The sequence below is a fragment of the Cohnella sp. SGD-V74 genome, from assembly GCF_003001675.1.
Classification (GTDB): Bacteria; Bacillota; Bacilli; order Paenibacillales; family Paenibacillaceae; genus Cohnella.
Genome location: NZ_PVYW01000029.1, coordinates 1 through 56,750 on the forward strand (window position 1 = coordinate 1; position 56,750 = coordinate 56,750).

The 56,750-nt window shown below is 53.4% G+C and carries 58 protein-coding genes and 1 riboswitch (1 of these 59 running past the window's edge); of the genes, 22 read left to right on the forward strand and 36 right to left on the reverse strand.

Annotated elements, in window-relative coordinates; all coding sequences use genetic code 11:
- Window positions 1-202 precede the first annotated feature (202 nt).
- The 4 genes from B0G52_RS31670 to B0G52_RS31685 form a co-directional block, all read right to left on the reverse strand.
- Window positions 203-676 (reverse strand): VOC family protein, encoded by a 474-nt coding sequence (locus B0G52_RS31670; protein ID WP_094050440.1) that lies wholly within the window; start codon window positions 674-676, stop codon window positions 203-205.
- Window positions 677-758: 82 nt separating this feature from the next.
- Complete coding sequence (locus tag B0G52_RS31675) at window positions 759-1,421, reverse strand: RNA polymerase sigma factor (RefSeq protein WP_198960767.1); 663 nt, start codon at window positions 1,419-1,421, stop codon at window positions 759-761.
- Window positions 1,422-1,518: 97 nt separating this feature from the next.
- A complete protein-coding gene (locus B0G52_RS31680) occupies window positions 1,519-2,328 on the reverse strand; it encodes an NAD(P)H-binding protein (RefSeq protein ID WP_094050442.1) in 810 nt (269 codons plus the stop codon).
- A gap of 61 nt (window positions 2,329-2,389) precedes the next feature.
- A complete protein-coding gene (locus B0G52_RS31685; protein ID WP_094050443.1) occupies window positions 2,390-2,842 on the reverse strand; it encodes a MarR family winged helix-turn-helix transcriptional regulator in 453 nt (150 codons plus the stop codon).
- A gap of 175 nt (window positions 2,843-3,017) precedes the next feature.
- Between B0G52_RS31685 and B0G52_RS31690 the strand changes: the two genes are divergently transcribed.
- Window positions 3,018-3,476 carry an AraC family transcriptional regulator gene (locus B0G52_RS31690; protein ID WP_094050444.1) on the forward strand — a complete coding sequence of 153 codons (459 nt, stop codon included), beginning with the start codon at window positions 3,018-3,020 and terminating at the stop codon, window positions 3,474-3,476.
- A gap of 110 nt (window positions 3,477-3,586) precedes the next feature.
- On the opposite strand, the gene B0G52_RS31695 is transcribed toward B0G52_RS31690, so the two are convergent.
- Window positions 3,587-4,141, reverse strand: coding sequence for a hypothetical protein (locus B0G52_RS31695; protein ID WP_106359420.1), 555 nt, complete (start codon window positions 4,139-4,141; stop codon window positions 3,587-3,589).
- 221 nt (window positions 4,142-4,362) lie between these two features.
- On the opposite strand from B0G52_RS31695, the gene B0G52_RS31700 reads away from it, so the two are divergent.
- The gene (locus tag B0G52_RS31700; RefSeq protein WP_094050445.1) at window positions 4,363-5,139 is read left to right on the forward strand and encodes a DUF817 domain-containing protein; all 777 of its coding nucleotides are present in this window, start codon (window positions 4,363-4,365) and stop codon (window positions 5,137-5,139) included.
- Between the two features lie 70 nt (window positions 5,140-5,209).
- Here B0G52_RS31700 and B0G52_RS31705 read toward each other — a convergent pair whose 3' ends face one another.
- The 3 genes from B0G52_RS31705 to B0G52_RS31715 are packed head-to-tail and all read right to left on the reverse strand — an operon-like array spanning window position 5,210 to window position 6,599.
- Window positions 5,210-5,650, reverse strand: coding sequence for an SRPBCC family protein (locus B0G52_RS31705; RefSeq protein ID WP_094050446.1), 441 nt, complete (start codon window positions 5,648-5,650; stop codon window positions 5,210-5,212).
- The gene (locus B0G52_RS31710) at window positions 5,647-6,096 is read right to left on the reverse strand and encodes an SRPBCC family protein (protein WP_094050447.1); all 450 of its coding nucleotides are present in this window, start codon (window positions 6,094-6,096) and stop codon (window positions 5,647-5,649) included. Before B0G52_RS31710 ends, B0G52_RS31705 begins: the two co-directional genes overlap by 4 nt.
- Window positions 6,096-6,599, reverse strand: a complete 504-nt coding sequence (locus B0G52_RS31715) for a MerR family transcriptional regulator (RefSeq protein WP_094050448.1) — start codon at window positions 6,597-6,599, stop codon at window positions 6,096-6,098. Before B0G52_RS31715 ends, B0G52_RS31710 begins: the two co-directional genes overlap by 1 nt.
- 245 nt (window positions 6,600-6,844) lie before the next feature.
- Between B0G52_RS31715 and B0G52_RS31720 the strand changes: the two genes are divergently transcribed.
- The 3 genes from B0G52_RS31720 to B0G52_RS31730 all read left to right on the forward strand — a co-directional run bounded on the left by B0G52_RS31720 (window position 6,845) and on the right by B0G52_RS31730 (window position 11,029).
- Entirely contained in the window at window positions 6,845-9,196 is a 2,352-nt protein-coding gene (locus tag B0G52_RS31720) for a transglutaminase domain-containing protein (protein ID WP_158223968.1), read from the forward strand.
- 154 nt (window positions 9,197-9,350) lie between these two features.
- Entirely contained in the window at window positions 9,351-9,875 is a 525-nt protein-coding gene (locus B0G52_RS31725) for an RNA polymerase sigma factor (RefSeq protein ID WP_094050450.1), read from the forward strand.
- 107 nt (window positions 9,876-9,982) lie between these two features.
- Window positions 9,983-11,029: a hypothetical protein gene (locus tag B0G52_RS31730; protein ID WP_198960768.1), complete on the forward strand. Its 1,047-nt coding sequence runs from the start codon at window positions 9,983-9,985 to the stop codon at window positions 11,027-11,029.
- Window positions 11,030-11,149: 120 nt separating this feature from the next.
- Here B0G52_RS31730 and B0G52_RS31735 read toward each other — a convergent pair whose 3' ends face one another.
- From B0G52_RS31735 to B0G52_RS31745, 3 genes are all read right to left on the reverse strand, one after another.
- Window positions 11,150-12,040: an alpha/beta fold hydrolase gene (locus B0G52_RS31735; RefSeq protein ID WP_094050452.1), complete on the reverse strand. Its 891-nt coding sequence runs from the start codon at window positions 12,038-12,040 to the stop codon at window positions 11,150-11,152.
- A gap of 4 nt (window positions 12,041-12,044) precedes the next feature.
- Entirely contained in the window at window positions 12,045-12,650 is a 606-nt protein-coding gene (locus B0G52_RS31740; RefSeq protein WP_094050453.1) for a TetR/AcrR family transcriptional regulator, read from the reverse strand.
- Between the two features lie 104 nt (window positions 12,651-12,754).
- A complete protein-coding gene (locus B0G52_RS31745) occupies window positions 12,755-13,588 on the reverse strand; it encodes a phosphogluconate dehydrogenase C-terminal domain-containing protein (protein ID WP_094050454.1) in 834 nt (277 codons plus the stop codon).
- Window positions 13,589-13,717: 129 nt separating this feature from the next.
- On the opposite strand from B0G52_RS31745, the gene B0G52_RS31750 reads away from it, so the two are divergent.
- Window positions 13,718-14,524 (forward strand): sugar phosphate isomerase/epimerase family protein, encoded by an 807-nt coding sequence (locus B0G52_RS31750; protein ID WP_094050455.1) that lies wholly within the window; start codon window positions 13,718-13,720, stop codon window positions 14,522-14,524.
- 8 nt (window positions 14,525-14,532) lie between these two features.
- Window positions 14,533-15,174, forward strand: a complete 642-nt coding sequence (locus tag B0G52_RS31755; RefSeq protein WP_094050456.1) for a GntR family transcriptional regulator — start codon at window positions 14,533-14,535, stop codon at window positions 15,172-15,174.
- Between the two features lie 79 nt (window positions 15,175-15,253).
- Here B0G52_RS31755 and ptsP read toward each other — a convergent pair whose 3' ends face one another.
- From ptsP to B0G52_RS31805, 10 genes are all read right to left on the reverse strand, one after another.
- Window positions 15,254-17,017, reverse strand: coding sequence for a phosphoenolpyruvate--protein phosphotransferase (gene ptsP / locus B0G52_RS31760; RefSeq protein WP_094050457.1), 1,764 nt, complete (start codon window positions 17,015-17,017; stop codon window positions 15,254-15,256).
- Window position 17,018: 1 nt separating this feature from the next.
- Complete coding sequence (locus B0G52_RS31765) at window positions 17,019-17,279, reverse strand: HPr family phosphocarrier protein (protein WP_094050458.1); 261 nt, start codon at window positions 17,277-17,279, stop codon at window positions 17,019-17,021.
- Window positions 17,280-17,305: 26 nt separating this feature from the next.
- Window positions 17,306-18,763, reverse strand: coding sequence for a PTS transporter subunit EIIC (locus B0G52_RS31770; RefSeq protein ID WP_094050459.1), 1,458 nt, complete (start codon window positions 18,761-18,763; stop codon window positions 17,306-17,308).
- An 18-nt stretch (window positions 18,764-18,781) separates the two neighbouring features.
- Window positions 18,782-19,288 carry a PTS sugar transporter subunit IIA gene (locus B0G52_RS31775; RefSeq protein ID WP_094050460.1) on the reverse strand — a complete coding sequence of 169 codons (507 nt, stop codon included), beginning with the start codon at window positions 19,286-19,288 and terminating at the stop codon, window positions 18,782-18,784.
- A gap of 43 nt (window positions 19,289-19,331) precedes the next feature.
- Window positions 19,332-20,192, reverse strand: a complete 861-nt coding sequence (locus B0G52_RS31780) for a PRD domain-containing protein (RefSeq protein WP_233163263.1) — start codon at window positions 20,190-20,192, stop codon at window positions 19,332-19,334.
- A gap of 365 nt (window positions 20,193-20,557) precedes the next feature.
- Window positions 20,558-21,679: a response regulator gene (locus B0G52_RS31785; protein WP_094050461.1), complete on the reverse strand. Its 1,122-nt coding sequence runs from the start codon at window positions 21,677-21,679 to the stop codon at window positions 20,558-20,560.
- Window positions 21,676-23,373 (reverse strand): sensor histidine kinase, encoded by a 1,698-nt coding sequence (locus B0G52_RS31790; protein WP_158223969.1) that lies wholly within the window; start codon window positions 23,371-23,373, stop codon window positions 21,676-21,678. Before B0G52_RS31790 ends, B0G52_RS31785 begins: the two co-directional genes overlap by 4 nt.
- Before the next feature lie 131 nt (window positions 23,374-23,504).
- Complete coding sequence (locus B0G52_RS31795; protein ID WP_158223970.1) at window positions 23,505-26,351, reverse strand: immunoglobulin-like domain-containing protein; 2,847 nt, start codon at window positions 26,349-26,351, stop codon at window positions 23,505-23,507.
- An 85-nt stretch (window positions 26,352-26,436) separates the two neighbouring features.
- Window positions 26,437-27,636 carry a beta propeller repeat protein gene (locus B0G52_RS31800; protein WP_094050464.1) on the reverse strand — a complete coding sequence of 400 codons (1,200 nt, stop codon included), beginning with the start codon at window positions 27,634-27,636 and terminating at the stop codon, window positions 26,437-26,439.
- A gap of 111 nt (window positions 27,637-27,747) precedes the next feature.
- Window positions 27,748-28,374, reverse strand: a complete 627-nt coding sequence (locus B0G52_RS31805; protein WP_094050465.1) for a TetR/AcrR family transcriptional regulator — start codon at window positions 28,372-28,374, stop codon at window positions 27,748-27,750.
- Window positions 28,375-28,683: 309 nt separating this feature from the next.
- Between B0G52_RS31805 and B0G52_RS31810 the strand changes: the two genes are divergently transcribed.
- On the forward strand, window positions 28,684-29,643 hold the full coding sequence (locus tag B0G52_RS31810) for an NAD(P)-dependent alcohol dehydrogenase (RefSeq protein ID WP_094050466.1): 960 nt from the start codon (window positions 28,684-28,686) through the stop codon (window positions 29,641-29,643).
- Here the strand turns inward: B0G52_RS31810 and B0G52_RS31815 are convergent.
- Window positions 29,636-30,514, reverse strand: a complete 879-nt coding sequence (locus B0G52_RS31815) for a LysR family transcriptional regulator (RefSeq protein ID WP_094050467.1) — start codon at window positions 30,512-30,514, stop codon at window positions 29,636-29,638. The genes B0G52_RS31810 and B0G52_RS31815 overlap by 8 nt on opposite strands.
- A gap of 139 nt (window positions 30,515-30,653) precedes the next feature.
- Between B0G52_RS31815 and B0G52_RS31820 the strand changes: the two genes are divergently transcribed.
- Complete coding sequence (locus B0G52_RS31820; protein ID WP_094050468.1) at window positions 30,654-31,193, forward strand: YbhB/YbcL family Raf kinase inhibitor-like protein; 540 nt, start codon at window positions 30,654-30,656, stop codon at window positions 31,191-31,193.
- Between the two features lie 179 nt (window positions 31,194-31,372).
- Here B0G52_RS31820 and B0G52_RS31825 read toward each other — a convergent pair whose 3' ends face one another.
- On the reverse strand, window positions 31,373-31,480 hold the full coding sequence (locus tag B0G52_RS31825) for a putative holin-like toxin (protein ID WP_233163265.1): 108 nt from the start codon (window positions 31,478-31,480) through the stop codon (window positions 31,373-31,375).
- A 184-nt stretch (window positions 31,481-31,664) separates the two neighbouring features.
- Between B0G52_RS31825 and B0G52_RS31830 the strand changes: the two genes are divergently transcribed.
- From B0G52_RS31830 to B0G52_RS31840, 3 genes are all read left to right on the forward strand, one after another.
- On the forward strand, window positions 31,665-32,342 hold the full coding sequence (locus B0G52_RS31830; RefSeq protein ID WP_094050469.1) for a response regulator transcription factor: 678 nt from the start codon (window positions 31,665-31,667) through the stop codon (window positions 32,340-32,342).
- A 68-nt stretch (window positions 32,343-32,410) separates the two neighbouring features.
- Window positions 32,411-34,159 (forward strand): DUF885 domain-containing protein, encoded by a 1,749-nt coding sequence (locus B0G52_RS31835; RefSeq protein ID WP_094050470.1) that lies wholly within the window; start codon window positions 32,411-32,413, stop codon window positions 34,157-34,159.
- A 21-nt stretch (window positions 34,160-34,180) separates the two neighbouring features.
- A complete protein-coding gene (locus B0G52_RS31840; RefSeq protein ID WP_094050471.1) occupies window positions 34,181-35,449 on the forward strand; it encodes a sensor histidine kinase in 1,269 nt (422 codons plus the stop codon).
- 252 nt (window positions 35,450-35,701) lie between these two features.
- On the opposite strand, the gene B0G52_RS31845 is transcribed toward B0G52_RS31840, so the two are convergent.
- From B0G52_RS31845 to B0G52_RS31855, 3 genes are read right to left on the reverse strand one after another with little or no spacing between them, the layout of a single operon-like run.
- Complete coding sequence (locus B0G52_RS31845; RefSeq protein ID WP_094050472.1) at window positions 35,702-37,048, reverse strand: ABC transporter substrate-binding protein; 1,347 nt, start codon at window positions 37,046-37,048, stop codon at window positions 35,702-35,704.
- Entirely contained in the window at window positions 37,045-38,553 is a 1,509-nt protein-coding gene (locus tag B0G52_RS31850; RefSeq protein ID WP_094050473.1) for an extracellular solute-binding protein, read from the reverse strand. Before B0G52_RS31850 ends, B0G52_RS31845 begins: the two co-directional genes overlap by 4 nt.
- Window positions 38,550-39,113, reverse strand: coding sequence for an RNA polymerase sigma factor (locus B0G52_RS31855; protein ID WP_094050474.1), 564 nt, complete (start codon window positions 39,111-39,113; stop codon window positions 38,550-38,552). Before B0G52_RS31855 ends, B0G52_RS31850 begins: the two co-directional genes overlap by 4 nt.
- Window positions 39,114-39,224: 111 nt before the next feature.
- Between B0G52_RS31855 and B0G52_RS31860 the strand changes: the two genes are divergently transcribed.
- Window positions 39,225-39,890, forward strand: a complete 666-nt coding sequence (locus tag B0G52_RS31860) for an SDR family oxidoreductase (RefSeq protein WP_233163267.1) — start codon at window positions 39,225-39,227, stop codon at window positions 39,888-39,890.
- Window positions 39,891-39,965: 75 nt separating this feature from the next.
- Here B0G52_RS31860 and B0G52_RS31865 read toward each other — a convergent pair whose 3' ends face one another.
- Window positions 39,966-40,787: a protein kinase family protein gene (locus B0G52_RS31865; protein WP_094050476.1), complete on the reverse strand. Its 822-nt coding sequence runs from the start codon at window positions 40,785-40,787 to the stop codon at window positions 39,966-39,968.
- Window positions 40,788-41,220: 433 nt separating this feature from the next.
- Between B0G52_RS31865 and B0G52_RS31870 the strand changes: the two genes are divergently transcribed.
- Window positions 41,221-42,129: an NAD(P)-dependent oxidoreductase gene (locus tag B0G52_RS31870; RefSeq protein WP_255407523.1), complete on the forward strand. Its 909-nt coding sequence runs from the start codon at window positions 41,221-41,223 to the stop codon at window positions 42,127-42,129.
- Between the two features lie 40 nt (window positions 42,130-42,169).
- On the opposite strand, the gene B0G52_RS31875 is transcribed toward B0G52_RS31870, so the two are convergent.
- From B0G52_RS31875 to B0G52_RS31895, 5 genes are all read right to left on the reverse strand, one after another.
- Window positions 42,170-42,547 carry a MerR family transcriptional regulator gene (locus B0G52_RS31875; RefSeq protein ID WP_094050478.1) on the reverse strand — a complete coding sequence of 126 codons (378 nt, stop codon included), beginning with the start codon at window positions 42,545-42,547 and terminating at the stop codon, window positions 42,170-42,172.
- Between the two features lie 142 nt (window positions 42,548-42,689).
- Window positions 42,690-43,409 (reverse strand): SDR family NAD(P)-dependent oxidoreductase, encoded by a 720-nt coding sequence (locus tag B0G52_RS31880; RefSeq protein WP_094050479.1) that lies wholly within the window; start codon window positions 43,407-43,409, stop codon window positions 42,690-42,692.
- A 349-nt stretch (window positions 43,410-43,758) separates the two neighbouring features.
- Window positions 43,759-44,628: a phosphotransferase family protein gene (locus tag B0G52_RS31885; RefSeq protein ID WP_158223971.1), complete on the reverse strand. Its 870-nt coding sequence runs from the start codon at window positions 44,626-44,628 to the stop codon at window positions 43,759-43,761.
- 654 nt (window positions 44,629-45,282) lie between these two features.
- Window positions 45,283-46,119, reverse strand: coding sequence for a GNAT family N-acetyltransferase (locus B0G52_RS31890; RefSeq protein ID WP_255407525.1), 837 nt, complete (start codon window positions 46,117-46,119; stop codon window positions 45,283-45,285).
- Between the two features lie 159 nt (window positions 46,120-46,278).
- Window positions 46,279-46,872: a DJ-1/PfpI family protein gene (locus B0G52_RS31895; RefSeq protein ID WP_369827180.1), complete on the reverse strand. Its 594-nt coding sequence runs from the start codon at window positions 46,870-46,872 to the stop codon at window positions 46,279-46,281.
- A gap of 65 nt (window positions 46,873-46,937) precedes the next feature.
- Window positions 46,938-47,017: riboswitch (ZMP/ZTP riboswitch) on the reverse strand.
- Window positions 47,018-47,164: 147 nt separating this feature from the next.
- Here B0G52_RS31895 and B0G52_RS35440 point away from each other — a divergent pair.
- Window positions 47,165-47,608, forward strand: a complete 444-nt coding sequence (locus tag B0G52_RS35440) for a hypothetical protein (RefSeq protein ID WP_143762680.1) — start codon at window positions 47,165-47,167, stop codon at window positions 47,606-47,608.
- Window positions 47,609-48,291: 683 nt separating this feature from the next.
- On the opposite strand, the gene B0G52_RS31905 is transcribed toward B0G52_RS35440, so the two are convergent.
- Complete coding sequence (locus tag B0G52_RS31905) at window positions 48,292-49,140, reverse strand: sulfurtransferase (RefSeq protein ID WP_094050483.1); 849 nt, start codon at window positions 49,138-49,140, stop codon at window positions 48,292-48,294.
- Window positions 49,141-49,479: 339 nt separating this feature from the next.
- Between B0G52_RS31905 and phnX the strand changes: the two genes are divergently transcribed.
- Genes phnX through B0G52_RS31920 form a run of 3 tightly spaced genes read left to right on the forward strand, consistent with a single transcriptional unit; the run spans window position 49,480 to window position 52,235 of the window.
- On the forward strand, window positions 49,480-50,304 hold the full coding sequence (phnX, locus tag B0G52_RS31910) for a phosphonoacetaldehyde hydrolase (RefSeq protein ID WP_198960769.1): 825 nt from the start codon (window positions 49,480-49,482) through the stop codon (window positions 50,302-50,304).
- Window position 50,305: 1 nt separating this feature from the next.
- Window positions 50,306-51,427: a 2-aminoethylphosphonate--pyruvate transaminase gene (gene phnW, locus B0G52_RS31915; protein WP_094050484.1), complete on the forward strand. Its 1,122-nt coding sequence runs from the start codon at window positions 50,306-50,308 to the stop codon at window positions 51,425-51,427.
- Window positions 51,428-51,449: 22 nt separating this feature from the next.
- Window positions 51,450-52,235, forward strand: a complete 786-nt coding sequence (locus tag B0G52_RS31920; RefSeq protein ID WP_094050485.1) for a DeoR/GlpR family DNA-binding transcription regulator — start codon at window positions 51,450-51,452, stop codon at window positions 52,233-52,235.
- 55 nt (window positions 52,236-52,290) lie between these two features.
- Here B0G52_RS31920 and B0G52_RS31925 read toward each other — a convergent pair whose 3' ends face one another.
- Window positions 52,291-53,454 (reverse strand): MFS transporter, encoded by a 1,164-nt coding sequence (locus B0G52_RS31925; RefSeq protein WP_233163269.1) that lies wholly within the window; start codon window positions 53,452-53,454, stop codon window positions 52,291-52,293.
- 153 nt (window positions 53,455-53,607) lie between these two features.
- On the opposite strand from B0G52_RS31925, the gene B0G52_RS31930 reads away from it, so the two are divergent.
- Window positions 53,608-54,105 (forward strand): GNAT family N-acetyltransferase, encoded by a 498-nt coding sequence (locus B0G52_RS31930; protein ID WP_094050487.1) that lies wholly within the window; start codon window positions 53,608-53,610, stop codon window positions 54,103-54,105.
- A gap of 112 nt (window positions 54,106-54,217) precedes the next feature.
- Entirely contained in the window at window positions 54,218-54,421 is a 204-nt protein-coding gene (locus B0G52_RS31935; protein WP_094050488.1) for a DUF378 domain-containing protein, read from the forward strand.
- 72 nt (window positions 54,422-54,493) lie between these two features.
- Here B0G52_RS31935 and B0G52_RS31940 read toward each other — a convergent pair whose 3' ends face one another.
- The gene (locus tag B0G52_RS31940; protein ID WP_094050489.1) at window positions 54,494-54,784 is read right to left on the reverse strand and encodes a 4a-hydroxytetrahydrobiopterin dehydratase; all 291 of its coding nucleotides are present in this window, start codon (window positions 54,782-54,784) and stop codon (window positions 54,494-54,496) included.
- A 196-nt stretch (window positions 54,785-54,980) separates the two neighbouring features.
- Between B0G52_RS31940 and motA the strand changes: the two genes are divergently transcribed.
- Both motA and B0G52_RS31950 read left to right on the forward strand, forming a co-directional pair.
- The gene (gene motA / locus B0G52_RS31945; protein WP_094050490.1) at window positions 54,981-55,787 is read left to right on the forward strand and encodes a flagellar motor stator protein MotA; all 807 of its coding nucleotides are present in this window, start codon (window positions 54,981-54,983) and stop codon (window positions 55,785-55,787) included.
- Window positions 55,768-56,598, forward strand: a complete 831-nt coding sequence (locus B0G52_RS31950) for a flagellar motor protein MotB (RefSeq protein ID WP_094050491.1) — start codon at window positions 55,768-55,770, stop codon at window positions 56,596-56,598. Before motA ends, B0G52_RS31950 begins: the two co-directional genes overlap by 20 nt.
- A gap of 45 nt (window positions 56,599-56,643) precedes the next feature.
- Here B0G52_RS31950 and B0G52_RS31955 read toward each other — a convergent pair whose 3' ends face one another.
- Window positions 56,644-56,750, reverse strand: the final stretch of a protein-coding gene (locus tag B0G52_RS31955; protein WP_094050492.1) for an NAD(P)H-binding protein. Its footprint extends 577 nt past the window's final position; 107 of the gene's 684 nt are visible here — the last part of the coding sequence; the start codon falls outside the window, past its right edge; its stop codon occupies window positions 56,644-56,646.

Genomic DNA, 56,750 nt, shown 5'->3' on the forward strand with positions numbered 1-56,750 from the left:
GGATTTTTTATATAATCGCCATGAAAAACACTTATATTATTACATATATAGCTAATTGTAGTTATTTTCGCGTGAAGTTTTATGCAACGCTAGTGCGCTGAGCGGGCTTATTCGCATGGGCTAAGGCCGGATGCGGGAGTTACGCTCGCTCGGCGGGCTTGTTGGCCAGGTATGCCCTTACTGTATGGGATAGCCCCTTCGTTTAATTCGCGTAATGGAACAGATGAGCCTTTACCTTTTCGACTTCCGCGGGTGTCCGGTGTATGCTGACGACCTCGTTCACATCGAACTTGTTCCCGTCCGGATCATAGAAGACGAAATTGATCCCGCAGCTGTCCCGGTCCGCAAGGTCCTCTACCTTCACTCCGTTCGATTGCAGACGGTCGTACAGCCGCTCGATTTCCCGCACCTCGAACGTAAACCGGAACATCTCATAGCCCGCTTTGTTCGGGAACTGGTTATCGATATCCCCTTCCGTTTCCACCAGGTGCAGCCACTGTCCGTCCGCAAGCTTCAAAATCGCCTGGGATTCCGCCGGGTTGAACGGCACCGCGTACTCCAGTCCGAAATTACGCTGCCACCACTCCGCAGACTTTACGGGTTGTCTTACCGGCACGTACACCGAACAAATTCCTTTTAACCCATTGGCCGACCATTCTCTCGATCCGTCCGACATTCCTATCATCCCTTCTCGTTTGAATTGCCTTCACGCTCGAATAAACGTGCGAAACGAAAAAAATCAAACAGGAGCTTGAAATTTATTTTTGCGTGACCTGAAACCGATTGCCGTCCGGGTCCGTGAACGTAAAATGCAGCCTTCCGTCGATGTGCGCCAATCGGGAGAGACGTATTCCGACTCTGGACAACCCGAGGTACGCCTTGATCATGCTCTCCGGGTCGCGCCTGTGAAAAGCATCGACCAACGCGTCGAACCGAATGGGATCTGGAAGAGAGACTCCGGGAACGAGCCAGTCCGAAGATACGTCTTGAGCCATGTTCCTCAGCCTCCGGCGAGCGCGTCCGAGAGCGACTTGAACCGCTCCGTCTCTCATTCCGATAAGGTCCGCCGTTTCCTTGGCCGTAAAATCGAAAACGTCCATAAGCAGCAAAATAACGGCCAGTCTGGGCGGCAGTCGCTCAGCCAGCATCTCCAGCAGCTCCCTGGCGGACAGGGAGGCATCCGAAGCGCCCGCTTCCTCGTCCGGAACCAGTGGGACCGTCCGGATCCGCCGCTTCCTTCGGCTATCGATCCAGGTATTTCGGACAATACGATAAAGAAAGGCCTTCGTAATCGGCCTATCCGGTTGCTTGCTCAGCGCCTGGCCGAGCTTGAGCCAAGCCTCCTGCGCCAAATCCTCAGCATCCTGCGGGTTGCCCGCGATCCGAGTGCTATAACGAAATATAATCGGCTGCCAGTTCATCCTTTTTCTTTCTGCGCGCGTGGACGAATTTCCTTTTTTAACGTAAAGGTATCTCGGCAAGCCGCGCCCTGCCATCAGACGAACCTCCGAACCTCGCCTAGCCGAAGATCTCCCGCACCTCGTCGGCAACCGAGCGAAGAGGCTGCCCGATCAGTTGGAACAAATCGTCGGATACAAAATTCATGTCGGAATACGGCAGCATCCGGTAGATGTCGTTACGATAGTCCGGATCTGTGCGGTGGACGACCGTTCGACCCGTCGCATCCGTAATCGCCCTCGCCAGCTCGTCCAGATTCCAAGTCCGTCTCGGAGTCAGCTCGTAGGTTTGGCACTCGTGCCCTTCCTCCGTCAGGACGATTGCGGCCGCGCGGGCCAAATCGTGACGAGAAACCGTATTAAAGCTCCAATTTCCGGGAGGGCTGACCAAAATCCCGCTCGCGGCCGCTTCCCGAATCCCGAGAAAACGAACGATATCCATGTAATAGGCGTTCCTCAGAAAGGTATAGGGGATACCCGATTCCCTTATGGCCTCCTCCGTATCCCGGTGAAGCTTGTGAGCGGGCAGCCTCCCCCTCTCCAACGCACAGATACTGGTGTAGACGATGTGCCGGATGCCGGCTTGGCGGGCGGCTTCGATCACGGAGAGATGCTGGCGGAGGCGGACGGTTTCGTCCGTGGACGGGGAAGATACCATCAGCAGCTTGTCGGCGCCGCGAAAAGACGGCTCCAGGGATTCCGGAACGTCGTAGTCCCCATAACGGACGTCCAGTTCGCCGGGCCCCCGCCCCTCTGCGGCGGCAGGCCTCCTGACGCTGACGATCACATCCTGCGCTTGGCAGCGCAGCAGCAACTGCTTCAGAATCAAACCTCCCAATTTACCGGTCGAACCCGTCAAAGCGATTTTCATGAATAAATCCTCCCATCGATAAAATAGTTAAATATTTAACTAAATAGGCAAAAAGGAGCCGTTACTCCTTCTTCCGCCGCACTTTACGCAAGAGCGACATCAGCAGCTCTATCTCTTCCTCGTCCAGGCCGTTCATCCGCTCGGAGACGACGGCCCGGTTGCCAGGCAGCACGTCCAGCAGCAGCTTCTCCCCGCTCTCGGTCAGCAAGACTCTGCGCTTGCGCCCGTCTTGCGGGTCCGCGGCGCTCCGAGTAAACCCTTGCTGTTCCAGCGGGATGAGCAGAACGCTAATGTTGGCCTTCGTCACCCCGATTCTCGCGGCCAGAACGGAGGGAAGAATGGAGCCTCCCGCCTTGGCGATCTCAACCAGAATGCGGATTCGCGCTCCGTTCAACCCAAGCGAGGACCAATATTTCTCCGAAACGCCAACCAACTCCGCCGTCGTATCCACGATAGCGAAGAAAGCTTCCACCTCCAGCGGCTGCCGGGACACGTAACGCTGTAGAACATCCATTTTCCGATCCCTCGTAAATTGTTTAATGTTTAACTACTTTCAGTTTATGACGACTTAGCGCAGTCTGTCAACTTGCTAAATTTCCATATTTTTAAAAATTATGTTGGAATTTCATTTTATATCATGATAGCATTCGAACTGCATTCAATCCTAACAAAGAATGGAGATTAAATACATGCAGCTTACAGTCGAAACCCTTCCGCCCTATCGCATTGCCTATGTACGTCAGGTCGGCCCTTACGGTCCCGCCAATGCTCAAGCTATGGAGAGGCTGAAGAAGTGGGCAGAACAAAGAAATCTGCTCACCGATTCGGCCGTTCTATTCGGCATACCGCAAGATCACCCAGCTGCGACTCCGCCTGAAAACTGCAGGTACGATGCGTGCATCGTCCTGTCCGAAGCGGACCCGATCGATGACGCGGTTAGCGAAGGCTTCTTCCCCGGAGGAAGCTATGCGATATGCCGAATCGAACATACAGTGGAGGAGATTAAGGAAGCATGGGCCGCTATTTTCCCGGCTTTGCAGAGCGGCGGTTACCGGATGGACGACAAACCGATTGTCGAAAGGTACACCGGCGAGCTGCTTAGAGCCGAGCTTTGCGAACTGTGCGTACCGATTAAGCCTCTGTCATAGAAACGGATGCCCGCCGTCAACGGCTCCTCGCACCGAGATAAACAGCGAAAGCCGCCCTCCCCTGGTTACGGGGGCAGGCGGCTTTCGGTTAACGCTTAGTTTGGTCGATCTCAGTTCAGCTCAGCAACACTAGCGGCTACCTGCTCTATCTCGCCCTTGCTTAATGATTCGTCGCTCGAGCTGATCGTGACGGTGCGATCGCCCGCCTTGAAGCTGAGCAGCGGCGTATCGGACGGGGTGTACCACTTGCCCTGTACGCCGTTGGCCAGGGTGACCGTCGTCCCCTCATACTCATAGGAATAGTCTCTCGGCGATACGTTGACGAGCATGTGATCGAACACCAGGTTAACCCCATCTCCTGTGACGACCGCTTTCTGATAAGCGTCGCCGCTAGCCATTCGAGTCGGCGCATAGGCTGTCTCGAACCCTTCGAACGCGGAGAACGCTTCGAGGATCTCCTTGATTTGAGCATCGCTGTACGACACTTCCGCTCCTTCTCCGGCAACCGGCGCAGTATCAGGAACGTTCGTCTCGATGGCGATGCTCTCTCCGGGGTAAGCTCCGTTGCGGAGCAAATTCGTGCCCGCATACGCGCCTGCCGCCCCGACTACGGTCAACCCAACTACCATCAGCGTTACGACGGATTTTCTCATCTTCGTTTTCATCTTATCTTCTTCTCCTTTGTAATAGCAGGTTTGATAATCCCACTATAAAGCGGAGTTATTTCAAAGAAATATCCGGGTTGTATCGAATTTGTATCCTGTTCGATTTTTTTTCAAAATAAGCAATTTCGCTTCGGTTAATTTCTATTTTTTCGAATCCGTTACCCCTTTATGATAAGTAAAAACAAAAAGCGCCCATGAAGAGCGCGGGGAGATAGGCTGAATTGAAACCTCTCGTTCAACTGCTGCATTTCGGATACCATCAGGCGATGAGCTGCATTTTCCCGGTAGCGATCTTCGGAACTCTAGCTCTGTCTAACGCAGTGCAAGTGCCGTTCATTCCTCGTTACGACGCCATTCTGCTTGTCTTGCTCGGCGTGCAATACCTCATGTACCGAAGCGGATTGGAGACGCGCGACGAAATCAAAGTGATCTGCCTGTTCCACCTGATCGGCTTGGCGCTCGAGTTGTATAAGGTCAATATGGGGTCGTGGTCGTACCCCGAACCGGCGTATACGAAGCTGCTCGGCGTCCCGCTCTACAGCGGCTTTATGTATGCCAGCGTGGCAAGCTTCATGTGCCAGGTGTGGCGGAGACTGCGGATGGACATGACGGGCTGGCCCGGATTTCTGCCTTCGATGCTGCTGGGCGGTGCGATCTACCTGAACTTTTTCACCCATCATTTTATTCCCGATTTTCGTTGGTGGCTGAAGGGCCTCGTGCTTATCGTATTCTGGAAAACGTGGATCATCTACCGGGTGCGGAGCACCACCTATAGAATGCCCTTGACGCTTGCTTTTATCATTGTGGGCTTCTTCATCTGGTTGGCCGAAAATATCTCGACTTTCTTCAACGCCTGGAAGTACCCTGACCAGCACCAAGCTTGGCGGCTGGTCAGCTTCAGCAAGATCAGTTCGTGGTTCCTTCTGGTCATCATCAGCGTCATCATCGTGGCCCAGCTTAAGTACGTAAAGGCGAATCGAACAGCGAACCGATCGTAACGGGCGAATTAGGACAGCAGCTCACGATCGTTATTGCAGCCGCTCCGATAATCGTTCGGTCGTCTCCTGCTTACCCCGGCATTTCCTCCAGCAGCGCGCCCAGCCGGTCGAGATTCTGCTCATTGCCTTCCACGCAGTACGCCTTGGCTTGCTCGTACTCCTCCGCAAGCTTGAATTGCTGGCGGAAAACGACGCGGGTGCGTCCTCCCACATCCTCGAAGGTCGCCGTGACCCGGAATTCGTGGCCGGTCAGATGATCGAGCACGATCCTCTCTTGAGGCACGATCTCGACAAAGACGTTGCGGTTCGGATAATCCGTGCCGTCCGGTCCGTGCATGGTGTACTGCCACTCGCCTCCTGGCCGGATATCGCACTGATGAAACGTATTCGTGAAGCCGTGCGGCCCCCACCAACGAGCCAGCAGCTCGGGGGTTGTCCAGGCTCGAAACGTCTGCTCCAGCGGAACGTTGAATACGCGCGAGGCTGCAATCTCATTTTCGCCTGCCGTCATTGTCCTTCCTCCCCTGACAGCACCTTGCCCAACGTATCCAGCATAAGACCTGTGCCGTGTTCGCGCACTTCCGGCGTGTCGTGTCCGTCGAAGAAAGCTCCTTGCTCGGTGAAAATCAACTTCGTGCCTTCCTGCACCGAAATCAGTTCGACCGTCGTGATCGAGACGGAGATGCGCACAGCGTCCGCATCCAGCGTGTACGTGAATACGATGCGCTGGTCCGGCACAAGCTCCTGATAGACGGCGTCGAACGTGAAGACCGGACCTTCCGGCGGTCCGCCGCTGCTGTACTCGCGCCCGCCGACCCGAAAGTCCAAAGTCTCCGGCGGCGAGAACCACTTGGCCTTGATACCAACGTCGGCCCACGCTTGATACACCCGCTCCGGCGATACCGGATACGTCCGCTCGATCACGAAAGTCGCATGTTTAACAAATCGTTCGCTCATCATTTTTCCTCCTCATGTGTCGACCTTCCGCTCTCTTCGGCCAGAAGGCCTCCCAAAGAATCCAAATATCGTCCCCAACTCGTCTGCCTCTCGATGACCGGCTTCTCCAATTCTATCCTCATTGCCTGGAGAAGGCTTGTGAAATCTTCGACGGTCAACGGCGCCTTGCCTTGCATCCGCTTCGAGACATGTCCCAGCTGTTCCAACCTTTTTTGCTGCAATCTGATCTGTTCTTTGATCCGGTCGATCTGCAGTTCGACGATCTCCAGCGGAGTGATTCGTCCCTCAGTCAAGACCGACGCGATCTCCTCGAGCGACAACCCCAGCTCCTTAAGCGATACGATCTCGTGCAGGCGGGCCAAGTCCGATTCGTTGTACAGCCTATGCCCGGACTCCGTCTGTCCCGATGGAGAGAACAACCCGATCTGATCGTAGAACCTCAAGGTTCGTACGGTTAAGCCCGTCAGCCGGGCGAGGTCCCCGACCTTCCAATGCTTCTTCATTGATCATCTCCGTTCTTTGGCGCATGCGATTTACCGGTAGCTTTATTATAAAACCTTACGTTACGTAAGGTTCAAGCATTAAATTTTACGCATGCCGAATACCCGCCTAAAGCCGCAAAAGGACGGATAGCCGATATGGGTACCACATCCTTCCATTTTCATGTATAATGTTGTTATTTTCTGTCGATTCACAGGGGATTGACGAAGCTTCGAAAATTCATATCAGTTACGGAGAGGTGCACGGATTGAAAAAGGCGTTGTCGGTACTCTTATTAGTCAGTATGCTTCTTACGGCTTGTTTTGGCGGAAATGCAACAGAAGTTCAACCTTCCAAGGCCCCTGCGGAGAGCATCAAGGCCTCGGCGGAAACCGCCGTTCCGACAAGCGGCACGACCGTTCTCGATCTCAAGAAGAAGTACGGCTCCGATCGGGACAAGGCGCTAATGCCTTTGTACAACGTGCCTCGGGACAAAGTATTCGAGTTTAAGTTCAACAGCGACGTATGGGGCGAGCCGGACGTCATCACCGTCCATACGGATATTAAAGCGGAAGAGAAAAGCCGGATTCTGACCTCCGTCTTTCCCAAGGACTTTCAAGAAAACGCGAACACGCTTGAGGTTAAGCCGAACGGCGGCGTGTTGACCGCTTCCCAGCACTTGAACGGATACGAGGGCTGGGGCAATGCCCCGATCTACTACATCCGAATCAATTATGATATGGATGCGACGACTCCGACCAAGCTGGAGAAGCCGATTATCGTGCCGTTCACCGTCAAGTCCGAGGTCGAGGTTCCGAACCTTAAAGCCGACGTCGACACCGACGGCCGCTTCAAATTGACTTGGAACGAAGTAGAGGGCGCAACCGAATATAAAATTTACCAGCGCAGCAAAATCGTCCTGCTGGAGACGACGAATTTGCCGGTCACGGGAGCGGAGGAAGCTTATATCGGACCCGGGCCGCTGCTGGAAGCCACCGTCACGGGAACCGAGTTCGACGACTTCCTGGACGACGGCGACGGCGGCCTGATTAAAGGCAGCGACGGCAGAGTGACCGCGCAAAATCAGGGCGTTAACGGCGAGTACTACGTGACGGCGGTCAAAGACGGCAAAGAGTCCGTATTCAGCAACGCTGCAAGCACGGTGCCGCTGTCCTCGCAGCTGCCGAAAGAGCTTGATGGAGACAACGATATTTTCCATACGACGTTCGATAGCGTCTCCTCTTTGCCTGCCAAAGTCGACGTCACCTTCATTGACGGGTCCACGGCTGCGCGAGACGTCGTGTACGACACCAACGTAACGATCCAGTCCTTCGGCAGCACGGAAATTCCCGCCTCGATCAAAGGCACAGCCCTGAAAGGCAGCGTCTATGTCGAGAAGCTGACGGAAGCCGATCTTCAAGCACTGGCCGAAGCTCAGCCTGCGGACGGCTCGGCCGGGTTGGTCGCGCCTGAGAATGCAACCGACTACGTCCCCAGCCCCGACGTGCCTACCGTGATCGAGGGCCCTTCCTCCGATGCGGAGAACAGCGTGGAGGAAGCGCAGAGGGCCAACACGGAGCAAAAAGTCGAGGAAGGCAACCAGGCCGCAGTGCCTGTCCCCGAGGTGATCGAAGACGTCAAGCTCAACGCGGATACGGCGCTCGAAGAGTATTTGGCGATCAGCATGATCGCCGTTCAAGACAGCATTTCGTTGAAGGCTTTCCCCGAAGCCCAGAACTTCGAGACGATCACCGACGTCTTGCAGGAGGTCATGTATCAGAATCCGCTCGTCATCGGTCTGAAGGGCTGGAGATACGACTACCGCTCCCTGACGCTGAAGCTGAATTACGAGGAGTCCGCGGACTCGATCAAGCAGAAGCAGAAGGAGGTTCTTGCCGAAGCCAACAAGATCGTCGCCGAGATTCTGAAGCCGGAGATGTCGGAAGAACAGAAGTACCAAGCGATTTACGATTACCTGAACGACAACACCCAGTACGACGATGCCGCGCTCGAGAACGCGGAGGCCAACGATTTCCGCAAGGTCGATCCCGAGTTCAACGACTCGTTCACGACTTACGGCATTATGGTCAAGAAGGTCGGCGTATGCGCATCGTATGCTTCTGTATACAAGATGCTCAGCGATCTGGCCGGACTGGAAACGATCGTCGTCACCGGCAATATGGACGGCGTTCCCCATGCCTGGAACAAGGTCAAGCTCGCCAACGGCTGGGTTCACGTCGACTCGACGAACAACGCCGCCAACAGCGGCATTCCTTATCTGCTGTTCTACTCCAGCGACGAGATCGCGGAGTCTTTGAACTTCACGCTGTCCAAGGAATTCTGGACGGATGCGGAGCTTTCGAACTTCGTGTCGGCGGACGGTTCCAAGGATTATTACGTCGCGAACGGTCTGGAAGCCAAGTCGTCCTCCGACTTCGGCTCCGCGCTGTCCAAGCAAGTGAAGGCCGGCAGCACGCAGATCGTGATCCGGCTGGCCGCCAAGATCGACCGGAGCGATCTGGTGGAAGAGGCGTTGAAAGTGATCGATGAGCTTCCGGAGGAACAGCAAGAACGAGCCACGATGGGCAGCTTGAGCAATTACGTGATCGTTGGCCTGTAATTTCCGAACAATAGATTGCGAGAGAGGTGCTCCCCGCACGGGGCAGGCGGACAAGCTTGCTTCCGTATGGGGAGCCTTTTCATATCCGAAAATGAACCTCCTCTCCGATTGCGACAATATGTAGGTGAATGGCCATTCAGGAGGGAGAAGGGACTTGGACATCGATGAGTTGATCGAGCTCGTGAAACTGCATGGGAAGTCGATTTACGGTTTTTGCTGCAAGCTGACAGGAAACAGGGCGGATGCGGACGATTTGTATCAGGAAACTTTTCTGAAGGCCGTGGAGCTGCGGTTCAAGATGGACTCGTCCCGCAATCCGAAAGCTTATCTCATATCGATTGCCGTGCTGCTGCACAAAAATCATCGACGCAAGCTTGCCTGGAGGCAAAAAATCGCGCCCACAGCCGATCTTGGCGAAGCGGCGGATCGGTTCGCCTCCCTCGCAAGCGAAGCAACGCCAGAGGATGCCGTGCTGTCGCTTGAGCTGCGCGCCATGATTCGGGAAGCCGCTCACCGGCTGAACGATAAGCTGAAGCTTCCCCTCTATATGTACTATACAGCCGACATGACGATCGAGGAGATTGCTTCAGTGCTGAGAATTCCTCCTGGAACCGTGAAGAGCAGGCTGCATAAGGCTCGCGAGAATATGAGAAAGGTATTGGAGGCTGATTCCCTATGAAAGACGAGGATTGGGATCGACTGCTCAGACAATCTTTGGCTGATGCGGCAGAACCCGGCGAAGAGTTGAATGAAAGCCTCATCCGTCAATTAAAGGAGCGTAATGAAATGAAGCCTAAATATAAGAAGAGATTATCCGTAGGGCTGTTAGCTGCCGTATTGTTGCTGGTCCTGTCCGTATCGGCCTATGCGGCAAACCAACTGTTCAGCGCCAAGCAGGTCGCGGAGCGATTGGGAGACCGGATGCTGGCCGAAGCATTCGAAAGCAAGGATGCGGTTCAGATCAATCAATCAAAAGCGTCCGGAGACTATCGTTTTACGCTGCACGGCCTCGTCTCGGGAGCAGGTCTTAGCGAGTTCCGCCAGTCTTCGGAGGAGCTCTACCCAGACAGGACGTATGCGGTCGTATCTATTGCCAGACAGGACGGCAAGCCGATGCCGAATACCGCCGATGCCGAATACGGGCTGGATCTGTTCTTCGTGTCCCCGTTGATTAAAGGCCAGAAGCCGTGGCAGGTTAACATCTTCACGATGAACGGCGGATATGGCGAGACCGTTATCGACGGCGTAACTTACAGGATGATCGAGTGCGATCAGGTGGAAATATTTGCGGATAGGGGCGTGTACTTGGCGATTGCCAGCGGCACCGCATTCTTCAGCAATAAGGCGTTCGGATATGACGAAGCTACCGGCGAAGTCTACTCCAAGGAAGACTATTCGGGGGCTTCGCTGCTGTTCGATCTCCCTCTCGACCCGGCCAAAGCGGACCGCGCCAAGGCAGACGCTTATTTGGACGGCTTGTTGAATCCGTCGCCTGCACCCGATTCAAGAGATACCGAAGGCCTCGTCGATACGGTTGAAAACAAAGGGATAGCCCTGATCCAAAATGTACAAGCCAAAATGCGCGCCGAAGAGAGAATCGGGGAGACCATTCCGGAATCCATCCAAGAAATGACCTCCAACGGTTCGGGAAAACTCAAGTATTCCTATGACGGCTGGAGCGCAACGATCTCTCCGGACGAATATTTCGCCGAAGATCAGGTCGGATTCTCCGAGAAATTCTCCATCAGCGGGAAAGACGACGTCTACAAGGCGGTGCTGTTCCACAAGGAGGAGAACGGCGTAATTACCGGCAGAATCGTTATTCTGGATTAACCCGTCAACCGCCGGTCCGGCTTGTGCGACAACACCTCCGAACGGAACCGGCATTATCGGGCGAAAAATGCCCCTATACGATTGGCAAGCGGATAGGCTTGCTTTCGTATGGGGCGTTTTCTAGAAGTTTTGGGCGGGTAAGAGAAAATCTATCATTTCCTTGTTGATCACTTCGGCTTTCTCGCTGTTCAACGTGTGTCCGGCATCCTCGACAATCTTGTAAGGAAGCCGATAATGGTCATAGAACTTTAGCATGGGCGATTGATAGGCAACGGGGTCGTATTTTCCGATCATGAAGATTAGCCTGTCTTTCAGCGAGAGCAGATCCTCCGGGGCAAACTCCGCAATTTTGCGCTTCGGCGGGATGCTGTACTTCAAAATATAGACGAAGTGAGTTAACAGCTCTTTGTTCACTTCGGGATCGAACTTCGGCCCGCTCAGCTTTTTCAGCAGACGAATCGCGGACTTTTCGCCCGGAAAGAGCATCTCGGGGAAAAATACCGACAAAGACTTCAGCGTGCTCCATCTGGAAACCCAACCCTTTACCGGGAAAGCTCCGGCCATGCCGACCAGCTTAAGCACCCTCTCTGGACGATGGATCGCATATCCGAGGATCAAAGTGACTCCGTGCGATACGCCCGCCATATGGGCTTTCTCCATCTCCAGGGCTTCCAGCAAGTCATCGATCCATAGGACGGAATCAAATTTTTTAGCATAGCTGTCGTTAGGAATGCTTTTACCCGGACCTCCAAGCGTATCGATAGCGATTACGTGAAAGCGGGTAGAGAGAATTTTCATATTATGTATCCACATGATGGCCGAATTATCCCCGATTCCGTGAAAGAGCAGAAGCGGAGGATTGCTTGTCTCGCCTGCGGTTATGATATGCGTATCGCCGAAACGGGTATCAATCGCCCGTTCCTCGTAAGGCACGTCCCACGCCTGAAGCAGCTTGTCATAGGACTCCAACAATAGTCTCTTGCCTTCAGCGCTCCTGAAGGTTTTAGCCACAGAGTCATCCTCCTTGATCGTGAACGGATCTGGATTGCAGACCAAACCATAGATCCGACCAGAACGATCGAATCCATTCCTCCTTGATTTGGGGAACGGTGTGCATCCATGTCAACAAACCGTCGCGCATGGACCGGAAGGACATCACCAATCGAGCCGGCGAGTCCTTGCGAACGATCCCCTCTTCGATCGCTATTGCAAAAAGTTTAATGAGCTCTTCATGGAAAAATCGATCCCGAAGGGTCAAGTCGGCGATCACTTCTTCGCGAAGATGGGGAGGAGGAAACAGAACGATCTGTGTCCATAGAGCGGCAAACTCCGTATTGCGATGGTAATAGAGGATGTATCCTCTAAATATCCAAAACAATCGTTCGCCGGTCGGCAGTTCGTTCGACTCTTCGAACAAAGCTTGGTTCAGCCTCTCGTAGTCGGAGGCCGCCTCGCGGTATACCGCAAGGAACAGCTGATCCTTCCCCTCGTAATGCGAGTAAAGCGAAGCCTTATTGATCCCCACTCCCCCCGCGATGTCTCCCATCGAAGTACCCTCGTAACCTTTTACAGCGAATAACGACCTTGCTACTGATGTAATTTTTTGTTTTGTCGAAGCCACTTCATCACCCTCATTACTACCGACCGGTCGGTAGTTTTATCGTAAACGGATTTCCTCATTTTGTCAATCCGCAGACTGTGACATTCGCCTATATGCTGAATAGATTATTTCTCGGGATGGAGCATGATATCGATCTGTTCGTACACTTTGTCGGAGTTGTACAGATCGCGCCAGCCTTCCTTGATCATCGCCTTGCGTCCGTATTCGATCGCCACCAGGCAAGCGTCCGAGAACGGGTTCACCTTCTCGAACACAATGCCGAGCTGGATGTTGATATGCCCGAGCATGAAATCTTTGGCCGCTTCGTAGGGAACGCCCCTGCTTACCGCTTCTTCCATCGCTTCTCCCAATACCGTCACCATCATGGAACTGATCGTCTCCGCCATGGTCGGCTCCAGCATCGCCATCTGTTCCACCGTAATGCGATGGGATCGCATGACAGGCGCATACATCTCCCGGGCGACGAGTTCTCCCTTGGCATAGTCCTCTTCGGGGCCCTGCATGAGCGCACATACGATTGCTTGCTTCGCGGCCACGCCGCCGAAGAAATCGCGCTTCGCTTCGGGCGTCACCTCGTCATTGAATACCGGAGGATGGCAAGGATGCGCCACAAAGTAGGTCACGTCGTCGCGCTTCGGCAGCTTGCCTAAATAAGCGGCGGCCGGGTCGAGCACCATCAGTACCGCTCCTGTCTTCATATCCGGTACGACGGAGGCGGACACTTGGCCGATCGCCACGTCCGGAACCGCCAGAATGACGACGTCCGCCTCGCCAACGGCTTCTTGCTGCGGCGTCGGCTCCAGGCCTCGCTGTGCCAGATTTTGTTTTCCGCGCTCGCTTACCTCTACGTAATAAACGGAATTCGAGCCCTTCATCAAGTTGTCCGTAATTCTGCAGCCCATTTTACCGCCTGCGCCGATCAATGCAATTTTTAGCATCTTGTTTGCCTCCCTTAAGTGATCACCCCTACTTTATCATCAGATATTCATTTTGTATACAATTTGTATTTACTTTGATTGACCCTTGATTTATACTCGACTCAAATCCTCTGTGGAGTGTGACTGTCGATGCAGCTTGGCTTAAGCACCTATACTTTGACTTGGTCGATCGGCGTTCCCGGCTATTCGTCCCCCGCGGACCCGGTCGATGCGATCGAGTTGGTGCGAATCACCCGGCAAGCCGGACTGGGTTTATTGCAGATCGCCGATAATCTGCCGCTTCATGTCTTCAGCGATCAAGAGCTTATCGATCTTAGAGACGCCGCACTGGAGAACGACGTGCAGATCGAGGTCGGCACGCGCGGAACCGATCCCGCGCATCTGCTGGATTATCTGCGGATCGCCCAACGACTGGACGCTAAGCTGTGCCGTACGTTGATTACGCAACCAAGTATTCAGGGAGCCCGAGAGCATTTGCGAGCCGTTCTCCCAGCCTTTCAAGAAGCGGGGGTCGTTATCGGCATCGAAAATCACGGCCTGCACACGACGCGCCAACTGGTCGAACTCTTCACCGAGCTCGATAGTCCGTACGTCGGCTGCTGCATGGATACCGTCAATTCCTTCAGCGCCTTGAACAGCCCCGATGAAGTCATTCGCGACTTGACGCCTTATTTGGTGAACCTGCATATTAAGGATTTCGAAATTACCCGCGTCGACCATCAGATGGGCTTTGTCGTATTGGGTCAACCCGCCGGATATGGTAAATTAAATATACCGGAGCTCGTCGCTCGCATTGAGCGATTGCAGCGTCATCCAACCGCCATTCTGGAGCTATGGACGCCTTATACTCGCACGATTGAGGAGACTGTCCGACTTGAACGGGAATGGCTGGAGAAGAGTCTGGCATACTTGAAATCCATCCACGGTTTTGAATAGGAGCGCCTATGTCCAATTCGTCGGTCACACTTAAGGAAAGAGCATACGAGATCATTCGCGAGCGCATTATTAGCGGAGAATTGAAACCCGGAGACGTGCTGACCGAGCGAACGCTGGTCGAGATGCTCGGCATGAGCAGAACGCCGATCCGAGCCGCCCTGGAGCGTCTCGACGCCAACGGACTGGCGAAGTATACGCCGAACAAGGGACTTATCGTCAACGAAATGTCTTTGCAGAAAGTGATCGATCTCTACGACTTTCGCATTGCAATGGAGAGCTTCGTCGTGCGCAAATTAAGCGCGCAGCATTGGAATGAGGAAGACGTGACCTGGTTCGAGGAAAATCTGAGGCAGCAGGAGCGTTCTATGCGGGAGCAGGATTACGAGGCGTTCACGCAAGCCGATTGGCAGTTCCACCGCAATCTCGCCGCCGTGCTGGGCAACGCGGAGATTCTGCAGGCGATGGATCAATTGCAGGACAAGCTCTACTTAACGGCGCTTAAGGTGCTGCGCAAAGATCGTTCGCGCATTCAAGTCTCTTATGAGGATCATGTGCGCTTGTTCCAAGAGATTCGCAGCGGCAACGCGCAGTTAGCCGTATCGGGCATCGAGCGTCATCTGGAGTACGGCAAGCAGATATTGGTCTTGTAGCAACTGCACAGAAAATCAAAAAATCGCCCTCCGCCTGGCCTGGAAAGCCAAGTGGAGGGCGATCGGCGTTACCGCTCTGTTACAAGATTTCGCGCAAATCCTGAACTTCGCGCAGCACGAGTTCCTTCGCTTCCGCCGCGTCGTCCACGTCGAGGACGGCTGTCGCAAGGCTGCCCAGGCGATCCCGGTGAAGCCGCTCCAACAGCCAGCGCGCACGGGTGACCGCTCCGGCGCTCATGCTGAACTCGTCGAGCCCCATGCCGAGCAGGACGGGGAGGGCTAGCGGATGACCGGCCATCTCGCCGCATATGCCGACCCACTTGCCCTGTTCGTGCGCCGCGCGGATGACCCGATCGACGAGCCGCAATACGGCGGGATGGAACGGGTCGGACAGCGTCGACAGCTTCGGGTTCATCCGGTCCGCCGCCATCGCATACTGCACAAGATCGTTCGTACCAATGCTGAAGAAGTCGACCTCGCGCGCGAAACGGTCGGCCATCATTGCCGCCGCCGGAATTTCGATCATGATGCCGGTTTCCATCTCCGGATTGAACGGGATGCCCTGCCCCGACAGTTCCCGCTTCGCCTCCTCCAGCAACGCCTTCGCCGCACGCCATTCCCGCAGCGTCGCGATCATCGGAAACATCGCTTTCACATTGCCATGCGCGCTGGCTCGCAGAATGGCGCGAAGCTGCGTCTTGAACATCTCTGGACGATCCAGGCTAATCCGGATAGCCCGATAGCCGAGGAACGGATTGTCCTCCTTCTCAAGCTCAAGCAGCGGCAGTTCCTTATCGCCGCCGATATCCATCGTGCGGATGACGACGGGCGCGTCCGCGCCGAATGTCTCTGCGACCTCCCGATACGCTTCGTACTGCTCGTCTTCGGAAGGCAGCGCGTCCCGCCCCATGAACAGGAACTCGGTACGGAACAACCCGACGCCCTCCGCGCCCTTGCGCTTCGCTTCCTCCGCGTCCGCCGCGGAGCCGATGTTGGCGACCAGCTCGACTCGCACGCCGTCAGCGCTGACGGACGGACGATCGCGGTACGCCTCGTAAGCCGCTTGCCTTCCGCTGTCCGCTTCGCGCCGGGCTTCGTAGTCGGCCAGAACGGCCGCGTCCGGATTGACAAGGACAACTCCGTTCCCTCCGTCCACGACGATGAGCTGCCCGTCCCTGACGGTCATTAGGTCGGCGCCGATGCCCACCACCGCCGGAAATCCGCCCGAGCGGGCAATGATCGCCGAGTGGGACGTCGCGCCTCCAACGGCTGTCGCGAAGCCGGCGACGGCGGATGCGTCCAGCCCGGCCGTCTCCGAAGGCGTCAAATCCTCAGCTATCAGAATCATGCGCCCTTCAGAAGAAGCGCCTTCGTCTGCCCTCTCTTCCGCACCGTCAGACTGCTCGCCGCGCAGCAACCGGGCAATCCGGCGGCCGACATCAAGCACGTCCGCCGATCGCTCGCGCAAATACGGGTCGTCCAGCGCTCCGAGCACTTCCGCCACTTCCTGCGCCGTTTCGAGAATCGCGGAAGCCGCCTCATACGATTCGGCGACGATCTTCTCGCGGGCGGCGCCGACCAGCTCTTCGTCTTCCAGTAGGAACGCATGCGCTTCGAAAATCTCCGCTTCGTGCGTCTTGCCTTCTCCGAGCAGCTTAGCGCGAATCGCTTCCAGCTCTGTCGCCGCCGACGCGACGGCCGCATCGAATCGAGCGGCCTCTGCTTCCGCCTGCGCCGGATCGATCTTGCGAATCTCGGACGATTCCGTCTCCGCGCGGAGCACCTTCGCGTACCCGATCGCGATGCCGGAAGAGGCCGACGTTCCGTTTAACCTCGCGCCCATATCAGTGGCTTTCCTGCGAGACGAGCACCGCGCCGATGGCGTCGATCGCCGCTTCGGCCCCGTCTCCTTCCGCGACGACCGCGACGCTGTCGCCCTGCTTCGCGCCGACCGACAACACCTTCACCAGGCTCTTCGCGCTAAATCGGTTGCCAGCCTTCTCCAGGAACACGTCTCCTGCGAAAGCTTTTGCCGCCTCGACGATTTTGCGCGCCGGGCGCGCGTGAATGCCCGTCGGATTTTCCACCGTGAACGTTTTTTGCATAGCTATCGTGCCTCCCCCGAATAAGTTCAAATTCTGTCCTTGATCTGATCCTTGAGCCGCTCGGATTGCGTTCCGAAGATGGCCTGCACCGCGCCCTTGCCAAGCCGGATGACGCCGGATGCCCCGAGCCTCTTCAGCTCCGCGTCGTCGACCGCCGCATCGTCCTTCACGACGAGCCGCAGCCGGGTAATGCAAGCATCGATCGTCTCGATGTTGCCCGGACCGCCCAGCGCCGCAAGCACCTGACCCGGCTTATCGTCGTTCGTGAGCAGGCCCTTCTTGCCTTCCGACGCTTGGCCGTCGATCACCAGCTCTCCGTCTTCCCGTCCTGGCGTCTTCAGGTTAAACGCGGAGATGATGACCCTGAACAACACGTAGTAGACGAGCGCGAACCCGGCGCCAATCGGAAGAATGAGCAAGGGCTTCGTCGCCAGCGGATAGTTGATTGCGTAATCCAGGAACCCGGCGGAGAAACCGAAGCCGTGCTTGATTTCGAGCGTAGCCATCAACCAGCCGGAGACGCCGGCCAAGATCGCATGGACGACGTACAGGGCCGGCGCGACGAACATGAACGCGAACTCCAGCGGCTCGGTGATCCCGGTCAAGAACGAAGCGAATGCCGCTCCGACGAAGATCGAAGAGACGAGCTTGCGCTTCTCCGGCTTGGCCGAATGGATAATCGCGAACGCGGCGGCCGGCAGCGCGAACATCATCATCGGGAAGAACCCGGTCATGAACAGACCCGCCGATTTGTCGCCCGCAAAAAACCGGTGCAGGTCTCCGTACACCACCTTACCCGCTTCATCGGTGAAGCTGCCGATCTGGAACCAGGCGATCGAGTTAATGACATGGTGCAGGCCGAACGGAATAAGCAGCCGGTTGGCGGTCATGTAGATGAAGGCGCCGATGCCGCCCAGACCGACGACCCAGTTGCCGAATTCGTCCAGCGCGTTCTGCACCGGACCCCAGATCAAGCCGAACAGCAGGCCGATGATGACCATGGCGAACGAGGTGACGATCGGGACGAACCGTTTGCCGGCGAAAAATCCGAGCCAGTCCGGCAGCTTGATCTGATGGAACCGGTTGTACATGAAGGAAGCGACCAGGCCTGCCAAAATCCCTCCGAGCACGCCCATGTCCAGCTTCATGTCTTTGCCGACGATGCCTGTGAACGCGACCGGCACTTTCTCCAGCACGTTCAGCAGAACGAGATGCGCGATAACGGCCGCAAGCGTTGCCACGGCGTCGCCGACCATGCCGATGGCGATCCCGATCGCGAAGATCAGCGGCAAGTTGTCGAATATGGCCGAGCCGCCGGCAGCGAGAAACGGCGCAATATAATGGTTGAGCCATTCCCCGAACGAGCCCCAACCGAAATCCTTCACGTAATCGATATTGCCGAAGCGAAGCAGCAGCGCCGCGGCCGGCAGGGCGGCGACGGGCAGCATTAACGACTTCCCTATTTTTTGCAAGAACGCCAGCATAATATTTCTCCTTCGCCTTTATTTTGCCGATTTGAGATGAACGGTCATAATCGCCGCGGCCTGCGCGATTGTGTCCCCGTAGACGCTGTCCACGCCTTCCGCGAGATCTTCGCTGGCGACGACGATCGGCGTCACGGCGGAGTAACCCGCTTCGCGAATACGGTCCAGATCGACCTCGATCAGCGGCTGCCCTTGCTTCACGCTGTCACCGGTTTTGACCAGCGGCTTGAACCCTTCGCCCTTCATTTCCACCGTGTTGATACCGACGTGAATAAGCAATTCGAGTCCCGAGCCGTGCTCCACGATCACGGCATGCCCGGTATCGATCAGATGTCCGATCTTCCCGTCGAACGGAGCCATGACGATCCCCGACGTCGGCACGATAGCCGCGCCTGGTCCCATGAAGCCCTGAGAGAACGCCTCATCCGGCACTTCTGTCAGCGAAACGACTTTTCCCGAAAGCGGCGCGGCGATCTCCACCGTCTTCGCCTTTGCCTTGTCATTGCCGAATAGTTTTCCCAACATCTCGTTTATCCACCTCTCGCGTGTAATTTCCTATCGTGACCTCTTACTTCTCGTAGGTCTGAACGAAACGATTCAGCGCCATCGCCAAATATCCCGCTTCATCCTCGATATCCCCCGTGTACCCGAGCGCATCCGCCGCTTGGCGCATCGATTCCGAAGCAATGCCGTACTCGTTCGGATAGGTCTCGCGGATATGCGTCCTTAGCGGGTTATCGGGCCTGCGGTCTTCCGCCAGCGATTCGAACGCTTCGCGCACATGGGCGACAAGCCTGAAGTAACTCCGACTATCCCTCGAAACGACGATGCCGAGCCCTCTCTCAACCCGCTCCACCGTATCGTTAATGGCTGCCGCCAACATCGCCAGCCTGCCGACCGGCGTCGTCACGGCTGCAGAACGAACGTGCAGCGCGAGAAATCCCGTCTCGTCTTCCGGCACATTGATCCGCAGCTTGTTCTCGATCATCTCCGCGGCGATGCCCGCGATCTCGAACTCCAGCGGGAAACCCAGCTTCGTCTCGATCAGGAACGGGTTATCGATCGCCATTCCGTTGCGCAGCCGGTATACCGCGAATTGAATGTGATTCGGGAGCGCAAAGTACACTTTGGGATGGACGGGCGTGCCCAATCTTTCCTTCATCATCTCGATGATCCGGTCCGATACTTCGATCACGTCGGGATCGAGTTCGTCGACGAGCGACTCGTACCGTTCCATCGGCTCTCCTTCGTCAAGCTTGTATCTCCGCTCGATCCGGGCGTCGTCTTTCCGGATGAACTCCGTGCCTTTGCAGGCGAACCCGAGTCCCTTGCCGAACAGAACGTATTCTTTGGAGCTTACCGGATCGACGGTCAGAACGACATTGTTGCCGACGATCTTCTCCACTCGCATGCTGCCGTTCGACGTCAATCCCATCCCTCCCTGTAAGGTTAGATTGCCCAGCTGAACGACGATCACCCCGACAGCAACGAAAAAAGCCGGGAAAAGGCGCCAACCCCCTGATAGGGTCAGAACCTGTTCCCGGCTCATGCCTGCAATCGCAGTAACACGCCGATGTCTTAATCGAATTCAAATATATAAAAAGATAACGTTTTCGTCAATGGGTAACTTTTGTCTTGCTCTTTTAACATACACCGCGAATAACTACAAGAAAAAGTAAAACCCCACCCAAAGGTTCCTAGGCCCGTGGGGTTTCACGTTCCTGGACTTGAAGGGACATCCCATCCAAGCCAATTGTATGGACCGAGTGTTCGCGCACTCGGCGCTCCCGTAGTTCAACTGTCCGTTCTCCAATATTGCTCGTAAATCCGACGCAGCTTCTCCGAAGGCTGAAGACCGAGCTCTTGAAACAGCATTCCCGTATAGCGCTCATAAGAACTATGGAGGGACTGCCAATCGCCCATGCTTCCGAGAACCGTCAGCAGCAGCAGATTCGCCTCTTCGTCGAATTCATTGCGGGCTGCCAATCTTCTCGCGATTCGTGCCGCTTCCCGGTACTGTTGCCGATCCAGCAGCCGCTTGACGAGAGGCTTGGCGAAGGAATCGTATGCGATCCCTAACCGTTCGCGTTCGGCGGCCGCCCACACGTAAGACTTGTCCTCGAACAGTTCGCCTGCATACCGCTTCTCCCAATCCAGGCCTTCCGCTTCGGTCGTCGTCTCGGATAAACCCTCCATGCCTTGCTCGAATTGAATAAAATCGACGTCCATGTGATTCAAGTCTGCGCGATACTGTTCCGACGTGGACAGGATCGCCTCTTTAAACCCGTGCAACGCCAACGCTTTTCTGAGCTGATAAACCGCTGTATTAAGATAGATTTCCGCGTTCTTAAGCGGCATGTCCGGGAAAATATCCTCTACAATGCGGGCTCTGGTTACGCTTCGGCCCCGATGAACGAGCAAATAGGCGAATAGCTCGGCGCTTTTCTTGGACGTCCATTTCACCTCTCCCGCTTGCCGGCTGAACACTTCGAAGGAACCCAGTCCTCGGACCGTCAGGCGTTGGGGGACTTGACCGTCCGCAGCTCCGACAGAAGCGCCTCGTCTGCTGGCCGCTCTGGCGATCGTCTGCTCCAATCGTTTGCCGGAAATCGGCTTAACCATATAGTCCAGAGGATACACGTCGTAGGCAGGCATCGCATATTCCGCATGGGACGTCGTAAACACGATGTCCGCGTCGGCGCATAGCGTACGCAAGCTCCGGGCCAGCTCCAACCCGTTGTCCGCTCCGATCTGAATGTCCAGGAAAGCGAGATCCACTGGATTGTCCCGAACGAAATCAAGAGCCTCCGCCGCATTCCGGAAGCTCCCGGCCAACTCTACGCCTTCCGCCTTCGATAGCAGCCGCTTCATGGCGAGCAGCATGACAGGCTCATCGTCGACAACGAGAACTCTCATCCGTCCGTCCCGCTCCTCATCGTAAAGTGAAATACGCTGCCTTGCCCGGGTCGGCTTTCCGCCCACAGCTTCCCGCCGCTTCGCTCTACGAACTGGCGGCTGACGAGCAGCCCAAGACCCGACCCCTTCTCCCCTGAGGTGCCCGGCGACGAGTTCAGCGGCTCCTCGAATAGCCGCATAACATGCTCCTCTTCCATCCCTATCCCGTTATCGCGGACAGAGATCGTTGCCCATTCGCCGGATACCTTGGCATCCACGCAAACGGCTCCCTCTGCTTCCGTAAATTTGATGGCGTTGGATAACAGGTTGCGAAGAATCAGTCCCAGTGCTTCCCGGTCCGCGTACACGCGAGTGCCGACAGGGACCGCGCTCTCCACGCTAATACGCTTAGCCGCACTTTGAGAATACAGCACATGGCAGCATTCCTCCGCGACATCGGATAATTCCAGCCATTGCGGACGAAGCGCCATATCCTCCCGCTGGCTGCGAAACCACTCCAGCAAATTATTCGTCATTCCCAGCGTCTGACGGATCTGCTCGCCCAGCATCCCGATGATTTCCCGATGCTCCTCGTCGAGCCGGTCTCTATCCTCTTCCAACATGGCGATCAGTTGATACTGCGACGCCAGAGGACTGCGAATATCGTGGGATACGATCGTAAACAATTGATCTTTTAACCGGTTCAGATGCGCAATCTGCTCGAGATGCTTCTCTTTCTCCGTAATATCCACGATGAGAGAAACGCTCCCTTGCGTTCGCAAACGATAGACGGGAGACACGTGTACGCTGTAAATCTTCCTCTCTCCATCCAACCAAGCCTCGACCTCGACTCGGCCCTCTTTCATAGATTCGCACAATTGATGCCACTCCGGCCAAGGCTCCAACAGCTCCCTCACATCCCGACCGGAAATCGCCGCATGCCCCATCTGGGCGAACCACTGGGAAGCTCGTTTGTTGCTGTCGATGATTTTTCCGGAGGCATTCGTGATGACTACGCTTTCCTGAAGAGTATCGAGAACGATGGTTCTGGCAAAAGGAAGAATCGCGAAAAACTTAATCCTTAGAGTAATAACCAACATCAACGTTCCTGTAAATCCGCAGTAGACCGACAGCGGAAGCAGCCAGGACGACCAATCGGGTTCCATGAGTTTGGCGATCTCGAGAACGAACGGGAACGTACTCAGAAACAGCACCCACATCCCCGGCTTGCGAAAATCGTTGCGGATATTCCGCACGTATTGAAACAGAAAATAAAGACACGCTGCGATTATGCCGCAGCAAACAAGGCTGAACGAGATGGAATACACGGTCCTTGCCGTGGCCAAGTGGCCGTCAACAAGATCGACGGAATGATAGATGACGTGCAGCTCGAAATCGAACCAGGACAGCAGAGACCAGAGCACGAATATCGAGAACAGCATAACCTTCCATCTGAGCTTGATCAGCTTCTCCCGACCGACCAAATGATAGACGAAGAGAAGAATGAAAGGCACCATTAAATTCAGCGCCGTACTCTGAATATGGCGAAAAAACAGCTTATCAGTTAATAAATAGCTGCTCTTCTCCATGATGATGCTGCTGGAGTAGATCATGCGGCAGACGATCACGCCGATGAGGTAGCTGACTCCTCGCTCTTTCCTGTACCCGTATATGAAAAATAAAATGATGCCAGATAGGACTACCGATGCAGTCATAAGAACAAGCTCTGCAGTGGGATTCATGTTTTCAGTATACCTGACATTTCACCAATCGACAAAAAAAGAGACTGGCCTGCAACGTCATTGGGAATGACGTCAGACCAGTCTGAATCTCATCTTAATGGAGACTAATCCATAGATTGCCGCAGCCGCAGGAGAACAACGGCAGCTTCGGCTCTTGTCGCGACTTCTGCAGGCGCAAATCGGTTGCCGTCTCTTCCGGTCAGCACTCCGCGCTCGCGGGCGGCCTCGACATAACCCTTAGCCCACGCCGGAATGCTTGCCTCGTCGGAGAAATAAGCGTTCCCCTCTTGTCCGGTCTGCCACTTCATCACTCTGGAGACCATCGCGGCCATCTCGGACCGGTTTACCGTTTGCATCGGCCTTAAGGTGCCGTCGGGATATCCAGTCAGAATCCCCTTGGCTACCGCTGTCCGGATCGCTTGAAGCGCCCACTTCGGGGTGCTGTCGCGATCGCTGAAAGGCAGAGCGCCCGCTTCGCTGTCGATCTCGATCCGAAGCGCCCGAAGCAGCATGACGGCGAACTCCGTTCGCGTGACATGGGCATTCGGCAGGAAGGTGCTCGCATTCACGCCCTCCACAATTCCCAGCATGGCTGCTTCGCAGATCCCCGGCTTCGCCCAGTGCTTCTCTATGTCGGTGAATAAACATCCCGGTCCCTGTGCTGGAGGAGCCGTACTCCCGCCATTATTTTCTTCCGATGGCTTCTCACCGGATAGATTCTCATCGGGTGAATTCCCGCCGGTTTGCCCGCCCCCTCCGCCAGATGAGGAAGCACGAACAACGTTCACCGTCCGTACGGCATCCGCCGCCGCGTTGCCAGAATGATCCTCCACTTTGTACGTCAGCGTATAGGTTCCGACTTGACTCGTGTACACCGCGCCGCTCACCGTAATGTCGGCCGTCAAGTCTCCGTCTCCTATGTCTATGGCGGTTGCGCCCGGATCCGTGAAGGTGCTGCCGACCTCAATCCGCATCGGATTGGCTCCCCGAAGCGTAAGGACGGGGGGTGTAGTATCTACGACGTTTACTGTGCGATGCGTGGATGACGAGCGACCGAATGTATTGCTGACAAGATAATTGATGGAATAGGTACCTACATGTCCGGTATCCACCGATCCGGTTATGACAATTTCGTCAGTCAGGTCGCCGTCCCGCTCATCGTTAGAGGTTGCTCCAGGATCGACAAACGTATCGCCGACCTCAACCTCCATCGTATATAAGCCGTTTAACAGCAAAGAGGGGCTTAGACTGTTGTATACTTTCACGGTGCGCGTCTTGATCGCCGTATTGCCAACCGTATCCGTCACTTGATAGGTAAGGATATAAGTTCCCGTTTGCGAGGTATCGATTGTTCCGCTCGATATTACCCCGTCGGTCACATCGCCGTCCCGACTGTCCTCAGCGGTTACTCCCGGATCGGTGAACGTGTCTCCAAGCTGTAGTTCAATCAGTTCCTCACCGTTTAACGAAATTTCAGGCGCCGTGGAATCCACGACAAACGTGAAAGGGATCTCCGGCTGATGCAGGTGTTCATCCACCGTATCTTTACCCGTAACCGTAAGCGTATAAGTGCCCTCCGGGTAGTCGGCTTCATTGAGCATAATCGAAAAATGAAAGGGTTGATTCTGTCCCGAAGCATAGGTGGCGTATACCGCCGATGTTACCGTATCCCCCTCAGCATTCCGAATGACGTAACCGACTTCCAAGGGCTCGCCGATACTGCCGTCTCGGATCAAGCCGGTGAGCGTAAGCTCATTATGGCCCGATTCTTGGGAATAAGCCGGCGACAAGGGATTTACCCTCACCGATGGGGCAAACGCTGTTAAGTAGGGGTAGCTTGTCCCTTCTTGAACACCCCATATTGGCGTGCTTCCTGCTGGCGCGTCCCACCAACTGGTGTCGAACGTGGCTATTTGCTTCATATCGTCCGAACTAACGGCTTCGTCCCGTCCCGACTCCCCGCCTACGGTCTGTAGATCAGGGGGATTGTCGCTCTCATTCCAGTAGGAATTAGTCATTGTGTAGAAGGGAGATAGGGAATCTATTTGGCCCACCAAGCCGCCGGCAGGGCCTGTGCTCGAGCTTACCCTCCCTAATGCATAACTGTTCTCAATCAGTGCCGGGATATGCGCTGGGCCAGACACTGTGCCTGCCAAGCCGCCGATCGGGGCATTAGTAACACCTAAGTTTTCTACATGGCCCGTTGCATAACTGTTGCGAATACTGCCAGATGACAGATCGCCAACAAGTCCGCCAGAAGGTCTGTAATTGGCCGCAGACACAGAAACATGGCCCGTTGCATAGCTTTGGTCTATTGTACTAAATACACCAACTCCTCCAACTAATCCACCTAAGTAAGTATTGTCGTCAATGTCTAACCGGACATGAGCGTCACTGTTGGACAGCGTAGCTTGAGACATTTGTCCGAGCAATCCCCCTGCCGCAAAACCGTAACCTTTGATTTCACCGGTCACTGAACAGCGATTAATTGTGCCGTTACTTAAGAGACCGACAAGTCCGCCGACATTGGCGTGTATATTTGTCGACCTGATATCCACATTTTCCAGTCTCACATTTTCAATCGAAGCTGCAGATCCCATCACCTGACCGAAAAAGCCAATATAGCCAGCGTTCGAAACGATGGTGAGCCCGTTAATGATGTAGCCCTCACCATCGAAAGTCCCGCTAAACGGGATACTGGCTGCTCCGATCGGCACCCAATTGCCATAGGCCGATAGATCAATGTCCGCCCCAAGCTTATAACTGGCCGTTAGATCTTCGCGGACGCAATCCAACTCTTCTGCCGAATGAATGATATAGGGATTCCCCGGACTGCCATCTGTCTCGGCACTGAACGTGCAACTTGCCGCCAGAACGTTCCCAGGCCATGCCCCTATTAAAGGCAACAACGCTAGCAGAGCAATCAAAGCCGTCGTCAAACTCTTTCTCATTACATTACCCCATTTCATTCCTATTCCGATAGTTAATCCTGTACAAATTATCAGAACGTAATGAAAGAGTAATGAAAGAAAGTCATTACTTTATTTTTCTCCACTTGAATCCGTCATCGGAAATCGCGACCTCGCTAAATGAGTACCCAATAAACTGATTGCCCGCTTGAATGACGAACATCGTGTCGATAGATTGAACCTTCGTTTCTTTCCAGTTTTTCTGATCCTTCGAGGTGAGCACTTTCGTCTTAACCCCTTTTTCGGTCCAATACTGCATGAATACATAGTACGTATTCCCTTTCTTGTAGATCGGCGATCTGTAACTGTTCGTCTGCAGAGGTTTCGGAACGGTTTGCCGCTTGAAGGTGACGCCGTCCGTCGATGTGATTTGATGCGACCAACCGTCGAAGAGAGTGATCACACCTTGCCGGCCGACGGTCTCGGCGTAAGTCGAATACCGGTGGCGCGTCGTACTGTCTTGACGTCCTGAGCGCTGCGTCCAGCGGACAAGATCCTTGGAGGTAGACACGAACAGCTCGGCGGAGTAGCCCATGCTCGGATCGATCAGGAATTGATTAGCCTTCTGAGGCTCGCCGCGGTACAAGTACCCTCCGTCTACCGCGGAATATTGCTTGCCGTTCCATAGGATGACCGCATCCTGCGTCGGAAGGACGCTCAGCCGCTGCCACTTCACGCCGTCCGGCGACGTGAACACGTAGGTCTGATTCATCTCCCAACGCGTAGCGAGCAGCAACTTCTTGCCGTTCACCGTCTGGAGGCTGCTAATCGTTAACGGAAGGCCGTCGTCGTCTTTCAAAGAAAAGGACGTCCATTCCTTCCCGTCTTTGGAATAATAGGTTTCGACAACTTTGCCTGTGCCGTAGTCGTTCGTCGCCAAGTAGAATAGCCCGTTGGCATAGTGGACTCGGAAGTAGGCCGTTCTGTCCGGCAACCTGCGGGCTTCCCACGTCTTGCCGGAATCGCGCGTAATGTTAAGGAATTTCGGCGAAGTCGTCATAATGGTGCCCTTGCCGTTCGTCGCTAAGAAATAAACCTCGTCCTTCGTGGCGCGTTGGTACGTGACGGGGAATTGACGGACGACCTGTACGACTGCAGGTTCCTTCTTCGCTCCCGCGGCAGGATCTTCCGGAGGCAAGGAAGAGAGCGGACTCAGATCGGACCGTTCTTGGAATACGATGGCTTGCGCTTGAACAGGCTTCGAAGGGAGAAATGGAACGATAAGAAGAATGGCCAGAAAGGCGAGAGAACGGCGAATCAGCAGCATAACTTAGGACTCCTTATTCTGGGTTTATATGGCATCATTCAGCATTATAAAGCATATAAGAGAAACCGACTATTCCTGCCTCCATTCGGCAACCTGGGCGCAAGCGATTAGCTACCCGACTTTGCGATACCTCGCCAGAAAAGTGAATATCAGCTCATCCATTAGCGGTTGGACGGCTTCCGTGTTGATTCCGTGTTGGAATAAGGCCGGCCAGGTGAGCGCGCCTTCGATCATCGCGTAAAATACCCTTGCGGTCAGGGCCGGATCGTCTACCTGCAACTTGTCGTCTTCGCGCGCGGCAACTAGCCATCGGATTAGCGGTTCGAGAGGGGAAGCGTATTTCGCCCGCGTTTCCCTCGCATAGTCGATATCTCGAATAAACACGGAAGTCAGCACCCGCGATAATCCGAGTCGAGCGGGGCTGTTGATCAGAAACAGCTCGGCATTCGCAAACGCCGTCAACTGCTCCTCCAATGATTTCGCAGGATTATAGTCGATTTGCTTCAGGATCTGTTGCTCTTGGAGAAGCCGGGCAACTACCCCTTGGAAGAGATTCTCCTTATTCGTAAAGTGATTGTAGACCGTGCGCTTGGACACGCCGGCGATCTCCGCGATTCGATCCATGCTTGCGTTGTCGTAGCCCATTTCGGTAAATACTTGCATGGCTCCGTTAAGTATAGATTCGCGCTTTCGGCTCGTGTCTCTTTTCTTGACTGCGGGTATCGCGTCCATGGCCATATCGTTAAAATCCTCTCAAGATGGGATTGATTAAACTACACGGTTCAGTGTAATTTACTGTTGACTGGCAGCTAATTACACTGTAGAGTATAATTAACAGTCCGGTAAAATTCAAGCCCTTGCCTTGAATCAGACGAGCGGCAGAACCAAGTTGTCATGGTCTCTAGGCGCGGCTTTTGTGCTGCAAGCCGTCACGTCGCTGGTTAGCGGAGCATTCCTGCTTAACCCGCTCGTCGATTCGGAAAGCATACGGAACACTAATATTGGAATCAAAGGCTTCAAATCTATAGCTCGGAAGGAAGGGATTCCATGAAAGCGGTCGTATGCACGAAATATGGCCCTCCGGAAGTGCTCCAACTGAGGGAAGTCGCCAAGCCTTCTCCGAAGCGTAACGAAGTATGCATTAAAATACATGCGACAGCGGTAACCGCGAGCGACGTCTACATTCGCGGCTCCCAGCTTCCGCTGCGGTTTTGGCTCCCGATGCGGCTGTTCCTGGGGTTCGCCAGACCCCGAAAATCCGTTATCGGCATGGTGTTGGCAGGAGAAGTGGAATCCGTGGGGAACGACGTTAAAAGGTTCAAAGCGGGGGATCAGGTTTACGGAGTTACCGGCTTCGGACTGGGCGCTTACGCGCAGTACACCTGCATGAAAGAAACGGACTCCATGTATGGGTGCCTGTCGCTTAAGCCTGAAAATATCAGCTGCGAAGAGGCGACGGCGGCCGCATATGGCGGGCTTCTAGCGCTGCAGCGAATAGAAGAAAGCCCTATTGAATGCGGGCAGCGAATTCTCGTGTACGGGGCTTCGGGAACATCGGGGACGATGGCCGTGCAGTTGGCAAAATATTACGGAGCTGAAGTTACGGCGGTATGCGGTACGCGGAACTTGGAATTCGTGCAGTCGTTGGGCGCAGATCGAGTCATCGACTACACCCGAGACGATACGGCCCATCTCGCCGATCGTTACGACATGATGTTCGATATGGCCGGCAAAGCCAAAAGCTCCAAAGTCAAAGAGCGATGCAAACAATCTCTGCGCCCGGCGGGTAGATACATCTCCATCGACGACGGGAAGCTGGAATTGAACTCGGCACGCCTTGCCCGAATCAAAGCGTTAATCGAAGCCGGGGCTGTTCGTCCGGTCGTTGACGCCATCTACCCTCTGGAGCGAATCGTCGAAGCGCATGCCTATGTCGAAACGGGACGCAAACGAGGCGGAGTAGCCGTATCCGTGCCGCATTCCGACTCTCCTCCCGATTTTACTTGAACCGTTCCTGTACGCTGCCGATAAACATTTTTCCCGCTTGACCCAGGAACTTGTCGGATCTATACACGATACCGATATCCCGTTCAGGCGTAGGCTCAACCAAGCTTATGATATGATAATACCGGTCATCCCAGGTTTGCAAAACCGTTCTGGGCAGAACGGTTCCGCCAATATTGTTTTTCACCAATCGCTTTAATGAAATCATCGCCGACGTTTCGATAACGGGTTTCAGATCAAAGCCCTGATCTTCACAATACGAATTGATCAGCTTGCGGCAATGATGGTTATTCGGAAACAACACGAGACTCAGATCTTTTAGTTCCTTCAAGTACATTTGCGATCGTGTCGACCATTCGCTGCTTCTCGATACGGCCACTGCAAACTCTTCCGTATATAAAGGCACGTGGACCAGCTTGCTTTCTTCCACCACAGGGGCTGCGGTAATGCCGATATCGATGTTCCCTTCCAGCACCTCTTCAACGATTCGATTGGAATCTTGAATCAGAAGTTGAATGTTAGGAAACTTTTGATGGAATTCAATCATAACGGGGGTCAACACTTCATCCAAATCACACGGCAGCACCCCCAAGACCAACCTCCCTCGCTGCATCGTGCGCAAGTCGTTAATCGCGTCATAGGCATAGTCCAGGTTTCTGAAAATTTGGCTGCACTGCTCGTACAGAATCCGTCCGGCTTCCGTGATTGCAATTCGCTTGCCCATACGATCGAACAGCGGAGTCCCGATCTCATCCTCCAACGCTTTGATTTGCTGGCTTAAGGTCGGCTGCGCCATGTTCAGAAGTTCCGCCGCTTTCGTGAAATGCAGCTGTTCGCAAACAACCTTAAACGACTCCAGATGCCTCAGTTCCATTTTATTTCTCCCCGATCATTCAAAATCACAATGATAATAATTCAAACTATCTATTTTTTCAATGAATTCATTTTTGATATACTTCAGTCAACGAGAGGCCTCTCCTATCAACCTGCAAAATATGGAGGTTCAAAATAAAATGAAAAGCGAGCAAAATAATCCGTTTGCCAGATTGCCTGAAGCAGCCAGCTTTCATGTGACGAGCTCGGATATTCCTGAAAATAAAGTCTTATCCGCACCGCAGCTTTCCGGAAAATTCGGAGTAGCAGGCGGGCAGGACATTTCTCCTGAATTGAAATGGTCCGGCGCCCCGGAAGAGACAAAAAGTTATGCGGTTACCGTGTATGACCCCGATGCTCCTACCGGATCAGGATTTTGGCATTGGGCTGTCTGCAACATTCCCGCTAACGTGACGCAACTGCCCTCCGGAGCAGGCAACGAGGACGGCCCCGGCCTCCCGAACGGAGCTATCCAATTGAACAACGACGCCTCATTTGCAGGTTTTATTGGTGCCGCGCCGCCTGTTGGAGATGGACCTCATCGCTACTACTTTGTTGTTCATGCTTTGGATGTCGAGGATATAGGCGTTCAGGCCAGTTCGACACCGGCCTTTCTAGGCTTTCAAATGCTTACCCACACGTTAGGCAGAGCGGTGCTCGCAGCAACGTTTGAACGATAATAAGCGGTTATACTAGTTATTGATGACTTATTGCATGCATAAAACTACGCAGTTATAATAAAACTAAAGAAGGAGCCGTGCGCCAACACGACTCCAACAGCACAATGGGCCGCTTCAAAGGCGGTCGGCTTCAGTAGACAAGATCAGAAGTAGACCACAGTCCTAGCCGGGAGGGTGGTCTATTTTTTTTGGTTAATCATTGCAACGATGGCAACAACCAGCGTTAGCAGCGCTACAATCAGCGCGCCAAAACCGATCATCAACATCAGAGCATCCTTAACCTCCATGGGCATCCCTCCCTTCTTCTCGAGAGGTAGCCGACCACCCTTGCAATCCGTTCCATGTGCTTGTCCTATTATAGCATTTTTTGTAAGTCAATCGATAGACGAACAGACTGTCTCCCGGCAACCCGCCACAGGCCCCTTATAGTATGTTACCCTATCCTTATATCCGTTCATCCGTGGAGGGTCTATGAAGCTGTTGATCGTAGAGGACGATATTGCGATATCGTATATTATTGCGAGGGTTATGCGGGAGGAAGGGTACGAGGTTGTCGAATGTCCTAACGGAGAAGAAGGCTTGCATCATGCTTTATACGGTGAATTCGATCTGATTATTCTGGATGTTATGCTTCCCAAGGTCGATGGATTTACGTTTATCCAAGAGACCAGAAAGCGAAACGTGGATACTCCGATCCTGTGTCTGACGGCAAAAGACGGATTAAGCGACCGGGTAGAGGGGTTAACGATCGGAGCGGACGATTATGTGACGAAGCCTTTCGAGATTCCGGAACTGCTCGCTAGAGTTAAAGTCCTGCTGCGCCGATATGGGAAGGTTAATCAGGAAGATCAGCTCAGCTACGGCCCGATTGTCGTTCATGCCAGAACCCGATCAGCCTCTGTTGCAGGAGAAGAACTGATCTTAACGGAGAAGGAATACGAGCTGCTTGAGTACTTGCTCATGAACAAAGAGCAGATCGTGACGAAGGAGCAAATCTATAACCGGATCTGGGGGCTTGATTCGGAGGCAGGCATCGGCATTGTCGAGCTGTATGTCCATTATCTTCGGAAGAAGCTTGCTCCATGGCATGCGGATCAATATATCCGAACCGTGAGAGGCTTGGGATATAGGCTCACAATATCCGAATAGCTATTCAAAGGAAAATCAAAGGTTCATTTATTATATTCTCCTTAAACGCATTAAGGGGGATACGGTTCATGAACCTTGCAAAACAGATGTTTAAGAACAATAGAGTTGTCATTCTAGGGGTATCAGGATTACTTGTCTTACTGATTGTAGCCGGTTTGTTATGGCAGGCCGAACAAGAGTCAGAGGATTTCGAGGCAATCATTCAAGAGATAGCGGTTGTCACACTTAAGGATAATCCCGAGGTACTGCTGTATTTGGGCGTGGAAGAAGCGGATGGGATCCGATGGGACCCCACTAAGCTTACCGACCTATCGGATGCCGATTACAAACAAAGAAACGATAATCTCACAGATTTATTGAGAAAGTTGAATGCATACGATGCTGCCAAGCTCTCCCCGGAAGACAAGCTTACCTATGATATCGTCAAATGGGAGCTGGGTGCAGAATTGCAGTTGAATCCATATTCGGATCTGAACACGGATGAATATCTCTTACTTTCCAATTTCCCGCCGTACTTCGCGAACAACTATCCGATTCGCAACTACGAAGATGCAACCAATTACAATCAGGCTCTGATCGGGTTCTCAAATAAAATGGCACACTTCATCGATAGAATCCAAGAGAGAAAGCGGAAAGGGATTATCCCTCCTTACGAAACTCTGAGGCAAATGCTTGCGAACTATGAGAGTTTGCGAAACACGAAGCCGGAACAAACGATTTTGTACACTTTATATGCAGAGAAATTAGCGAACCTGCAACTCGATTCGTCCAAGGAAGAAGAGTTAAAGAGAGCGCTGCTACAAACCATAGTCGATCATATATTAACTTCCTATGGCAAGCTTGCAGATTTGATCAAAAACGATCTTATGAAGCAAGCATCCGGAAGTCAAGGGATTTGGAGTCAACCGGGCGGCAGCGAGTATTATTCCGCAAGGCTTAGAGCGGCCACGGGAACGGACCTCGACCCTCTGGAAGTTCACGAGCTCGCCAAGCGCAAAGTAGAAGAGATTGTGAAGGAGATCAGAAGCCAGACTTCGGAGCAAACGCAGGATACCGCTGCCGCGAATTCGCTTCTGAGCGGAGAGGAGCTGCTGCAAGCCGTTAGCGGACACCCGGGTAAAATAATGCCCAGCTTGTCCGATTGGTTCGACGATGAGCTGATTACGGACAACCCGGTAGATGTACGATCGTATCCGGTTCCGTTCTCGGGGGCGGGCGCGTTCTATATTCCCCTATCCGTGGACGGCTCTCGAGACGGGAGATTTTTTCTGCCGCTCGACAACGCGATTCCCGCGTCGCTGGCCCATCTCCTGGCGGTGCATGAAGGGGTTCCCGGACATCATCTTCAAATTTCAATCCAATATGATTCGCCCACAATTCCGTTGGTTCGTAAAGCAAACCTGCTACCCGGGTTCGTAGAGGGATGGGCGGTCTATGCGGAAACGTTGTGCGCAGACAGCGGTTTGCTTGATCCGGTCACGGTACAAAGCCACCTGCTCAATTCGTACCTCGGCGCCGTGGTCGACACGGGGATTAACGGGCTGAAATGGACAAGGGAACAGGCAAACGAAAATATAACAAGCCTCATCGGGACCGGCAGCGACGACTTGATCGACAGCGTCATTGCTTTCCCCGGACTTCTGTCGAGCTATGCGATCGGATACGACCAATTTCAATCTTTTCGAGAGAAAGCCGAAGATGAGCTTCAAGATCGTTTCGATCTTAAAGCCTTTCATTCTGTTCTTCTTCGTAACGGAACCATGCCATTTCCGATACTGGAGCAGCAAGTAAATCAATACATCGAATCCGTTAATTAAAAAAGGAGAGCTAACCCCAGTATGATCAAACGTACGCTAGTACAAATGACGGTATGGAACAGTACGGTCGTATTTTGCTTGTTCGTCATGCTGGGGGGAGCGTTATACGGGCTGGCGCGTTATCAGATTTATTCGGACATTGACCGTCTGCTGGTGTTCCACATTGATAATATGCGACAAATCACCTTGAGTACCGGAGAGCAAATCGTTAACGTCGATTCGCAAGAACCGGAACGTTTTATCTTGGATTATTGGTGGGATTCCAACGATGTTTTGGTTAAAAGCGTATACTACGAGAGAACATTCTGGGAGCTTAGTTCGATTCTCCGGGAAAAACAGAGCCACATGGGGCCCGAGTCCATCCGAATGGGGGAGAAAACCTATCGCTTTGTTAGCAGGCCTTATCAAGGGAACTTGCCGGAAGCCGAGAAGCGGTCGAGCTTACCCTTGAAAACAGTTCAGCTCATGACGGAAATTACGGCCGAGGTGTACTACTTAAATCGGTTATTATGGAGCATCGGGATCGGAATAGGTGTCGGCGCGTTCTTGTCGGTCATCGCGGGTTACGCATTGGCCAGAAGGGCGCTCGTTCCGATTCAGAAAGCTTGGGACAAGCAGCAGCAATTCATCGCAGATGCCTCTCACGAGTTAAGGAGCCCGCTTTCCGTCGTTCAAGGGCAGATGCAATTATTGCTGCGCCACCCCGATCATACCATCGAGGAAGAGAGCGTTCCAATCTCGGCCGTTCTGAAGGAAACCCAAAGAATGAGCAACATGGTTGGCGGGCTGCTTCTGTTGGCAAGGGGGGATTCGCATGAGGAGGTTATCTCGTGCAAGCCTGTGCGAGTTGACGGGATCGTTAAAGAGATGGCCAAAAATATGGAGCCGATCATGGATTACAAGCAACTGCGGTTGCAGGCCCATATTGAAGATACAGAACTTCTCATCGCCGGAGATGAGGAACGACTTATGCAGCTGTTCATGATTATAATAGACAATGCCATTAAATTTACGCAGGAGCGTGGACAAATCGATCTTGCCTGCGTTAGGCAAGGGAAATCGGTTCTGGTAACCGTCAAGGATGATGGAGCGGGAATTTCGGAACGCGATTTGCCGCTCGTATTTAATCGCTTTTATAAGGGAGATACCGCTAGAGATAGAAAGGATCATGGAGCAGGCTTGGGGCTGTCGATCGCACGCTGGATCGTCGATCAGCATCACGGTTCTATCCATATTAGCAGCGTGGCGGAACGCGGCACTACCGTTACGATTCGTTTTCCTCTTCTATAGGACTTGTCTCCTTCTGGTTGCACGTATATTCGTGCGTAGTATAATAAAACTATAGAAGGAGCCGTGCTGCTAACACGACTCCTCCTGGCACAGTAGCCGCTTCAAAGGCGGTCGGCTTCAGGAAAAACGGATATGGAAATAGACCGTGTTCCTTGCTATCGGGGCGGTCTATTTTCGTGCGCGCACACCCAACGGGGGATGCGCGCTTTTCGCTCAAAGCAAACTATTGCAGCCCTCAAACATGCTTTGTCTCTATTTCTGTCTTGAGCGATCCGGCAGGAGCTTCGAGCCTGCTTCCTGAATCGCCGCGATGGCGTCATCGAGCGACTTGCGGCCCCCGATCATCGCGCCTGTCTCGTCGTCGATGATCCGCTGCAGTTCGTTTTTCTCCTTGATGCCGAGCGAAAACTCCGATTGCTGCGGCATTGGCCGCAGCCGGTAGAATACCTCATAGAGCGGATCCTTCGCCAACCTTCCATTTACCTGCACGGGCAGGCCGAATTCCGATTCGGCATACACTCCGCCCATTTTCTCCGACATGACTGTCTCGATGATCTTCCAGGCCTCGTAGGAATGCCCCGACTTGGCCGGAATTGCAAACATGGAGTCCGTCTGGACTTCGCCGCCCCGACTCGGGTCCCGTGCCTGAACCGGTCCAGGCAGCACGCCCCACTCGAACTCTATTTTCTGCCGCTTCAGCTGCGTTATGTAATACTCGTCTGCAATCCTAAGCGCCGCCTTGCCTTGAGCGAACAAGTCACGCTGACGCACCTCGTCCTGACTAATAATGCTGCCCTTGCCCTTGAAAGGTTCGGCATTGAACGTACCGTGCTCATAGGCGGCTATGACCTTGGAGATAAGGGCACGCCACGCTTGACTGTCGAACGTAAGACGGTTGGCAACTTTGTCGTACATCTCAATTCCTTCGGTCCGAGCGATAAGGGACATGAGATCGAACGGCTTGGTCAGCGATGGGATATTTAAGCCGATGACACTGTCTTCGCCCCCTGGCTGGTCTACGAATAACCCGGCCAACCGCAGAATCTCGTCCCAGGTCATATCCTGAGCCGGGAGCGGCACGCCGTAGCGTTTGAACAGCGTTTTATTGTAGTACACCGCCGAGGCGTGAAAGAGAGGCGAAAGCCCATACAGCTTGCCTTCCTCATTGTTCCGTACTTTGTCGAGCATCCCCTCGTACAGCGTGCCGAGGTCGAATCTGTTCAACGACGCCATGTTCTCAAGATCGCGCAGCAATCCCGCATCCGCTGCGTATCGGTATTGCTGGGTATACAGGATAACGAGGTCCGGATTTTTGGTCTCGAACATTTCTTTGAGTGCGACTCCGATATCGAGATTTGTGTTGTAATAAATCGGATCGTCCATCGGTACGATCTTGAATATCGTATTCGGATATACGGACTGTAAGGCGCTGCGGTAGAAAGCATCAAAGGTCATCTGATTGACGCATGCAATCGTCAGCTCGGTTGGTTCTGGCGGAGGTTTAGACTTGCCGGTGCAACCGCTGGACACCGCCAGCATGCAAACCGCCAGCCCGATAGCAAGGATGCGCCCGCGCGCTCTTAATACCGCCGCCCTCATTCGCTCGCCTCCAAGACACCGATGATCGCAGCCTGTTCCGCTTCCGCCTGCAGCCGGGCCAACGCTTCGTCAACCGTCGACTGTCCGGCCACCAAATCCCGAACCGCTTCGTTCGCTTTCGCGGACAGCACGCTCATCACTCGGTTGTACGCGGGCAGTTGACTGCGCTTGGCTTGCTGCAGCACGGCGGACACGTCCAGCTCGGACTCGTAGTAGCGGCCGATTGGAGAGCTTTCTCCCAGCTTCGTGTCCGGCACCGCCGCGAGCAGCATTTGCGGCCCTCCCGTCTCGACGGCCTTATTCGATCGTTCCTTGCTTGCAAGAAAATGGATAAATTTCATCGCCTGCGATGGGTTGGCAGACTTGGCGTTAATGGCATAGACCGTACCGTTAGTCAGCGAGCTAATTTTGCCCGGCGCAGCAGGCGCGCTCAGCGGAATCGTATCCCACTCGTCCAGCAGCAAGCCTTGCTGGATTGCCTCGTTCATGACATACCATGAAAGGTACGGCTGCAGCGTCATGGCGGAGCGGCCGTTATAGAACGCATTGCCGGCTATCGCCGCCTTCAACGGATCGGACTCTTCGGAATTATCCGGCAGCTTATCGCCGATCCAGCCTTGGCGAAGACCTTCCGATACTTGACTCCAGATTGCCTTCCAGGAGGCGCTGTCTACTTGCGGATGACCCTCCCCATCCACAATCGATAGTCCTTGGGACTGGCCAATGTCAAAGATCATTCGAAACGGATCGGGAGCAGACCCATACGAGAAACCATACACCGGCTTGCCCCGGTCGCTAGCGCCTTCGAACCGCGCGGCTAAGCGGACAATGTCGTCCCAAGTCGCACCTTTCTCGGGGAGAGACACACCGTTGCTCCGGAACAGCGACCGGTTATAGATCAGCATGTTCATATCGAGATCATCGATAATGCCGTACATCTGCCCATTACCCGCTTCCTTGATCAGATCGACCGCGGACGGGTAGAGTGCCTGGAGATCCAACTTTTCCCGTTTAATCAGATCATCAAGCGGAACGAGCACGCCGTCCGCGGCGAGGTCGTCAACAAATGCGAGCGGAACTCGGAGAATGTCCGCGTTGGATTCGCTCACCCATTTCTTGTATGAGGCCAAGTCTTGCTTCTCTTCGTACTCATCGCTCGGTATGGCAACCTCAAACGACGCTTTCGGGTGATCGATCATATACGTAAAGCCAAACCGGGCCATAAAGCTCATTTTGTCCCCATACTGCACGGTCAGCCGAAATTCTTGCTCATCCGTTTCCTTCGCACCAGGGCTCGGAAAGAACGCCTGGCGGTAATCCCCGGTCACCCAGACGACGGCCGCTAATAGCGTGAAAACCGCCGCGATCGCGATGCCTCGCATGGGGCTTCTGCGTTTGCCGCTCAACCGTATCCTCTCCTTAATTTGCTTCATGGACTTCGGGGAGAAGCCGCCGCTGCCGAGTGGAAGCTCCTCGAGGTGTTTCTCCCATTGGGAATGATTCATGGACGCTTTCCTCCCTCGAAAGCCGCAGGCTTGCCCAGCTTGCGACTAATAGCGGCCCGTGCGCGGAAAATGCGCGACTTGACCGTCCCTTCGCTAACCTGCAACAATTCTGCGATCTCTTTATGCGCGAGATGGTGATGCACGTACAGCAGCAGCGTCTCACGCAGCTTTCGCGGCAAGCTCAGCACGGCATTCCACACTTCGCGTTGCTCGAGCGACACGAACCATTGCTTCTCCGCGGAAGGATGGAATAGGCTCGTCTCGTACTCCTCCCAGACCAGTTGGACCCGGCGGAACCATGCCGATCTGAAGTAATCCCGAGTCGTGTTGCGGGCAATTGTGAGCAGCCATGCCTTCATTGTCATCTCGCCTCGGAACGAATAGATCGCATGGTAGGCTTTTATGAACGTTTCCTGAGCGATATCCTCGGCCAGTTCCCGGCGACGCGTCAAGCAGTAAGCGTAGTTCCACACATCCTTGCCGAACGTCATCATCAGTTCGTCGAGCAGGGCATTGCGGTCGATCCCTTCGTCCATTTGCTTGATATACTCGTAATCCACTCCGGCAACCTCCTCTGACAAAACAACGAACGTGACGCCTCAAAGTTCCCTTTTTTTCAACCGCACATAAAAAAGCCTAGGGCGTGTATGCATACTCCGAGGATAGCAGATATGGCCGAATTTTCGTTCCATGCAAGGAACTTTTGTGAAGGCGTACGTGAGATTGAGCGGGACGGAGGGAGGGCATTTACGCTAGGGGGTGAACTTGGCATTGCAAATGATGTACCGGCTTTATATGAAGCATTGGATGAAACATTATTGAAACACACAGGAGACAATCGTTTCGATATTCTTGTAAATAACGCTGGAGTCGGCCTATCCGCATCCATAGAAGAAACTACGGAAGAAGCCTTTAACGAAATCACGAGCATTAATGTAAAAGCGCCGTTCTTTCTGATTCAACAGGCTCTTCCGCGTCTGCGAGACGAAGGCCGAATTATTAATCTGTCCTCTGCTGTAACAAGAATCTCTCTGCCCGGCATTGCGGCGTACAGTATGACCAAGGGAGCAATGAATACACTCACGCTGGCGCTATCTAACCAACTCGGCCCTCGCGGGATTACCATCAATGCTATACAACCCGGATTCGTCGCCACGGACATAAATGCCGCAATGCTGCAAGATCCTTCTGGTCAAAAATTCGGTGCTGATTATTCGATCTTCGGAAGATGGGGAGAACCGCTAGATATCGCTGATATCGCAGCATTTCTAGCCTCTCCGGAAAGCCGCTGGATCACTGGTCAATGCATCGACGCAAGCGGAGGATCGCATCTGTAATCTTCACTATGACAAAGGGACTGAACCGATGGCAGATCATTTCTGCTGAGGGGGCAGTCCCTTTCTTAGATAGGGTTAGCTTCGAGCATCGTTCCATGCTTCGAAATATTCATCAACAGTTTGATAGCGCTCGCTCCTTTCACTATTAACAGCTTTTAGTGCTGTATAATAGAGCTTTTCGCCAGCTCGCCACTTTTCGAAAGAACGATCATTCCCTCCTCCAAATAGCTGAAACGCAGTCGCCCCCATAAGAAAGACATTTGATCTTTCATCAATTTCTGCACCTAATTGAAATTCTTCAGGTGACATGTACCGGCTGGATCCCCACATTCTTCCCAGTGTATTTATTACCGGTTTTTTGCTGTAAAATTCGATATCACAGATCATAGTTCGTTTTGAAGCGAAATTATGCATAATACAACCATCATAAAAATCTATAGCGATATATCCACGTTGGTTAGTATGCAGATGAAATAAAAGTATATCATTGTAAATCTTTAATTTGACTATTAGCGGCAACGCAATAAATTTATCGAAAGCACCATACTGCTTGCCCATGCATTCGCCTTCAAACCACTCAAAAACGGTAAGGTAACCTTCTTTGATTTCCTTATGCTCAATGATTTCGATAAGATTGGGATGACGTAAATCCTCGTAGATCGATACGGTCGATTTAAGTCGTTGTATGGCTGCATCAACATTGATATTACTATTTATCGTGGATGCTCCCGCTACCTTCAAAAAGAACTTTTCACTTCCGTTTTGAACACCGAAGCCTATATACCCTGAATCCTGCTTGTCGAATACAGCAAAGACCTGACCATAGTCGGACAAAAAATCAAAAACAAAATCTTCTTTCAACTCAAATACTATACCATCGATTCGTTTCGTTAACATGTTTCGCTCCTTGTAGATCTATAGATCGGGATGATCAATCAAGATAAGCATACAACAGCATTCTGTTCCGACTTCCCCGTTATAGTGGGCTCCGGATCTCTTGCAATCTTGGGTGGGGCATGGTTTTCCTTCGGAAAGTAAAAACCCACCCCAAGGTTAGCCAAAGGTGGGTTTCATCCGTCATTAACTTGAAGGGATACCCCATCCAAGCCAATTGTATAGGCCGAGTGTTCGCGCACTCTGTCTTTCTAATGTCATTGTAACCCATGGAGCTTAGGTTCAACAACACAGATTCCCCTAACCCACTTTGAACGAAATCTAATCGCTCCAGCTTTTTGAAACATCGATAAAAATTTTGAAATTTTCATTGACTTTTACACTAGTGTCAACCTTTAGACTAAGGTCGAAATAAATGAAGGGGGGAATTTCAACTGTGAGGAATGACCGAAATGACAAAGCTGAAAATAAGAATGAAAAACCAGTGACTATCCTCGGGCTGGGTCCGATGGGACAGGCACTGGCTGCTGCGTTTCTGAAGAAAGGCCACTCTACGACGTTATGGAACCGCTCCACCGGTAAGGCAGATACTCTCGTCAGCCAGGGTGCAGTGCTCGCGGATACGATTGCTGACGCCATCGCTGCGAGTCCGTTGGTAATTGTCTGTGTGCTGGACTACAGCGCAGTGCAGTCGATCCTCGAACCTGTGGGAAATGCTTTAAGAGGACGCGTCTTGGTAAACCTCACTACCGGTTCTCCGGTGCAGTCCCGCCAGACGGCTGCATGGGCTGCTAAGTTCGGAATCGATTATCTCGATGGGGTGATCATGACCCCTCCCCCTACCATAGGAACACCAGAATCAGCCTTCTTGTACAGCGGACCGGAACTCGTATATAAGGCCGTATACCCATCTTTGATGAGTCTGAACTGGAATGTCACCTATCTTGGTGCGGATCCTGGCCGGGCGGCGGCACATGACGTGGCCCTGTTAGACTTTTTTTGGGCGTCCATTAGCGGGTATGTCCATGCTCTCGCCCTAGCCGGAGCCGAGAATATTGCCGCCCGGGATTTTGCAGTCTACGCCCGAGAAATGGTAGCCAGCATACCCGACATCATGACTGAAATAGCGAATCAAGTAGACGAAGGCAGCTACCCGGGCGACTTGTCCAATATCATCTCGGCCGAGGCTGGCATGAGGCACATTATCCATGCTTCTGAGCACCATGGTATCGACGTCAGCTTTTTAAGCTCAGCAAGAACCTTTGTCCAGCAGGCAATAGACGAGGGCTATGGAACCGATAGTATCGCGCGTGTAACTACACTGCTCAGGAAACCACTCGCATAACTGCCGGGAGGAGCCCAGTCCTGTATGGGCTGGGCTCCTCTTATTTCGATGTTTTTTTCAATTTCCGTCTTTCCGTCATCTTCACGATTTGTTCATTTAATCGCTTCTTAACAACTTCCAACGCGCGAATTTGTTTACTGATTTGATCTTCCTTCTCCTGGTAAACTTCAAGCACATCATCACATACTTCATATTCTTCGGGACCGCTTTCCTCGCATTTCAGTAAATCCTGTATTTGCTCGATTGTTAGTCCTAAGCCTAGACATAATTGGATCATTCTAACACGTTCAACGGCAGATTCCTCGAACTCCCGGTAATCATTTTCAAGTCGAACAGCGGAAAGTATTTTTTTATTCTCATAATGCCTGATGGATCGGGTACTCGCGCCGGTTCTTTTGGACAATTCACTTATTTTCAATGAAAAGGCCCTCCTTCTGCTAGCCCCCAAACCCGCGTCCAACGCGGCTTCTTGGCTCTTACTCATCTCCCGTCGCGACCGGGCTTCCCTCGTAACTAATCCAATCGCTCCAACTACCTAAATAAAGCTCCCATAGGGTAAATTAGGTGTTTGCATCCATTAACGCTGGGATATTGATTTCTTTTACACAGGCTGCTCTAGACAAGCTAACAATACATCTCACTAAGGATACGATATCCTGAAGCGGAATTCGTGTTCCATTGTAGACAGAAAGGGCACGGTCAGCCCCTTCTTCATATGGAATTTCAGCAGCCAATTCTCCAGGATTGATACATGTCACAGCAATACCATCTTCTCTTGTGTGCTCTCTAAGAGCTTCTGAAATTCCCCGAATAGCGAACTTTGAGGCAACAAAAGAAACTTGACTGCTGTTCGCATTATTCAGCCCGGCTGTCGAACCGATAAGAATGATTTTCCCCGCATCGGATTTGCGCAGATGAGGCAGCAATGCTTGAATACATACAATTGCGGAAGTAATATTCACTTGAATAAGATTACTGATGTCGGCAGGTTCATCGTTATCGAAGGTATAGTGCTCCTCAAACCCTTCTTTTTCCCAAACTCCCACATTGTAAATAAGAACATCCACTGTTTCGTTCTGCAGCTTGTCCTTTACAAGTGTGGCTGAATGGAGATCCGACAAATCTGCCGGTATCCACTCCCGGTGAATGCCGTCCTCTAAATCCAGACTTTTTGGTCTGCTACGTGCAACTACCCAGACTGTATCTCCTTGCTGAGGTACTCCCCTGACAAATGCATCGCCTAACCCCTTACTCGCCCCAAACACAATATAGGTTTTCATCTACATTCTCCTTCCTTTCCATCGGCTCACTATTCATCATCATACCCCAATGACTTCCATGGAAGAAATTGTTTTGTGTTTGCGAGTGAGGCTTCACCGGCTTGGTCGTCACATTTACGCCCCTGCCAGATTAATGTATTCACGATCTTTATACTGCTATACTTCTCCGTCCCCCGTCGCCACCGGATTTTCCTCGTACGAAATCCAATCGCTCCAGCTTCTTATCCCCCCACGAACCCCTATGCTCGAATAGTTCCAAGCCGAAAAGGTGGGGGTTCCGATCAGCGCGGCGGGAATGCATCGGAGGATATGCTAATGCGGTGCAGGAATGTCTCCTGGACATGGGTGATCATTGATAATTAAATATGCCGTTCTTAAACGCTTCTTCATCATTGTTCTCAATACCAAATAAAGCTTCTTGAAGCGCAAATGTGCCCCTGTAAAACCTCATTCGCGATTCAGCACTTTGAAGACCAGGGTAGAATTTGTACATCTGTTTCAAAAAATCTTCTCCGTATCCGCTTATTATGGCGGCAGCATCCACAGCAGGATCACCTACATGCGATCCGCCAAAATCAATTACGCCTGCAACTTTCGGAAGGTGATAATCGATCAATATATTTCCCACACCGAAGTCACCATGCACAAATGCTGGTTTATATTGAAAGTTCATTGTATCATTCAAAAAATCTTCGAAATGCTTCCTTATGAGCACTTGACTCTCATTGCTCATATAACGAAACAGTTTCTCTTGAATACGTATGTACATGTCCTCCCAATACTTATATTGATTTTTTTGATAGTGGTGATCGACGAACTCTTCTTGTAAAGGAATACTATGCAATTCAAATAAAAATTGTGCCAGCTGGTTGGCTATCACATCTAAATCTTCATGGCCCATAGAGTGAAAAGCTTGCATGTCGAAAGTTTTTCCCGGTATCTTACGATAGCCTACAAATATCTCTCCCACGGTCTGCGATTCGAGGCTCTCATAAATAGGATTTGGTATATCAAGAGTAATGTACTTGTATATGTACTTTAATAACCGCGTTTCTTCATGTAACTCTTTAATGCCTTGTTGATATTTGGGGAAACGGAATATGAGTTCATTATTGACCTCAATGACCGTGTTGTTTTGACCGTTTTCATTGAGAATGACCGAATCGATTCGTAGGTTTGGGGATACTTCCAGAATTTTTTGAGCATAGTTCTTCAGCATAAATAGCCTCCATATGAATGGTATTCCAAACAGCGACAAACCAGGAAACATTGACCTGTACCTTGTTCGCTCGGGGTGTTTGCAAGCTGTTGACAGAAAAGCCAAAAGAGGGCCGCAACAGGTCACTTGCTCCGAACCTGTCGCAGCCCTAAACCCGCGTCCGACGCGGCCTCTCGGTTCTTACTCTTCTCCTGTAGCGATGGGGTTTTCCCCGTACGAAATCCAATCGCTCCAGCTTCTTACTTCCCCACGAACCCCTATTCTTGAATAGTTCCAACGCCAAAAAGTAGGGATTCCGATCAGCGCGGCAGGAATGCATCGGAGGATATGCCAGCGCCAATGTGCAACGACCTCCCTTGGCTACGTCTGGGAGCAATTAGGGAGCAAGAGGCCCGTAGACGACGCGGTAGGCGAAACAGTATGGTTTGTGCCAAGGAGAGGTATACCCCTGTGGCTGGGGCAAGCCGAACGGAATGCCAACAAAAGGCCAAGTGAAGCAAGGTAGCACCCGAAAGGATGGATGGGCTGGAACAAGTCGAAACACTATTGTTTGCAGCCTGTTGATGGTTGTTTGCAATCCCATCCCTTTGAACTATCGTTATTGAAAAGATAATTTTTGATCATGCTCAGAACAACCGTTGGAGTGTTATTTTGTTATTCAATGGTCAATTCATAAAATGCGGTCGGGTATCTATTTAGAAGTAACGCCTCTCTGAGTTTTACAAAACCTTGCCTCTCATAAAAAGCACATAATCTCGGTCGGTCGGCAGCGCAGTCCAGCCGCAAGTACCGTTTGCCTTGTAGACTCCCCTGCTTTTTTGCCCATCCGACCATAGCTTCGGACAGTCCAGTCCCTGCATATTGTCTTTTAACAGCCAGTTTATGCAAATATAAGGAAGGCTCGTGATGATTTGGCCATAACAACTTGTCCTCTTCCTGAAGAACCATCGTTCCAACTGCTTCTTCATCGATTAGACAAAGGACCATATCTGTATCTGGATAGGCTTGCAGTAACCCTGCTATCGAATATTGCTGCTCGTTCCACATTTCACGGCCTGTACTTTGGAGCCACAGCGCGGCTTCTTCGAGGATAGAAGAGACAAGCCCGATTTCGCCTTCCCTGATGTTTCTGATCTTGTGCTTTAACGCTTCTAGATCAAGAGATTTCAGCAATGAAAGCCGGTGGAATCCTTTAGTATAATAATCAATTTCAAGATTTATCTTTGTGAATCCCAGGCGTTCATAAAAAGCAACTGCTGCTTGATTCCGTTCATGGTCAAGTGTATATAGGACAACATTCTTATATCCAAATAGAGATATTTTTTTACAGATGACTGAAATCAGCTTACTGCCGATACCTTCCCTAAGCCTACTCTTTTTCGTGGCTACGCCGACAATCTCGTATTGATTTGATGCTTCCTGCAGTATGTATCCGGCATGTCCTATCATGGATCCATTATCTTCGACCACAACGTAAAAACCGCTTCTGATATCATCCCTTGCCTCTAGTTACGTTTTCCAGCGCATCGGGTATTGTTCGCGAATAAACGATGGGAATTGAAACGAATGTTCCTCCATAATTCCCAACACACTTGCCTGATCATGGGCTTGAAGCGGACGAATCTCCATTGCCTTGTCACTCCTTTGTCATCAAACGGTCCCGTAGTAGACATCGCCCAAATTGCCTGCCTGATAATAGGGATATTCGAGCTTCTTCTGCACCTGAAGGGCAATGTTCGTATTGGTCAGCCACTCGACTATATAAAGACCTAAATCGATAGAAGCAGTCACGCCACCGCCAGTGATGACATTGCCGTCCCGCACTACACGAGCATCTACAACTTCTGCACAATAGGAAGCCAGCAGATCAAAGGCCGATGAGTTCGTGGTCGCTTTTTTACCTTCTAGAAATCCAGCCGCTCCCCAAAGCAGGGCGCCTGTGCAGACCGACACCTTAAATCGCGCGGATTCTGCGGTCCGAACCCAACTCATGAAAGCTTCGTCGAATCGAAGTTTTCTAATTGGCAGACCACCCGGGAGAAACACCAAATCAAATCGGCCTAAATCGGGCAGCACCTCATCGACTCTCATTTTCAGACCCCGATCATCCGTCACTTCCGACTTATTGGCACAAAACGTCCATGATACGTCTTCCTTTGCTTTAAGGATCGCCAGCCAAGTCACCGCTTCATAAAACCCAACAAAATCCATACTTGTCACGCCATCAAACAACACAAACGCCATTCTCATCGCCGCCACCGGTCCTTTCTTTTCTTAGAAAATAAAAAAAGCATCTGATCTAAGATCAAATACTTTGCCCAGGCGTACGGCGTTATGAATATGTGCTCCCTCGTGGTTATCCACGTTTACGCCAGTTGCACATACCAGATATTAACTATATTGTATTCTGAAAACTCAAACAAATCAAGAATAATTCTGTTACAAGTAGACGACTCATTTCTTCATATACATTGTCCGCTTGGATATATTGATTTTATAATCAGCATAAAGTCTGAAATCCTTAGCCAACGCAAACATGGAAATTCTCAAGAGTACTATTCCAGTTCTTGTTGCTATCGTTGCGGCTGTCCTTGCGTACAGATTTTCGATTTCCTCGGAGAAGAGGAAGCATCAACAACAAAACCGGGCCCAATCGTATATTGAATTTCTAAAAGCAACTGCCATCGTCGGTCAATCACAGAAGGATGGAAACAAAGAAAAGGAGTTTGAAGGTCTTGTTGCACTAACAGAGGCCAAGCAGAGGGTACTGATTTATGGTGGAGATAAAGTAGTTAAGTTGTTAGCTGACTTTCATGCCCATGGTCCGAATATCTCAGGGGATAATATGAGCAGATATGCAAAGTTAGTCTTGGAGATGAGAAGAGATAGTTCAAGAAAAACAACAACTTTACTGAGTGAAATAGAAACAATCTTATTTGAAAGTCAGTCTAGGCCATTCGCCGGTGACGATTACGCTTGACCGATACTTGCACGTTTTGCCCGGATTGGAAGAGCAGGCAGCGGCCAAGCTAGACGAGCTTCTGAGCAACGCAGCAACAATCGTTCCGGACCTACAAGCTTGCACCAGTCGTGTCAGGGGTACAGTAGGGTGCAGCCGGGGAACAGTCAGGGGTTCAGGTGACTCTCAACCGCTCCGGACGACTCTGGCTTACAAGGGTTCAGGGGGTACAGTCGATATTTAACCCCCAAGAGGAACAAAGCAATAGGAAGATGCAAACGCAGCAACCCGGAGTAGTGCAGACCCGACTGAACCTCCTGAACCCCAAGCGGCAGAACCGCTACGAGGGGAGCTGAGCGACTGTACCCCAAAATGAACCCCAAGTGAACCCCGACTTAACCCTTGCCGGGGCTGTGGCTGAATAAAAATCCGAGAGCAATCAAGAGAAGCCAAGCGAGTACCCATGCTGTGGCTGAATCTAGCTTGCTCTTGCTGTTCCTGCGTTCGGTTCCGGCTGCTGCTGGACTGTTGGGCAACCTGACAAGACTGCCGGACTGTTGCTGGCTCCGGGGTTCCTGCAACTATTTTCGTTGTGTTCTTGTTTGCAAACTGTTGATAGAAAAGCCCGAAGAGGGCTGCGACAGGTCACTTGCTCACTACCTGTCACAACCCCAAAACCCGCGTCCGACGCGGCCTCTCGGTTCTTACTCTTCTCCTGTAGCGATGGCGTTGCTATCGTACGAAATCCAATCGCTCCAGCTCCCCACATACAGCTTCACCTTGGCGAACCCCGCTTCCCCCAACGCCAGCACGTTAGGAGTCGCAGTAACACCCGAGCCGCAGTATACGACGATCTCGTCGTCCTGCGACAAACCCGCTTCCGCGAATCGTTCGCGCTGCTCCTCCGCGGATTTCCATGTGCCGTCGGCCTTCCGGCCCTCGGCCCAGAACACGTTCCTCGCGCCCGGGATATGCCCGGCCACCCGATCGATCGGCTCCGCCTCGCCGCGGTAGCGCGGCGCCTCTCGCGAATCCACCAGCACGAATCGTCCCGTGCCGAGCGATTCGCGAACCTCGTCGACCTCGATCAGCAGATTATGCTGAACGGTCGCTGTGAACCGAGCAGGAATGAGCACCCTCTGCTCGGCCGTAACCGGACAGCCCGCGTTCTTCCAGGCGGAGAACCCGCCGTCCATCACGTATGCTTCTTCGTGCCCCAGGTATTTCAGCAGCCACCACAGTCGAGAAGCCATTGCCCCGCCTTGATCGTCATAGGCGACGACTCTCGTCTCATTGCTGATGCCGACCTGCCCCAACCGCGCCGCCAATGTCGCCGCGTCCGGCAGCGGGTGTCTGCCTCCGTGTCCGTCCGGCTCGACCGGTGCGGACAAGTCCCGCTCCAGATCCAAATACACCGCGCCGGGAATATGCCCCTCTTCGTAAGCCTGGCGGCCGGCATCCGGCTTGCCGAGCGTAAACCTGCAATCTACGATGACCAGGTCGGATTCGTACATGCGCGCAAGCACCCATTTTACGGGAACAATCGATTTCATGATTCACTGTCTCCTTTTATATGCAATATCGAATTTTTACGATATTCAATAAATCCTTTGAACTTTACTTTCCCCCTTTGCACTCTCTTCGAACTCTACGTTCTCCTCAAGCCCAAACCACTCGTCCTTCTGCCTGCAAAAGCTCGTTCCTCTTATCATACCACGCCCAGCCACGATTTCGTTAGTTCCACGCGAGTTGGAATTCCTCCATGATGTTGTGGTTTTACCCCGCAAGAAAATAAATTTTTACACAAACATGCAATTAAAAACAACCAAAACAAACAAAAGTAACTACAATTAAGTTGTGATCGCACATTTAGGAGAAGAGAGGTTGGAGACATGACAACCCCATACAAAGGAAACATTCAAGCAGTGATCTTCGATTGGGCCGGAACGATGGTCGATTACGGGTGCTTTGCGCCTCTGGTCGTCTTCGTGAACGTCTTCCGTGACAAAGGAATCGAAATTACGCCCGAAGAAGCGCGCATTCCCATGGGGATGCTTAAGCGGGATCATATTCAAGCCCTTCTGCGCATGGAGCGGATTGAAGCGTTGTGGAGAGATCGCTTCGGCCGGACGCCGACGGAGGCGGATGTCGACGAGCTGTACGCCGAGTTCGAACCGATGCTGTTCGCGGGCTTGGCGGCTTATACCGATCCCGTGCCCGGCGCGTTGGAGGTCGTCGCGAAGCTGCGTGCGGACGGATTGAAGATCGGATCGACGACGGGGTATACGGCGGCAATGATGGAAGTGGTCGCCGCAGAGGCCAAGCGCAAAGGCTACGCGCCCGATACGCTCGTGACTCCGAACGACGTGGCGGCCGGGCGGCCCTATCCGTGGATGTGCTATCGCAACGCGGAGCTGCTCGGCATCCATCCGATGGCCGCTATGGTGAAAGTCGGCGATACGACGAGCGACGTGCTCGAAGGGGGCAACGCGGGAATGTGGAGCGTGGGCGTCATTAAAGGCGGCAGCGAGCTCGGCTTGTCGGAAGCCGAAGTAGCCGCAATGCCCCAGACCGAATTGGACCAGCGAATGGAAGCAGTTGCCGAACGGTTCCGCCGGGCGGGCGCGCACTACGTCATCGAGCAGATTGCCGACTTGCCGGCCGTCATTGAAGAGATCAACGAGAAAAACGCAGCGGCGAACGAAGGAGCGCAATAAGATGAACATCGACTTGCTGGACGACAATCCGTACTTGCTGTTGACGCCGGGACCGCTTTCGACAAGCAAACGCGTTAAAGCCGCCATGTTGAAGGACTGGTGCACATGGGATAGAGATTATAACGATCTTGTCCAGGAAATCCGTTCGAGGCTGGTCGCCATGGCTACGACGCAAACCGAACTGTACTCCAGCGTGCTGATGCAAGGAAGCGGCACGTTCTGCGTGGAGTCCGTCATCGGCAGCGCGTTGGGCGCCGGAGACAAGCTGCTCGTCATAGTCAACGGCGCTTACGGCAGTCGTATCGCTCAGATGGCAGGGGTGCTCGGCATCGATACAGTCGTCCTGGACAGCGGCGAAGTGGCTCTCCCCGATCTGCGGCGGCTGGAGGCGACGCTTCAAGCCGATGCCGCCATTACACATGTCGCTATCGTTCACTGCGAGACGACAACAGGCATCTTGAATCCGATCGAAGAAGCCGGGCGCATTGCCAAACAATACGGCAAAATCTTCATCGTAGACGCCATGAGCAGCTTCGGCGGCATTCCTCTCGACGTCGCCGACATCGGCATTGACTTCCTGATCAGCAGCGCCAACAAGTGCATTCAGGGCGTGCCGGGATTCGGCTTCATTATCGCCCGGAAGGAACGCTTGCAAGAGTGCGAAGGCCGGGCCAGATCGCTGTCTCTCGACCTGTACGATCAGTGGCGCCACATGGAGGCGAACGGAGGAAAGTGGAGGTACACGTCCCCAACCCACGTCGTGCGTGCCTTCTACGAAGCGCTTCGCGAGCTGCAAGAAGAAGGCGGCCCGAAGGCGCGTTACGAGAGATATGCGCGGAACCAGTCGACGCTGACTGCCGGCATGCGGGCGCTCGGTTTCCGCACGCTGCTTCCGGACGAACTGCAATCGCCGATCATTACGTCCTTCTACTTCCCAGAGGACCCGCCCTTTAAATTCGAAGATTTATACAAGCAACTGAAATCGCGGGGATTCGTCATCTACCCGGGCAAAATTTCACACGCCGATACATTCCGCATCGGCAATATCGGAGAAGTCCGCGAAGAAGACATCCGCAGGCTGATCGCGGCAGTCGGCTCCTGCTATGCACCTGCAATCGAGTAATGTATGAAAGGAGACTCCCCCATTGTCACTCATAGGAGAAGAACGAAAAGCGATCATTCTGGATCAGCTGAATATGGAAGGCCAAGTCAAAACGTTCGAATTGGTCAAGAAGCTTGGCGTGTCTTCCGAGACGATCCGCCGATATCTGGAAGAGCTCGAAGAAGAGAACCGGTTGAAACGCGTCTACGGCGGAGCCGTCAAAATCAATCTGAGCGCGGAGGAACCTTCCTACTTGAAACGGGAGGTGCTCCATGCCGAGGAGAAACAGCGCATCGGCCGGGCGGCGGCTTCTCTCGTCGAAGATAACGACGTCGTCTTCATCGACGACGGCACGACGCCTCTGCAGATGATCCAGTTTCTGATGAACAAGTCGAACTTGACGGTGTTGACGATGTCTTTGCCGGCCTTGCACCAGTTGGTCGAATACAAGAACAGAGATTTGTTCTCCGGAGACATCTACCTGATCGGCGGCAAGGTCAATGCGATGCATTCCCGGGTGACCGGCCCGATTGCGGAGAAGATCGTATCGCTGTTCCATGCGGACAAAGCCTTCATTTCTATCGACGGCATCGTGCTGAACAAAGGCATTACCTCGTTCGATGCGGAACGGGGACAGCTTGTCTCCCGGGTGATCGAGAACGCCAAGCAGACGATCGTCATGACGGACAGCTCGAAAATCGGATTGACCCAGCTGTACCTGATGGCCGGCTGGCGCGACGTAGATATCGTGATCAGCGACGTATCCGTTCCGAAGGGCTGGAGGCAGACGCTGGACGAGATGGGCGTCGACTGGATATGGGCGCAATAAAACAAGCGCCGATCCGGTGTCCCGGCGGCGCCGCTTGCTTTGACCTGATCCCGCTTTACCCGGCGACAATCCCAGCTCCGGCCCTGGCCCGCTCCAACCCCTTAGCCGACAGCAGCGCCCATACGATGACCGCCAGCATAAGAACGGCAAAGCCCGCGAACAGCCAACGCGTCGCCTCCATGCCGTAGTCGTCCAGGAACCAGCCGGTCAAGCGAGGCATCAGCGCCCCGCCGATTCCGCCGAACGCCATCAGCAGGCTCGTCGTGCGCTCGGTCATCCCCGGCACGGCCCGGTTGGCGAAGACGAGCGCGATCGCGAACATCCCCGACATCGCCAATCCCGCGAGGCACGTCAGCGCGAAAGTCGCCCAGGTGCCGCTGAAGCCGCCCATCAACAAGAAGATCAGTGCCGCCGCCAGACAAGTTACGAGCATATATACGCCGCCGCCCCAGCGGTCGGCCGCTTGTCCCGACACCACTCTTCCGACCGCCATCGCTCCCCAGAACAAGCTGAGCGACAGGGATGCCGACGACTCGGACAGGCCGTTCTGGTTCACCAGAAGCGACGGGAGATAATGCACGAAGCTCATCTCCAGCCCGACATAGACGGCGAAGAACACGGAGCAAGCCGCCAGCACGACCAACGACCTTCCCCGGTTCGGCATGCCCCGCAGCCCTGCCCCGGAATGCGCCGCGCTCTCGACGGGACGGTCCAGAATGGTCGGCCAGAAGAACAACCAAGCCGCCAACGTGATGAGAGCCAGCCCGCCGACAAGCGCGAACGCCGCTTCCCAGTTTCCGCCGGAAATAAGCGCGGCGCCGGCGAACGGCATCAGCAGCGCGCCCACGCCGAAGAAAATTTCGACTCTGCTCATCGCTACGTTCGCGTTGCCCATGGCGGAGCCTATTATGAAAGAGCCGACGACCGCCTCCGTCGTCCCGAACCCGAATCCGGCGAACGGCGCCGCCGTCAGCATCACGCTCCACGACGGTTGAAACGCATAGATGATCTCCGCGACGGCCATAATTCCAAGCGCGCCGAGCAGCAGCGGCTTCTTGCCGATCCGCCCCATCAGCCACGGAGCAAGCGTAATACCGATCATACCGCCCAGGAACTGATTCATGACCAGTTGTCCGCCATCCCCGTACTTGATCCCGTATGCCGCGACCATCGGCTCCATGACGGTGCCGACGACCAGTTGCCCGATCCCTACTACCAAGTATGCGATACATCCCAAGAAGACCAGTCTGCCCACGATTCGCTATCTCCTTTATCTAAGTCCAATTCCCCTATCATACCACGTTCGCCCTCATCTATAATAGAACGTGGAACGGGTCCAGGAAGCCCGCGACAAGCCGGAAGGAGAGAAATGATGAGCCATCTCGCACCACCCCCGCTAACGCTGGAGCCGATGACCGAACAGGATGGACGGGAGGTATGCCGCTGGCGCTACCCCGAGCCCTACCACCTGTTCAGGTGGCCGCCTTGGGACGACATGGTCAAGCACGAACGGGAATTCGGGGATCCTCATATCCGCTCCCGCCAATACTTGTCCGTAAGAGCCCCCGATGACGAGCGGTTGATCGGATACGTGCAGCTGTTCCCGATGGAGCGAACGGTTCGGATCGGCATGGGCTTGCGCCCCGATTGCTGCGACCGGGGCTGGGGAGTTCATCTGACCCGGCTGGTCGTGCAGGAAGCGGCTCGCAGGCGGCCCGATGCGGAAATCGACCTGGAAGTGGAGAAATGGAACCGCCGCGCAATCCGGACCTACGAGAAGGCGGGGTTCGTCGTCACGGATCAATACGACCGCAGAGCCACGCACGGAATCGTCAGCGTGTACTGCATGGTATGGCGGGGAATGGCATAACCGCCAAGCCCCCTTCATAGAACTATAGAGAACAACCAAGAATGAGTTTGCTCCTGTCAGGCAGTTTCACCAGAAAAGGGCGTTAAACCCCTATTAAGGAGGCTGTAACTGAATGAAGGCGCTAAACGTCATTAGCCTGATCCTTGTCATCCTGGGAGGGTTGAACTGGCTGTCGGTCGGCTTGTTCGAGTACGACGTCGTAAGTGAACTCTTCGGCGGTGCGGACGAGGTCGGCTCGAAGATCGTGTATATCATCGTCGGAATCGCGGCGCTGTACACGATCGCCCTTCTTCCGAAGGTCGCCAAGGACGACTAGAGAGAAGAACGGAACCTGGCTGCGGAATCTCCCGGCGTCATGCCGCCGGGAAGACTCCGCGGCCTCATTTTTTTACAACCGGTCGTAAGCCAGCGCCGATTCCACGTCCAGAGAGGTCAGTCCCCCGGAATGCCACGTCGTCAGCCGCAGCGTCACCCGCTTGTAGTCGATGCCGATCAACGGGTGATGATTGTGCTCCTCCGCGATAGCCGCGACCTTGCCCACGAACGCGATCGCCTCCATGAAGGATGGAAATACCCTTTTTCGGACGAGCCATTTGCCATCCTCCTCGACCTTCCACCCTTCCAGCTGAAGCAGCGCTTCCTCCAGCTCTTTTTCCGTCAACAACGGTCGTTTCCCCATGCTCGGCCTCCTTCGTTCTGCTTTCTCTCCCTTCCCTTTCGCCCTTCCCGCGGGTCGACCTTGCGACGAATTTGCGAAAAAGAAGGTTCTCCTCTAAAGCTTTCGCCCTTCCCTGTCGATAAAACTATTATCGTGTCGGCTGTAAGTGCAAGCTCCTGTCGCGTACATAACATTCTTCCATATATCGGGGTGTACGATGAAAAATTCAATCTTCATTGGTTTGGCTCTTGGTCTGGTCGCTCTTGTTTTCGGGATGTATTTGAAAGGCGCTCCGATCATCAATCTGGTCAACAATCCGGCCGCCTACATCATCATTCTTGTCGGGACCGCCGCGTCCGTCTTCGTGGCCTTTCCGATGTCGGACCTCGCCAAAGTGCCCAAGCTGTTCAAGCTGATCTTCTCCGAGCCCAAGCTTATCGCTCGCGAGAGAGTCATCGAGATGTTTACGGAATGGGCGACGATTACGCGCCGCGAAGGCTTGCTTGCTCTGGAAGCCCGCGTAGACGAGATCGAAGATCCGTTCTTGAAGAACGGCATGAGAATGATCATCGACGGCAACGAGCAGGATTTCGTTCGCGACGTTCTGCTGGAGGATATCTCGACGACGGAAGAGCGTCACCGCGCCGGCGCTCAGATCTTCTCCCAAGCCGGTATGTACGCTCCGACGCTCGGGGTGCTCGGAGCGGTTATCGGACTGATCGCCGCGCTGGGCAATCTCGCTGACATGAACGCGCTGGCCCATGCCATCGCCGCCGCGTTTATCGCCACGCTGCTCGGTATTTTCACGGGTTACGTGTTATGGCATCCGATGTCCAACAGGTTGAAGCGCCTTTCCAAACGCGAGGTCGACTTGAAGCTGATGATGGTGGAAGGGCTTCTCTCGATTCAGTCGGGCGTATCCACGATCGCCATCCAGCAGAAGCTTCTCGTGTTCCTGACTCCTACGGAGCGGCTGGCGTTCACCGAGAAGGAGGACGAACAGCGTGAGCAAAAAACGGCATGAACATCATGAGGAGCACGCGGACGAGTCCTGGCTCCTTCCCTATTCCGACCTGATGACCTTGCTGCTGGCGCTGTTCATCGTTCTATATGCGTCCAGCTCGGTCAATATCTCCAAGCTGGAAGAATTGAGTCAAGCGTTCAAATCGGCGCTCAGCTCCGGCATCGGCGTTCTGGACGGCGGCTCCATTACGGAAGACGACCAGTTGAAACGCCGTACCGACGACATTCAGAACCGTCTCGACAACGGACGGAAGAACAAGACTCGCGCAGTGCTGCAGCAAGAAGAGCAAGAAAATTTGGAAAAGCTGAAGGAAAATCTGGATCAATATATCGAGAAGAACGGTTTGTCCACACAGCTTGAGACGCAGTTGAATCAATCGCAGCTGCTGATCACGATCCGGGATAACGCCCTGTTCGCTTCCGGCAGCGCCACCATCAAGCCTGAGTCGCAGAAGCTGGCCGCAGCGATTGGTACGATGCTCGAACAATACCCGGATTATGAAGTCCAGGTGAAGGGACATACCGACAACCAGCCGATCAATACCTTCGAGTTCCCGTCCAACTACGAGCTCAGCTCCAAACGGGCCATCAACTTCATGAAGATTCTGCTCGAGAACGAAGCTTTCGATCCGAAGCAATTCAGCGCGACCGGCTACGCGGAATTCCACCCGCTGGAGAGCAACGCCACCGAAGCCGGCAGAGCCGTAAACCGCAGAGTCGAGGTTTCCATTCTGCGGCACTACGTCGAACCGACCGAAGGCAGCCAGTCGATCTCGGTGAACGCAAGCGAAGCCCAAGCTGCATCTGAATAAACTTACGGAACGCCCGGAGATGGTCTCTCCGCGGCGTTCTTTTTTTCATTGCTTGCCGAACAGCCGCTTGCCGAACAGCCGCTTGCCTTCGTACAGATGCGTTCCCGCAGCCGCATCGCTTCGCGCGGCGCGAACCATCGCGGCCGCCACGG

Bases quoted from the DNA above. Each gene is read 5' to 3' on its own strand.
- B0G52_RS31745 (WP_094050454.1), bottom strand. From the start codon at position 13,588: ATGCTAAAAATTGCATTGATCGGCGCAGGCGGTAAAATGGGCTGCAGA.
- B0G52_RS31790 (WP_158223969.1), bottom strand. From the start codon at position 23,373: ATGACTGCATCGGTAGTCCTATCTGGCATCATTTTATTTTTCATATAC.
- B0G52_RS31865 (WP_094050476.1), bottom strand. From the start codon at position 40,787: ATGTTAACGAAACGAATCGATGGTATAGTATTTGAGTTGAAAGAAGAT.
- B0G52_RS31695 (WP_106359420.1), bottom strand. From the start codon at position 4,141: ATGAAAACGAAGATGAGAAAATCCGTCGTAACGCTGATGGTAGTTGGG.
- motA (WP_094050490.1), top strand. From the start codon at position 54,981: ATGAAAAATTCAATCTTCATTGGTTTGGCTCTTGGTCTGGTCGCTCTT.
- B0G52_RS31935 (WP_094050488.1), top strand. From the start codon at position 54,218: ATGAAGGCGCTAAACGTCATTAGCCTGATCCTTGTCATCCTGGGAGGG.
- B0G52_RS31895 (WP_369827180.1), bottom strand. From the start codon at position 46,872: ATGGCGTTTGTGTTGTTTGATGGCGTGACAAGTATGGATTTTGTTGGG.
- B0G52_RS31850 (WP_094050473.1), bottom strand. From the start codon at position 38,553: ATGAATCATTCCCAATGGGAGAAACACCTCGAGGAGCTTCCACTCGGC.
- B0G52_RS31705 (WP_094050446.1), bottom strand. From the start codon at position 5,650: ATGACGGCAGGCGAAAATGAGATTGCAGCCTCGCGCGTATTCAACGTT.
- B0G52_RS35440 (WP_143762680.1), top strand. From the start codon at position 47,165: ATGGAAATTCTCAAGAGTACTATTCCAGTTCTTGTTGCTATCGTTGCG.
- B0G52_RS31675 (WP_198960767.1), bottom strand. From the start codon at position 1,421: ATGAACTGGCAGCCGATTATATTTCGTTATAGCACTCGGATCGCGGGC.
- B0G52_RS31830 (WP_094050469.1), top strand. From the start codon at position 31,665: ATGAAGCTGTTGATCGTAGAGGACGATATTGCGATATCGTATATTATT.
- B0G52_RS31805 (WP_094050465.1), bottom strand. From the start codon at position 28,374: ATGGCCATGGACGCGATACCCGCAGTCAAGAAAAGAGACACGAGCCGA.
- B0G52_RS31860 (WP_233163267.1), top strand. From the start codon at position 39,225: ATGGCCGAATTTTCGTTCCATGCAAGGAACTTTTGTGAAGGCGTACGT.
- B0G52_RS31775 (WP_094050460.1), bottom strand. From the start codon at position 19,288: ATGTTGGGAAAACTATTCGGCAATGACAAGGCAAAGGCGAAGACGGTG.
- B0G52_RS31815 (WP_094050467.1), bottom strand. From the start codon at position 30,514: ATGGAACTGAGGCATCTGGAGTCGTTTAAGGTTGTTTGCGAACAGCTG.
- B0G52_RS31940 (WP_094050489.1), bottom strand. From the start codon at position 54,784: ATGGGGAAACGACCGTTGTTGACGGAAAAAGAGCTGGAGGAAGCGCTG.
- B0G52_RS31845 (WP_094050472.1), bottom strand. From the start codon at position 37,048: ATGAGGGCGGCGGTATTAAGAGCGCGCGGGCGCATCCTTGCTATCGGG.
- B0G52_RS31765 (WP_094050458.1), bottom strand. From the start codon at position 17,279: ATGCAAAAAACGTTCACGGTGGAAAATCCGACGGGCATTCACGCGCGC.
- B0G52_RS31785 (WP_094050461.1), bottom strand. From the start codon at position 21,679: ATGAGAGTTCTCGTTGTCGACGATGAGCCTGTCATGCTGCTCGCCATG.
- B0G52_RS31905 (WP_094050483.1), bottom strand. From the start codon at position 49,140: ATGAAATCGATTGTTCCCGTAAAATGGGTGCTTGCGCGCATGTACGAA.
- B0G52_RS31835 (WP_094050470.1), top strand. From the start codon at position 32,411: ATGAACCTTGCAAAACAGATGTTTAAGAACAATAGAGTTGTCATTCTA.
- B0G52_RS31770 (WP_094050459.1), bottom strand. From the start codon at position 18,763: ATGCTGGCGTTCTTGCAAAAAATAGGGAAGTCGTTAATGCTGCCCGTC.
- phnX (WP_198960769.1), top strand. From the start codon at position 49,480: ATGACAACCCCATACAAAGGAAACATTCAAGCAGTGATCTTCGATTGG.
- B0G52_RS31885 (WP_158223971.1), bottom strand. From the start codon at position 44,628: ATGCTGAAGAACTATGCTCAAAAAATTCTGGAAGTATCCCCAAACCTA.
- B0G52_RS31670 (WP_094050440.1), bottom strand. From the start codon at position 676: ATGTCGGACGGATCGAGAGAATGGTCGGCCAATGGGTTAAAAGGAATT.
- phnW (WP_094050484.1), top strand. From the start codon at position 50,306: ATGAACATCGACTTGCTGGACGACAATCCGTACTTGCTGTTGACGCCG.
- B0G52_RS31680 (WP_094050442.1), bottom strand. From the start codon at position 2,328: ATGAAAATCGCTTTGACGGGTTCGACCGGTAAATTGGGAGGTTTGATT.
- B0G52_RS31690 (WP_094050444.1), top strand. From the start codon at position 3,018: ATGCAGCTTACAGTCGAAACCCTTCCGCCCTATCGCATTGCCTATGTA.
- B0G52_RS31840 (WP_094050471.1), top strand. From the start codon at position 34,181: ATGATCAAACGTACGCTAGTACAAATGACGGTATGGAACAGTACGGTC.
- B0G52_RS31715 (WP_094050448.1), bottom strand. From the start codon at position 6,599: ATGAAGAAGCATTGGAAGGTCGGGGACCTCGCCCGGCTGACGGGCTTA.
- B0G52_RS31880 (WP_094050479.1), bottom strand. From the start codon at position 43,409: ATGAAAACCTATATTGTGTTTGGGGCGAGTAAGGGGTTAGGCGATGCA.
- B0G52_RS31710 (WP_094050447.1), bottom strand. From the start codon at position 6,096: ATGAGCGAACGATTTGTTAAACATGCGACTTTCGTGATCGAGCGGACG.
- B0G52_RS31685 (WP_094050443.1), bottom strand. From the start codon at position 2,842: ATGGATGTTCTACAGCGTTACGTGTCCCGGCAGCCGCTGGAGGTGGAA.
- B0G52_RS31800 (WP_094050464.1), bottom strand. From the start codon at position 27,636: ATGCTGCTGATTCGCCGTTCTCTCGCCTTTCTGGCCATTCTTCTTATC.
- B0G52_RS31795 (WP_158223970.1), bottom strand. From the start codon at position 26,351: ATGAGAAAGAGTTTGACGACGGCTTTGATTGCTCTGCTAGCGTTGTTG.
- B0G52_RS31755 (WP_094050456.1), top strand. From the start codon at position 14,533: ATGTCCAATTCGTCGGTCACACTTAAGGAAAGAGCATACGAGATCATT.
- B0G52_RS31810 (WP_094050466.1), top strand. From the start codon at position 28,684: ATGAAAGCGGTCGTATGCACGAAATATGGCCCTCCGGAAGTGCTCCAA.
- B0G52_RS31825 (WP_233163265.1), bottom strand. From the start codon at position 31,480: ATGGAGGTTAAGGATGCTCTGATGTTGATGATCGGTTTTGGCGCGCTG.
- B0G52_RS31730 (WP_198960768.1), top strand. From the start codon at position 9,983: ATGAAGCCTAAATATAAGAAGAGATTATCCGTAGGGCTGTTAGCTGCC.
- B0G52_RS31930 (WP_094050487.1), top strand. From the start codon at position 53,608: ATGAGCCATCTCGCACCACCCCCGCTAACGCTGGAGCCGATGACCGAA.
- B0G52_RS31750 (WP_094050455.1), top strand. From the start codon at position 13,718: ATGCAGCTTGGCTTAAGCACCTATACTTTGACTTGGTCGATCGGCGTT.
- ptsP (WP_094050457.1), bottom strand. From the start codon at position 17,017: ATGGGCGCGAGGTTAAACGGAACGTCGGCCTCTTCCGGCATCGCGATC.
- B0G52_RS31820 (WP_094050468.1), top strand. From the start codon at position 30,654: ATGAAAAGCGAGCAAAATAATCCGTTTGCCAGATTGCCTGAAGCAGCC.